At 64.8% G+C, this 57671-nt stretch carries 52 protein-coding genes, 2 tRNA genes and 1 pseudogene (2 of these 55 cut by a window edge); 28 read left to right on the forward strand and 27 right to left on the reverse strand.

Annotated elements, in window-relative coordinates; all coding sequences use genetic code 11:
* From C448_RS14735 to C448_RS14745, 3 genes are all read right to left on the reverse strand, one after another.
* Positions 1-1030 carry the 5' portion of a cbb3-type cytochrome c oxidase subunit I gene (locus tag C448_RS14735; RefSeq protein ID WP_004055916.1) on the reverse strand. It extends 752 nt beyond the left edge of the window, so only the first 1030 of its 1782 coding nucleotides appear in the window; the start codon lies at positions 1028-1030; its stop codon lies off the left edge, out of view.
* Positions 1031-1160: 130 nt separating this feature from the next.
* The gene (locus tag C448_RS14740; RefSeq protein ID WP_004055917.1) at positions 1161-1547 is read right to left on the reverse strand and encodes a DUF6684 family protein; all 387 of its coding nucleotides are present in this window, start codon (positions 1545-1547) and stop codon (positions 1161-1163) included.
* Between the two features lie 69 nt (positions 1548-1616).
* Positions 1617-2021, reverse strand: a complete 405-nt coding sequence (locus C448_RS14745; RefSeq protein ID WP_004055918.1) for a DUF7541 family protein — start codon at positions 2019-2021, stop codon at positions 1617-1619.
* Between the two features lie 124 nt (positions 2022-2145).
* Here C448_RS14745 and C448_RS14750 point away from each other — a divergent pair, with 124 nt between their 5' ends.
* Positions 2146-2997, forward strand: coding sequence for a cytochrome c oxidase subunit 3 (locus tag C448_RS14750; protein ID WP_004055919.1), 852 nt, complete (start codon positions 2146-2148; stop codon positions 2995-2997).
* A gap of 96 nt (positions 2998-3093) precedes the next feature.
* Here the strand turns inward: C448_RS14750 and C448_RS14755 are convergent, their stop codons facing one another.
* Positions 3094-4236: a CBS domain-containing protein gene (locus C448_RS14755; protein ID WP_004055920.1), complete on the reverse strand. Its 1143-nt coding sequence runs from the start codon at positions 4234-4236 to the stop codon at positions 3094-3096.
* 137 nt (positions 4237-4373) lie between these two features.
* On the opposite strand from C448_RS14755, the gene C448_RS14760 reads away from it, so the two are divergent.
* Complete coding sequence (locus tag C448_RS14760; protein ID WP_193363145.1) at positions 4374-4727, forward strand: lycopene cyclase domain-containing protein; 354 nt, start codon at positions 4374-4376, stop codon at positions 4725-4727.
* 40 nt (positions 4728-4767) lie between these two features.
* On the opposite strand, the gene C448_RS14765 is transcribed toward C448_RS14760, so the two are convergent.
* The 4 genes from C448_RS14765 to C448_RS14780 all read right to left on the reverse strand — a co-directional run bounded on the left by C448_RS14765 (position 4768) and on the right by C448_RS14780 (position 8802).
* Entirely contained in the window at positions 4768-6015 is a 1248-nt protein-coding gene (locus tag C448_RS14765; RefSeq protein ID WP_004055922.1) for an iron-containing alcohol dehydrogenase family protein, read from the reverse strand.
* A 103-nt stretch (positions 6016-6118) separates the two neighbouring features.
* A complete protein-coding gene (locus tag C448_RS14770; RefSeq protein ID WP_239640594.1) occupies positions 6119-7423 on the reverse strand; it encodes a uracil-xanthine permease family protein in 1305 nt (434 codons plus the stop codon).
* Positions 7424-7759: 336 nt separating this feature from the next.
* Entirely contained in the window at positions 7760-8533 is a 774-nt protein-coding gene (locus C448_RS14775; protein WP_004055924.1) for a lipoate--protein ligase family protein, read from the reverse strand.
* Complete coding sequence (locus C448_RS14780; RefSeq protein WP_004055925.1) at positions 8530-8802, reverse strand: hypothetical protein; 273 nt, start codon at positions 8800-8802, stop codon at positions 8530-8532. Before C448_RS14780 ends, C448_RS14775 begins: the two co-directional genes overlap by 4 nt.
* 234 nt (positions 8803-9036) lie before the next feature.
* Here C448_RS14780 and C448_RS14785 point away from each other — a divergent pair, with 234 nt between their 5' ends.
* Positions 9037-9216 carry a cold-shock protein gene (locus C448_RS14785; RefSeq protein WP_239640595.1) on the forward strand — a complete coding sequence of 60 codons (180 nt, stop codon included), beginning with the start codon at positions 9037-9039 and terminating at the stop codon, positions 9214-9216.
* Positions 9217-9350: 134 nt separating this feature from the next.
* The gene (locus tag C448_RS14790) at positions 9351-10568 is read left to right on the forward strand and encodes an acyl-CoA dehydrogenase family protein (RefSeq protein WP_004055927.1); all 1218 of its coding nucleotides are present in this window, start codon (positions 9351-9353) and stop codon (positions 10566-10568) included.
* 111 nt (positions 10569-10679) lie between these two features.
* Here the strand turns inward: C448_RS14790 and C448_RS14795 are convergent, their stop codons facing one another.
* Entirely contained in the window at positions 10680-11831 is a 1152-nt protein-coding gene (locus C448_RS14795; protein ID WP_004055928.1) for a thiolase family protein, read from the reverse strand.
* Positions 11832-12271: 440 nt separating this feature from the next.
* Between C448_RS14795 and C448_RS14805 the strand changes: the two genes are divergently transcribed.
* Positions 12272-12901 (forward strand): hypothetical protein, encoded by a 630-nt coding sequence (locus C448_RS14805; RefSeq protein WP_004055929.1) that lies wholly within the window; start codon positions 12272-12274, stop codon positions 12899-12901.
* A gap of 67 nt (positions 12902-12968) precedes the next feature.
* Here C448_RS14805 and C448_RS14810 read toward each other — a convergent pair.
* Positions 12969-13043: transfer RNA gene (locus C448_RS14810), tRNA-Val, on the reverse strand.
* Positions 13044-13175: 132 nt separating this feature from the next.
* Here C448_RS14810 and trpD point away from each other — a divergent pair.
* From trpD to C448_RS14840, 6 genes are all read left to right on the forward strand, one after another.
* Entirely contained in the window at positions 13176-14195 is a 1020-nt protein-coding gene (trpD, locus tag C448_RS14815; protein ID WP_004055930.1) for an anthranilate phosphoribosyltransferase, read from the forward strand.
* Entirely contained in the window at positions 14192-14836 is a 645-nt protein-coding gene (locus C448_RS14820; protein WP_004055931.1) for a phosphoribosylanthranilate isomerase, read from the forward strand. Before trpD ends, C448_RS14820 begins: the two co-directional genes overlap by 4 nt.
* Entirely contained in the window at positions 14833-16425 is a 1593-nt protein-coding gene (trpE, locus tag C448_RS14825) for an anthranilate synthase component I (RefSeq protein WP_004055932.1), read from the forward strand. The genes C448_RS14820 and trpE overlap by 4 nt, the downstream gene beginning before the upstream one ends.
* The gene (gene trpG / locus C448_RS14830) at positions 16422-17057 is read left to right on the forward strand and encodes an anthranilate synthase component II (RefSeq protein WP_004055933.1); all 636 of its coding nucleotides are present in this window, start codon (positions 16422-16424) and stop codon (positions 17055-17057) included. Before trpE ends, trpG begins: the two co-directional genes overlap by 4 nt.
* A gap of 35 nt (positions 17058-17092) precedes the next feature.
* Positions 17093-18406: an NHL repeat-containing protein gene (locus C448_RS14835; protein WP_004055934.1), complete on the forward strand. Its 1314-nt coding sequence runs from the start codon at positions 17093-17095 to the stop codon at positions 18404-18406.
* Positions 18407-19423: 1017 nt separating this feature from the next.
* On the forward strand, positions 19424-23611 hold the full coding sequence (locus C448_RS14840) for an intein-containing adenosylcobalamin-dependent ribonucleoside-diphosphate reductase (RefSeq protein ID WP_004055935.1): 4188 nt from the start codon (positions 19424-19426) through the stop codon (positions 23609-23611).
* Positions 23612-23637: 26 nt separating this feature from the next.
* Here the strand turns inward: C448_RS14840 and C448_RS14845 are convergent, their stop codons facing one another.
* A complete protein-coding gene (locus C448_RS14845; protein WP_004055936.1) occupies positions 23638-25224 on the reverse strand; it encodes a molybdopterin-dependent oxidoreductase in 1587 nt (528 codons plus the stop codon).
* 99 nt (positions 25225-25323) lie between these two features.
* Here C448_RS14845 and C448_RS16960 point away from each other — a divergent pair, with 99 nt between their 5' ends.
* Positions 25324-25446 carry an HVO_2523 family zinc finger protein gene (locus tag C448_RS16960; protein ID WP_275039137.1) on the forward strand — a complete coding sequence of 41 codons (123 nt, stop codon included), beginning with the start codon at positions 25324-25326 and terminating at the stop codon, positions 25444-25446.
* Here the strand turns inward: C448_RS16960 and C448_RS14850 are convergent.
* The gene (locus C448_RS14850; RefSeq protein ID WP_049916384.1) at positions 25419-26087 is read right to left on the reverse strand and encodes a TVP38/TMEM64 family protein; all 669 of its coding nucleotides are present in this window, start codon (positions 26085-26087) and stop codon (positions 25419-25421) included. The two genes, C448_RS16960 and C448_RS14850, sit on opposite strands and share 28 nt — an antisense overlap.
* A gap of 80 nt (positions 26088-26167) precedes the next feature.
* Here C448_RS14850 and C448_RS14855 point away from each other — a divergent pair, with 80 nt between their 5' ends.
* Positions 26168-26521: a DUF5830 family protein gene (locus tag C448_RS14855; protein WP_004055938.1), complete on the forward strand. Its 354-nt coding sequence runs from the start codon at positions 26168-26170 to the stop codon at positions 26519-26521.
* Here the strand turns inward: C448_RS14855 and C448_RS14860 are convergent.
* Positions 26505-27680, reverse strand: coding sequence for a DUF7115 domain-containing protein (locus C448_RS14860; protein WP_004055939.1), 1176 nt, complete (start codon positions 27678-27680; stop codon positions 26505-26507). The genes C448_RS14855 and C448_RS14860 overlap by 17 nt on opposite strands.
* 84 nt (positions 27681-27764) lie before the next feature.
* Here C448_RS14860 and C448_RS14865 point away from each other — a divergent pair.
* A tRNA-Met gene (locus C448_RS14865) sits at positions 27765-27887 on the forward strand.
* 161 nt (positions 27888-28048) lie between these two features.
* Here C448_RS14865 and C448_RS14870 read toward each other — a convergent pair.
* The 3 genes from C448_RS14870 to C448_RS14880 form a co-directional block, all read right to left on the reverse strand.
* Positions 28049-28918 carry an FxLYD domain-containing protein gene (locus C448_RS14870; RefSeq protein ID WP_160162799.1) on the reverse strand — a complete coding sequence of 290 codons (870 nt, stop codon included), beginning with the start codon at positions 28916-28918 and terminating at the stop codon, positions 28049-28051.
* A 105-nt stretch (positions 28919-29023) separates the two neighbouring features.
* On the reverse strand, positions 29024-31231 hold the full coding sequence (locus tag C448_RS14875; RefSeq protein WP_004055941.1) for an LUD domain-containing protein: 2208 nt from the start codon (positions 31229-31231) through the stop codon (positions 29024-29026).
* Entirely contained in the window at positions 31228-31731 is a 504-nt protein-coding gene (locus C448_RS14880; protein WP_004055942.1) for an LUD domain-containing protein, read from the reverse strand. Before C448_RS14880 ends, C448_RS14875 begins: the two co-directional genes overlap by 4 nt.
* A gap of 168 nt (positions 31732-31899) precedes the next feature.
* Here C448_RS14880 and C448_RS14885 point away from each other — a divergent pair, with 168 nt between their 5' ends.
* The 4 genes from C448_RS14885 (at position 31900) to C448_RS14900 (ending at position 37883) form a co-directional block, all read left to right on the forward strand.
* The gene (locus C448_RS14885; protein WP_004055943.1) at positions 31900-35028 is read left to right on the forward strand and encodes an FAD-binding and (Fe-S)-binding domain-containing protein; all 3129 of its coding nucleotides are present in this window, start codon (positions 31900-31902) and stop codon (positions 35026-35028) included.
* A 147-nt stretch (positions 35029-35175) separates the two neighbouring features.
* A complete protein-coding gene (locus tag C448_RS14890) occupies positions 35176-36921 on the forward strand; it encodes an Nramp family divalent metal transporter (protein ID WP_004055944.1) in 1746 nt (581 codons plus the stop codon).
* Between the two features lie 39 nt (positions 36922-36960).
* A complete protein-coding gene (locus C448_RS14895; protein ID WP_004055945.1) occupies positions 36961-37374 on the forward strand; it encodes a hypothetical protein in 414 nt (137 codons plus the stop codon).
* Positions 37371-37883: a hypothetical protein gene (locus C448_RS14900; RefSeq protein WP_004055946.1), complete on the forward strand. Its 513-nt coding sequence runs from the start codon at positions 37371-37373 to the stop codon at positions 37881-37883. The genes C448_RS14895 and C448_RS14900 overlap by 4 nt, the downstream gene beginning before the upstream one ends.
* On the opposite strand, the gene C448_RS14905 is transcribed toward C448_RS14900, so the two are convergent.
* Positions 37880-38515 carry a CFI-box-CTERM domain-containing protein gene (locus C448_RS14905; protein WP_004055947.1) on the reverse strand — a complete coding sequence of 212 codons (636 nt, stop codon included), beginning with the start codon at positions 38513-38515 and terminating at the stop codon, positions 37880-37882. The genes C448_RS14900 and C448_RS14905 overlap by 4 nt on opposite strands.
* 106 nt (positions 38516-38621) lie before the next feature.
* Entirely contained in the window at positions 38622-38816 is a 195-nt protein-coding gene (locus tag C448_RS14910; protein WP_049916386.1) for a hypothetical protein, read from the reverse strand.
* A gap of 113 nt (positions 38817-38929) precedes the next feature.
* Between C448_RS14910 and C448_RS14915 the strand changes: the two genes are divergently transcribed.
* The 5 genes from C448_RS14915 (at position 38930) to C448_RS14935 (ending at position 44866) form a co-directional block, all read left to right on the forward strand.
* Positions 38930-39631 carry an SDR family oxidoreductase gene (locus tag C448_RS14915; protein ID WP_049916393.1) on the forward strand — a complete coding sequence of 234 codons (702 nt, stop codon included), beginning with the start codon at positions 38930-38932 and terminating at the stop codon, positions 39629-39631.
* A 65-nt stretch (positions 39632-39696) separates the two neighbouring features.
* Positions 39697-41055 carry a sodium-dependent transporter gene (locus tag C448_RS14920; protein ID WP_049916387.1) on the forward strand — a complete coding sequence of 453 codons (1359 nt, stop codon included), beginning with the start codon at positions 39697-39699 and terminating at the stop codon, positions 41053-41055.
* A 72-nt stretch (positions 41056-41127) separates the two neighbouring features.
* A complete protein-coding gene (locus C448_RS14925) occupies positions 41128-42687 on the forward strand; it encodes an acyl-CoA carboxylase subunit beta (RefSeq protein WP_004055950.1) in 1560 nt (519 codons plus the stop codon).
* Positions 42687-42959, forward strand: coding sequence for a hypothetical protein (locus tag C448_RS14930; RefSeq protein WP_004055951.1), 273 nt, complete (start codon positions 42687-42689; stop codon positions 42957-42959). Before C448_RS14925 ends, C448_RS14930 begins: the two co-directional genes overlap by 1 nt.
* A gap of 65 nt (positions 42960-43024) precedes the next feature.
* Complete coding sequence (locus tag C448_RS14935; RefSeq protein ID WP_004055952.1) at positions 43025-44866, forward strand: acetyl/propionyl/methylcrotonyl-CoA carboxylase subunit alpha; 1842 nt, start codon at positions 43025-43027, stop codon at positions 44864-44866.
* A gap of 48 nt (positions 44867-44914) precedes the next feature.
* On the opposite strand, the pseudogene C448_RS15740 reads toward C448_RS14935, so the two are convergent.
* Together C448_RS15740 and C448_RS14945 are read right to left on the reverse strand one after the other, a co-directional pair.
* Positions 44915-47139, reverse strand: a pseudogene (locus C448_RS15740) (NADP-dependent malic enzyme).
* Positions 47140-47210: 71 nt separating this feature from the next.
* Entirely contained in the window at positions 47211-48284 is a 1074-nt protein-coding gene (locus C448_RS14945; RefSeq protein ID WP_004055954.1) for a M24 family metallopeptidase, read from the reverse strand.
* An 86-nt stretch (positions 48285-48370) separates the two neighbouring features.
* Here C448_RS14945 and C448_RS14950 point away from each other — a divergent pair, with 86 nt between their 5' ends.
* Complete coding sequence (locus tag C448_RS14950; RefSeq protein ID WP_004055955.1) at positions 48371-48850, forward strand: COX15/CtaA family protein; 480 nt, start codon at positions 48371-48373, stop codon at positions 48848-48850.
* A gap of 121 nt (positions 48851-48971) precedes the next feature.
* On the opposite strand, the gene C448_RS14955 is transcribed toward C448_RS14950, so the two are convergent.
* The 3 genes from C448_RS14955 to C448_RS14965 all read right to left on the reverse strand — a co-directional run bounded on the left by C448_RS14955 (position 48972) and on the right by C448_RS14965 (position 51136).
* On the reverse strand, positions 48972-50444 hold the full coding sequence (locus C448_RS14955) for a replication factor C large subunit (RefSeq protein WP_004055963.1): 1473 nt from the start codon (positions 50442-50444) through the stop codon (positions 48972-48974).
* Between the two features lie 63 nt (positions 50445-50507).
* Entirely contained in the window at positions 50508-50831 is a 324-nt protein-coding gene (locus C448_RS14960) for a DUF5615 family PIN-like protein (RefSeq protein WP_004055965.1), read from the reverse strand.
* A gap of 2 nt (positions 50832-50833) precedes the next feature.
* Positions 50834-51136 (reverse strand): DUF433 domain-containing protein, encoded by a 303-nt coding sequence (locus C448_RS14965; protein ID WP_004055966.1) that lies wholly within the window; start codon positions 51134-51136, stop codon positions 50834-50836.
* A gap of 90 nt (positions 51137-51226) precedes the next feature.
* Between C448_RS14965 and C448_RS14970 the strand changes: the two genes are divergently transcribed.
* Both C448_RS14970 and C448_RS14975 read left to right on the forward strand, forming a co-directional pair.
* Complete coding sequence (locus C448_RS14970; protein WP_004055968.1) at positions 51227-51826, forward strand: GNAT family N-acetyltransferase; 600 nt, start codon at positions 51227-51229, stop codon at positions 51824-51826.
* A gap of 55 nt (positions 51827-51881) precedes the next feature.
* Complete coding sequence (locus tag C448_RS14975) at positions 51882-52496, forward strand: hypothetical protein (RefSeq protein ID WP_004055979.1); 615 nt, start codon at positions 51882-51884, stop codon at positions 52494-52496.
* On the opposite strand, the gene C448_RS14980 is transcribed toward C448_RS14975, so the two are convergent.
* Positions 52451-52936, reverse strand: coding sequence for a GNAT family N-acetyltransferase (locus C448_RS14980; protein ID WP_004055981.1), 486 nt, complete (start codon positions 52934-52936; stop codon positions 52451-52453). The genes C448_RS14975 and C448_RS14980 overlap by 46 nt on opposite strands.
* Before the next feature lie 65 nt (positions 52937-53001).
* Complete coding sequence (locus C448_RS14985) at positions 53002-53634, reverse strand: metal-dependent hydrolase (protein ID WP_004055983.1); 633 nt, start codon at positions 53632-53634, stop codon at positions 53002-53004.
* An 81-nt stretch (positions 53635-53715) separates the two neighbouring features.
* Between C448_RS14985 and C448_RS14990 the strand changes: the two genes are divergently transcribed.
* Positions 53716-54423 (forward strand): helix-turn-helix domain-containing protein, encoded by a 708-nt coding sequence (locus C448_RS14990; protein ID WP_004055985.1) that lies wholly within the window; start codon positions 53716-53718, stop codon positions 54421-54423.
* A gap of 48 nt (positions 54424-54471) precedes the next feature.
* On the forward strand, positions 54472-55026 hold the full coding sequence (locus C448_RS14995; protein ID WP_004055987.1) for a sugar O-acetyltransferase: 555 nt from the start codon (positions 54472-54474) through the stop codon (positions 55024-55026).
* A 21-nt stretch (positions 55027-55047) separates the two neighbouring features.
* Here C448_RS14995 and hmgB read toward each other — a convergent pair whose 3' ends face one another.
* Both hmgB and ilvA read right to left on the reverse strand, forming a co-directional pair.
* Positions 55048-56382, reverse strand: a complete 1335-nt coding sequence (gene hmgB / locus C448_RS15000; protein WP_004055989.1) for a hydroxymethylglutaryl-CoA synthase — start codon at positions 56380-56382, stop codon at positions 55048-55050.
* Positions 56383-56494: 112 nt separating this feature from the next.
* Positions 56495-57671, reverse strand: partial view of a threonine ammonia-lyase gene (ilvA, locus tag C448_RS15005; RefSeq protein ID WP_004055991.1) — the 3' portion only. It continues 47 nt past the right edge of the window; only the last 1177 of its 1224 coding nucleotides appear in the window; its start codon lies off the right edge, out of view; it ends in the stop codon at positions 56495-56497.

Here is a 57671-nt window from a genome sequence, read left to right on the forward strand (position 1 = left end):
ACATGTGGTGTGCCCAGACGCCAAAGGAGAGCACGCCGATGGCCAGCGTCGAGTAGACGACGAACTTGAAGCCGAACAGCTTGCGTCCGGAGAACTTCGGGAGGATGAAACTGACCAGCCCCATCGGCGGGAGCGCGAGGATATAGACCTCCGGATGGCCGAAGAACCAGAACAGATGTTGCCAGAGGATCGGCCCACCACCCTCCGCGAGGAAGAACGTCGTCCCGAAGTTACGGTCGAGCAGCAGCATGATGAGCGCGCTGCCCAGCAGCGGGAACGCGAAGAGGATCAGTCCCGACTGGGTGAGCATCGTCCAGCTGAAGATGTCGAGATTCGCCCAGTTGACGTCGCTGCCGCGGTCGGTGAAGATGGTCGCGATGAAGTTGATCGCGCCCATCGTCGCCGACAGACCGGTGAAATGCAGTCCCAACAGCATGAAGTCGATGCCGAGCCCGGAGACGCCGGCCTGCGTACCGGTGCCGACACCGGCCGATAGCGGCGTGTACAGCGTCCAGGCGGTCTGTGCGGGCTGAATATCGGTAAACGGAACGACGAGGAAGCCGGCCCAGACCAGCAGCGCCCCCGGCGGCAGCATCCAGAACGCGATGGCGTTGATGCGTGGGAACGCCATGTCCTCGGCATTGACGAGCAGCGGAATGAAGTAGTTCCCGAAGGCCGCGATCATCGGCGTGCCGAACAGGAACAGCATCGTGATGCCGTGGCTGGTCAGCAGTGAGTTGTAGAACTGCGAGCCGATGATGGCCTCGTCGGGCGTGAGAAGCTCGGTCCGCATCAGAATGACCATGATGCCACCGACGGCGAACGCGATGATGGAGTAGACCCCGTAGAGAATCCCGATGTCCTTGTGATCGACGGTCGTCAGCCATCGGATGAGACCACTCGGCTTTTCGTTGTGCGCGTAGCCGCTCTCCTCGCCGACGGCACCACCGCCGCCGGCAAGCGGCGTGTACGAACGCCAGTCCTCGATGCGGCTGAGCCAGACGGCCACGCCCGCCAGGAACAGCCCCATCAACGCTGTCAACACCAACTGCGCTTCTACCATGTCCGACCCTGTGACCTACGGGGTAAAGAATCCTTAGATTCCGGTTGCCCACACGCCGATCGCAGGACGTAAGCGGCGTCCCTCGCCGACGATGGCGTCAGTTCTCGTCGTCCTCGTCGCCGCCAGCGTCGTCGCGCTCGGTATCGTTGCTCTCGTCGTTTTCGGCATCGCTTTCGGGATGATCGTCGCTCACCGGCTCCTCTTCGACGCCGCTATCGAGAGTTGCGTCGCTCGCCGAGAGTTCGCCGGCGGTTGCAGCGCTCTGTTCGTCCTGTGCGACCGCCCGCCCGGAGACGAACGTGACCAGAACGAGGACGGCGAACGGGACGACCAACAGCCCGATGCTGATGGCGGTCACGAACGGGTCGAGCTCCCATGGGCTGGCGAACAGGAAGACGAGGATGAAGAACGTGAGGATCCCGAGCGGAACGATGTTGACCGTGAGGTCGAGGAGCGTCTCGCGGTCGAACGTGCGCTCTGACATGATTGGCCCCTTCACCCGGCCGGATAAATAGGTTGTCGGTTCCCCGGTGTCTCGTTCGATTCCGGACCGTCAGATGGACTCGCTCTCGGCGACGCGCCCGCCCGCCCCGATGACGACCGAGACGATACCCGCGATCAGCAGCTCGACGCCACGGCCGACGATCCCGTTGGGTTGGCCGACGACGGTGGTGATCGCATCGAGCGTGACGCTGTCGAGTTGGGTCACCGTGACGAGCGCGCCGAGCACACAGAGCGCGACGCCGAGTCCTGCGAGCAGGTTCCACGGCCGGTCGGCGTAGCCCGATTCGAGCACGATGCCGGCGATGGCTCCGACGAACAGCAAGAGCCCACCGACGGCGACCGGAAACACGTTGAACAACAGACCGAGCTCCGAAAACAGGAGGCCGAGCACGACGATGAGCGGCCACGGACTCGACATCCGATACTGGTCGCTCAACCCTGGCTGGTCGTCCATACCGATCCATGGGCTGCGAGCGTAACAAACCCATCGAAACGACCACCATCCGTGGCGAGCAGCCGGCGGCTGGCTGCCGAGCGGTGTAAGAGGGTTTTTAATCATCGGTGTGCAACCGGCGCGTATGGGAACCGCCGACGACACGAGTGAGGGGGAGGGACACAACCTTCCGGCGACCGAGGACTGGCCGCGCGGGTTCGGCGAGGCGAGCTGGTGGCCGTTCATCAGCGCTGCGGGCGCTGCCGGGCTCTATCTCGGCGCGGCGCTGTTCTTCCTGGGACACGGCGATATCGAACTCGTCCCGCCATCGGCCGGCCCGATCGTCTTCATCGCCAGCGCCGGCCTCTTCCTTCTCGGACTGTTCGGCTGGCTCTATCACGCCTACGTCGCCGACTACTGGTCGCGCGGCTCGGACAGCCGCGATTCGGGATCGCTTCGGTTCGGCATGCTGCTGTTTCTGGGTACCGAGATCGCCACCTTCGGTGCCGGTTTCATCTACTTCTTCTTCATCCGCGTGGGCACGTGGCCGCCCGGTGAACTGCCCCATCTCCTCAGCTCGTTGGTACTGATCAACACGGGGCTGCTGGTCGCCAGCAGTTTCACCGTCCACTTCGCCGAGATCTCGCTGCGCAAGGACAATCGCAAGGGGTTCCTCGGGCTGCTCGGCGTCACCCTTCTCCTTGGGATCGTCTTCATCGGTGGTCAGGTCTTCGAGTACTACACCTTCATCATCGAGGAAGGGTTCACCCTCACCGACGGCATCTTCGCCAGCGCCTTCTTCAGCCTCACCGGGCTGCACGGTCTCCACGTCACGCTGGGTGCGATCCTCCTCGGGATCGTCTTCGTGCGCGGACTCGCTGGCCAGTACACCGCCGAGCGCCACACCTCCGTGAGCACCGTCTCGATGTACTGGCACTTCGTCGACGTCGTGTGGCTGTTCCTCGTCGTCGTGCTGTACGTCGGCGGCGCGGCCTGATCCGAGGCGCGTCCACACCGAAACACGACGCGATACGGCCGAACCATTGCTTGCCCGGTTCGATGGAAAAATGTCGCACCGTCCGCGAGCCCCCGATCAGATCTCGTTGAGCTTTCTGAGGATCTGCCCGCGGCGCTGCTCGTCGGCCCTGATCCCCTTTCGTTCGAGGACGTTGCGTTCGAGTTTGTCGAGTGCGACCCGGAAGGCGCTCTCGGCTCCGTAGCCCTCGCCGGTGCCGGCGACCTGGCCCTGGTTCGTGCGCAGGCGGATCTGACACTGGATCAGCGGCGTGCCACGGAGTTTCTCCTTGTGTTTGTGGAATCGCACGTGGGCGTGGTGGACCTGCATTTCTTGGAACTTGTCGGCGACCTTCGTCACCGACTCGCGGAGCCCCTCGCGAGTGATCGTATCGAGCAGGTCGATGTTGGTGATCTGGACGTCCATGTGGTCCTCCTCGGTGAACGTCAGCGCCCGGAGGACGTCGGTTTTGGTGAGCACGCCGTCGATGGTGCGATCGTCCTCGGGCGGTGTGACGACCAGCCCGTTGTAGTCGTTGTCGAGCATCCGCGACACCGCCTCGCGCACGGATTCGTCGCCCGAGATCGTCTCGACGGGCGCGCTCATCAGGTCGTAGACGGGGATATCGAGCATGCGATCGGAGTCGCCCGAGCGCTCGCCCTCGGTCGGCTGATCCATGTTGCGCACGACGAAATCGACGAGATCGTGGGTCGTCGCCACGCCCGTGAGGTAGCCCGCCTCGTTCTCGACGGGGAGCCGGGAGACGCCGTGTTCGCGCAGGAGGTTGATCGCCTGGCCGACGCTGGCGTCCTCGGCGATGGTGATGACGTCGTCGGTGTGGATCTGCGAGACGACGAGCGCGTCGAGGTTGTCGAGAACGGCCTCCAGGATGGCGTCGGCGGTGACGATCCCCCAGAGGCCGTCGCCCTCGACGACCGGTGCGACCTTCGTGTTGCCCTCAACGAGCATCCGGGCGACGTCCCGCACGTCGCTCGTCCGTTTGACCTGTGGGGCCGAGCTCATCAGCGCGTTCGCCTTCGTCGAGTCCTCGACGTGTGACTGCATCAGCGAGCGCTGGGTGATCACGCCGGCGTACTCGCCATCGTTGGTGACGATGAGCCCACGCGGGTTCTCCTCCTCGAAGAGCGCTCGAACCTTCCCGAGGCGCTGGTCGGCGCTCACTTCGGCGTGGTCGGTGGTTGCGATGTCGGCGATGTTCATGCTCTCACCCTCACCAGTTCAACGGCGGGGCTAATCAACACTTTGCTCATTCACACGATTTCGTGTCGTCGCCGACCACGCCACCGACCTCGGCAGCCCGACAGTTCTTGTCCCCCGCGCACGTAGTGCATGGAATGATGCTCCCGGACATCGGCGTGTTCGGCCCGTACACCTATCTCGTGACCGAGGTGGTCTTCGGATCGGCCGCGCTCGCGCTGCTGGCCTACACCGGGTCGCTCAAACGGGCCGCACGAACGGTGCTAGCGCTCTACCCGATCGCGTACGTCTGGGACTGGTACACCCTCCGTGTGGGTGTCTTCGAGATACAACTCCGCACCGGCGTCGATCTGCTGGGCATCCCGATCGAGGAGCACATCTTCATGATCGTCGTGCCGGCGCTCGTCGTCGGCATCCATGAACTCGTCAACGGGGTAGCGACGACCGAAGAGGCGACGGTGTCGGACGGGCAGCGAACCGATCGGGCCGATTGAGAACGAGACCACGGCGGCGGTCACGATATACGAACCCTCTCTACCACGCCGCCGCCAGCACCGCCTTGATCCCCTCGCTCGTCGGGTTCAGATCGGCGGGCACGTTCGCCATGAAGCCGTCGGCGAGAACGGCCTCGGCGACCGCCGGGAACTCGTCCGGTTCGGGACCATCGACGTCACGGAGTCGAGTCGGAAGCCCGAGCGCGTCCCGGACGTCCGCGACGGCAGTCGTGATCGCGTCGGCCGTGTCGTCGGCATCGGCCATGCCGAGCGCATCAGCCAGCAGATCCCGTCGGCCGTCGACGTGCTCGAAGAGATAGTTGAGGGCGTGGGGCGCGACGATGCCGTGGGCCGTCCCCTGCTGGATGGGTTGGCCTCGTGTCAGGCCGTGGCTGAGCGAATGGATCAGCGAGAGCGTGCCCGCGTCCGGCCGCGAGATGCCGTACTGGACGAGCAGGCTGCCACGAGCGAGCGCGTCGAAGACCCAGGGCTCGCGTATCCCGTCGCCGAACGCGAGCAGCCCGTCCTGATAGAGCGAGAGCCCCCGGATGGCGGTGGCATCGGTCACCGGCGTCGCCGTGCTGGCGTACAGCGTCTCGATGCCCTTGTCGAACCCGTTCATCGCCGAGGCAGCGAGCACGTCGTCGGGCGTCGTGGCGAACAGCGCGCTATCGGCGACGACGGCCGCCGGCAGCAGAGCGGCGTCCGAGAGGCCGCCGGACACCGATTCGCCGACGAGTCCACCCTCGGGCGTCGCCGTGACGCCGCCGCCCTGCGAGACGTCCGCGCCCGCGAGCGTCGTCGGCACCGCGACGATCGGAACGACCGTTTCGGGCACGGTGAGCGTCCCCGTCTCGGCGAGTTCCGTCCCTGCGGCGTCGTAGGCGGTCGCTGGATCGTCGTCCGCCGCGGCCGCGCGTGCGGCGAGAACACTCACCTGTTTGGCAGCGTCGAGGCTGCTCCCCCCGCCGAGTGCGACGATACAGTCGGCGTCAAGCTCGCGCACTCGCTCGGCCCCAGCCGCGGCCGTCGCCAGCCGCTTTTCGGCCGTCGTTTCGGCGAAAACGCCCGCGAGGCGCTCGTCCAGCCCCGATCGAACGGGATCGATGACCGCCGGCGTCGAGCCGACGGTTTGCCCGCTGACGACGAGCGCGCGTTCGAGACCCCGGGCGGCGAGCTCCTCGCCCAGCTCGCCGGCGCTGTGGCGGCCACACCGGAGCGTCGGTGCGTCGTACGCGAAGCGAAACGGCTCGGTAACGCGCGATGGAACCGCGTTGTCATCGTCCATCCCCGACTCCTCGCGAAGCTGGCCAGTTGAAACGTTCGTTTGTTGGGGATGTGCACCACCCACGGTTCGACAGTATCGTCAACGGTCACGTGCCCCTCGACGATCAGTCGTCGGTCTCCGCGGGATCGGATCGTCCGATGTCTCGATCGACGCTGCCGGTGTCGTCTCTCTTGGGGACGAGATTGTCGAGAACGAGCGCCACTACCGCCGTCATCACGACCGCGTTGCCGAGGAACGTTTGGGCCTGCTGCGGGAGCTGACTCAGTACGTCGGGACGGACGGTGACACCGAGGCCGAGGCTGATCGCGGCCGCGATGATCACCATGTTCCGGCGGTTGATCGGCACGTCGTCGTTGAGGATCGAGAACCCGCTCGACAGGATCATCCCGAACATCACGAGCGTCGCACCGCCGAGGACGGGATACGGGATCGTGGAGATGAGCGCGCCGACTTTGGGGACCAGTCCGAGCAACACGAGTATCACGCCCGCGATCGTGACGACGAACCGACTCATGACGCCGGTGAACGTGATGACGCCGATGTTCTGCGCGAACGACGTGTTCGGGAACGCGCCGAAGACGCCGGCGATCGTGCTCATCACGCCGTCGGCGAGCAACCCACCTTTGAGTTCGTCCACGTTCGGATTCCGGTTCTCGACGGTAGTCAGCGCCGAGATGTGGCCAACGGTTTCCATCGTGGTGGTGATGTAGATCAACCCCATGATGAGGATCGGTACCGGCTCGAACGCGACGCCGAACCGCAGCGGGACGGGAACCGCGACCCACGCCGCCTCCCCGATCGGCGAGAGATCAACCATACCGACGGCGAGAGCCACGACGTAGCCACCCACGATAGCGATCGCGAGGCTCAGGATGCGCAAGACACCGGAGAAGAGCTGGTTCAACAGGATCGCGACGACGAAAACGAGGCTCCCGACGCCGAGGTTGATCAACGCCCCGTAGTTCGCGGCGTCGGCACCGCCGGCGAGATAGTCCATCCCGGTCGGGATGAGATAGAGCCCGGTGATCACGACGATCAGTCCGTTGACCAGGGGCGTGAAATACGAGCGGAACCACTCGAACTTCCAGCCGATGGCGATCTCGACGAACGCTCCCACGATCGCCGCACCGAACGCCGTCGCGAGTCCGTACTGCGTTCCGATGGCGATGAGTCCGCCGACGAACGTGAAGCTGGTCCCCATCACGATCGGGAGCCGTGCCCCGACTGGCCCGATCGGGGACGTCTGAACGATCGTCGCCAGTCCCGCGAACAGCAGCGCCATCTGGACCAGAAACGTGGTCTGGCCCGTTGCAAGCCCGATACCTCCGGCGATGATCAGCGGTGGTGCGATGTTCGGCAGCAACATCGCGAGCACGTGCTGGATGCCCAACAGCACGGACTCTCCCATTGGCGGCTTCTCATCGATACCGTAGAGCTCGCCGAAATCACTTTGTCCATCGCGTGCCATTATCTATCACTACTGTCAGAACCGAGCGCTTCCATATATCATTTTTGTCCATCATATGATAGCGTTGTCCAGATAAATTGTGAAAATGATTTGATTATATAGAAAACCGAAACCTACCCACTACAGTCCGAGAAACGGCGATCAAAAGCACAGTGAACTGTGGAATCTCTATCGACAGATGGTGAGAGTGGTGTTCCCGATATATGGTCGAACGCCTCGGATTTTGCTATCCGATCCAGAAAGCCACGGCGGTGCTCCGATTCCGCGCTACGAGGCCTACAGACGCTTGTTCCACTCGTCCGTCCGGAACGTCGTCTCGGCACGTCGCTCCGCCGCCATCAGCTCGTCATCGGTCAACGATCCCGCTTCGCCACCGTAGGTGGTGCGGAACTCGTCTTTGAGGCGGTCGATGACGGCTTCATGATCCTCGGCAACGTAGTCCGCGATGCGGGTGACGCGCTTCTCGGCGGACGTGACTGCCTTGTCCGAGAGTTTCTCTTCACCGATACGAAGCGTCCGGAGCATCGCCTCGATATCGAGCGCGTAGCTCATCGTGACGTGGTGGAGCACCGCGTTCGAGCGCCGGAGCTGGGCTGCACCGCCGATCTTGCCGTCCTCGTGGGCGATATCGTTGAGCGGTTCGTGAACGGCTGCCAGTCCGAGACCACGGAGTGCGTCGATCGCCCATCGGTTGAGTCGTTCGTAACTCCGCTCGATATCGTCCGCGACTGCCGCGCGCGGGAGATAGATCGAGTAAGTGATCACCGCGCCGGGTTCGGCGTACATCGCACCGCCACCGGTGATCCGTCGCACGACGTCGATATCGTGGTCGCGGACGTACTCGTCCGCCACTTCGTCGGCATAGGCCTGGAATCGACCGATCGGCACCGCCGGTCCCGTCCGATACCAGAAGCGGATCGTCGGTGCCATCTCGCCGTCGTCGAGACGATCGATCAACACGTCATCGAGCGCGTGGTGGACCGGTTCGTCGTGCACACCGTCGTCGATGATCCGCCAGTTTTCGTCGGATGTGACTCCGGGATCGGTCATCGGTCGATCGCCTCCCGGACCGCCTCGGCGAGATGGGCGGCCGAAAAGCCGATCAGCTCTGCGTCGACCGTCTCGATCGCGTCAACCAGCTCCTGTTTCGGGACGTCCGTCGGTCGCCCCTCGATCACCCGTTCGAGCCGCTCTCGCGCCTCGGGCGGTTCGAGGAAGAAATCCCCGGTGATCGTGACCGATTCGATGGTGTCCTCGTAGGTCGCGGTCACGGTGACGAGCTTGCCGTCCGGCACTTTCACTGATCCGGTCTGCTCCATGGTTGCTCGTACGGTTGGCCATGCCGAATATCTGACCCTGATCGACGCTCCGCGTTCAGAGCGGGCTGTATCGGGTCCACTGCTTCCGATGTTTGCCGGGTCGAACTCGTCATTTTCGTTCTGTCACTCAGCATCTATTTCCTCCATCATTCTTCATTACACCAACATCTATTTGAGGGTCGGTACCATGGCTATGTACAACCAATGAATCACGAATCACTGACAAAAGGAACGGTGAGTCACGTGAATGCCGCCAGTCAGTCGGGGTTCATCGAAACCGAGGCGACAGCGAAGGATGTCCTGTTCCTTCCGAACGCTGTACGGGATCACCTGCCCGAACTCGGGGAGGAGGTCACGTTCGAGATGGTCGAAACGAGAACCGGACCGCGTGCAGCAAAGCTTTCGCGGACGTAGTTCGTTCACCGTTCCGGATCGCACGAGTTCGTTGCCGACACCGTCGGACGGACGTCCGTGTAGATCGCGCTTCGAGCAGTGAGGCGTCGGTAGCAAGGTCTTATGTAGGATGTCGACGAACCGCATGGATACTCATGGGACGATCAGCGAACGATTCCGGTGTCGCGTTCGATATCGACGAGGAAACCCAGCTCATCCTTCGGAGTCTCGACGAGTTCGTGGAACAGGAGGTCGAACCGATCGCCGCGGAACTCGGGGAAACGCTCACGAACCCACGACTCGGCCACGAACCCGATGGGCGATTGACCGACGAGGTTCTCGGTGCGATCGGGCGCGTCCGCAAACGGAGCGCCGAGGCGGGCTACTACGCGATGAACATGCCGAGCGACGTCGGCGGCGAGGACGTGTCGGCGGTGACGTGGTATCGGGCGAACAAACGCCTCGCCACATCCGCCGTCCCCCTGTCGAACGAAGTCCTCGCGGGGCCGGCGGGCCCGAAGCCGCTGCTCGCGGCGGCCGAGGGTGACCAGATCGAAAACTATCTCGAACCGGCGATGCGCGCCGAGAAGACGACGGCGTTCGCCCAGACCGAGCCCGGGGTGGGCTCCGATTCACCGAACATGGACACCAACGCCGAGAAGGACGGTGACGAGTGGGTTCTCGACGGCACGAAACAGTGGATCACGAACGCACCCTACGCCGATTTCGTTCAGGTGTTCGCACGGACCACCCCACAGGCTGAAGCGGGTCGTCACGGCGGGATCACCTGTTTCATCGTCGAAGACGATGAGTTCGAACTCGGATCGCTCAACAACGCCGTCGGATCGGTGGGCCGACAGGCCGAGGTCCGGCTCGACGACGTTCGAGTCCCTGCCGATCGCGTGCTCGGCGACGTCGATGCGGCCTTTTACGATGCAATGGGATTTCTCGGCCTCGGCCGGCTCGAGATCGGTGCCCAAGCGATCGGCAGCGCCGAGTGGCTGCTCGATCGTGCCACCGAGTTCGCCACCGACCGCGAGGCGTTCGACCGCTCGATCGGCGATTTTCAGGCGATCTCGCACAAGATCGCTCGCGGGCGTGCCAACGTCTACGCCGCCGACGCCGCCGGGTTGCGATGTGCGTGGACGCTCGATGGGGGCGACCCCGCCATCGCCGAGTCGTCGATCCTGAAGTGGTTCGCGACCAACACGTTCTGGGAAGTCGCCGACGACGTGGTGCAGGTTCACGGCAGTAGCGGGCTCGCGGAGGAGAACCCGTTCATGGACCGGCTCCACCAGGCACGGATCTTCCGGGTGGTCGAGGGGACCGACGAGATTCAGCTCAACACCATCGCGAGCCAGTACGGCCTCTGAATCTCCGAACGGATTCGTGATTTCGGGCCGACTGTAAACACTCGGCTCGACGCTATCTCACGGGTACCATCGCCTGCCGCCGCTGTTCCAATCTCGGCTGAAACGACCGCCTCAGATCCGCTCGATGAGCGTGGCGATCCCTTGGCCAAAGCCGATACACATCGTACACAGTCCGTACCGGCCGCCACACGCGTCGAGTTGGTAGGGCAGCTTTCCGAGGAGTGCCGCACCGGTCGCACCGAGCGGATGACCGTGGGCGATCGCGCCACCCCAGACGTTCGTTCGGTCCCAATCGGCACCCGTCTCGTCGAGCCACGCCGCGACGACCGACGCGAACGCCTCGTTGACCTCGAAGCGGTCGATGTCGGACACCGCCATGTCGTTCGCGTCGAGCAGTTCGTTCGTGGCTGGGATCGGTCCCGTGAGCATCGTCACGGGATCGACGCCGACGACGTGGCTGTCGACGATTCTGGCCATCGGCTCCCAGCCGAACCGCTCACACGCCTCGCCGCTTGCGACCAACGTCGCCGCCGCACCATCGACGATCCCCGAGGAGTTGCCGGCGTGGATCACTCCCTCGCCCTCCTCGCGAAACGCCAGCGGGAGATTGCCGAGCGTCTCGATGTCCGTCCCCGGACGCGGGTGTTCGTCCGTCTCGACGTGGGTCGTCCCGCCATCGAGCTCCACCTCGACGGGCACTACCTGGTCGTCGTAGTGGCCGGCAGCCGCGGCGTCGGCCCAGCGGTTCTGCGAATCGACGGCGATCCCGTCGAGATCGTTTCGGGAGAACCCCCACTCCTCAGCGATCCGTTCGGCACCTTCGCCCTGTGTGGTGAGCTCGTCGAACTGCTCGAAGTAGGTGTCGGTGAGACTGCTGCCGGCCGATCCCATCGGAACCCGGGTCATGTGCTCGACACCGCCTGCGACGAGAACGTCGTGGAAGCCCGCACGGATCTGTCCCGCCGCGAAGTTGATCGACTGCTGGCCCGACCCGCACATCCGGTCGAGCTGCACACCCGGCACGTCGTCGCCCCAGCCAGCCACCATCGGGGCGATCCGTGCGATGTTGTTGGCCTGTTCGTCCACCGGGTCCACACAGCCGTAGATCACGTCCTCGATGTCGTCGGGTCCGGAGAACCCGTTACGCTCTTCGAGCCGTTCCAGCGGCATCGCCGCGAGATCCTGTGGATGGGTGTCCCGAAACGAGCCACCGTGCTTGCCGAACGGGGTCCGCACCGCGTCGACGATGTACGCGTCTGGCATGGTCTCCAGTCGTTCTAGATGGGCTTATTCTTTTGCCCGATCGATCGTTATATTCTGGGGTGTACTCGCGTCTGTCTCGATTGGGCGTCAAACACTACGCCGTCGAACCGCTCGTGCAACGCCATCTCGTGGACTTTGCGGCCAAGGTTCACGGATCGCATCGCGGAACACATCTTCATGATCGTCGTGCCGGCGCTCGTCATCGGCATCCATGAACTCGTCAACGGGGTGGCGACGACCGAGGACGCGACGGTGTCGGACGGGTAGCGAACCGACCAGGCAAACTGAACGAGATGAAATGGCAGTCTAAGAGTCTCAACATACGATTGGATGGTTTCACATGGCATTACGATGGCTGCTCTACGAAAATCTGGCTACGATCCCCGTACTTGTTTTACCGACCCCAATGATTATCATCCGAAAGGTAGCATTGTCGGCCGATGGTCATAACACAGGAAGAGTACGACAGGATGTCTATCAGATTCAAAAGAACAATTCGCACTACCGATTCGGAAGAATACATCATCTTTTCCGACGATCCGGATGCGGGTGATGAAGACATTGCCTCTTCCGGATCGCGAGTAGGACATATAATAATTCAATATTTTGAAAATAATCTCTCAGGCACGTACATATCCGGTACGCTCCTTCTCGAAGGAAACTGGAACAGCACCCCAGCAAGAAATCTGGCGAAGAAATTCGATCGTGATATTGTGGACACCATCGGAGCTGGCAACAGAGAACAGAGGGAATCGTTCAACGTGCAGATCTACGCGGGTCAATGGATGGAAGAAATCACCGATGGTGTTACTGACGATAAGGAAAGGGGCCTGTACGGAATCCACAGACGTTTTGATAAGACTCAAAACATGGTAGAGACACTACCAGAAGAGTTCTCAGAAACGGTCGAAGATGTCGTTGGTAAGCAATATGACGAAATCGAGGATATCATCGAATCGGATGCGGATGAAGAGGACAAAAGGAGACAGATTCGAGATCAGCTAACCATCGGCCTTGAACGAGGTTTGCCGACGTTTCTATATGAGAACAGCGTAGAAGAACGTAACTGAGTTGTGTCTGACCAAAACCGACGAAAGACGACCAGGTCTAATCAAACGAAACCGTTCGTTCCAGTAGTGGGTTCGGGCGGATTTGAACCGCCGGCCTCCTCCATGTCAAGGAGGTGTCATAACCAGCCTAGACCACGAACCCTTGCTCTACCCACAGTTCAGCCGCGGGCCTAATTGAAGGTTTCGGAACGAAGGCACAGTGTGGAATCGCTGACGGTAGATTTAAGCCGATGTACGATCTTGTGCATTACAACGCGAATCAGTACATCCACACATGCAAGAGTACATCGCACGGGTGGCCGACGGCGAGGATCTCTCGCGATCGGCCGCGCGCACGGCGGCCACGGAGATCTTCGAAGGGGCGACCGAGGCACAGATGGGAGCGCTGCTCGCGGCGCTGCGGACGAAAGGCGAGACTGAGACCGAGATCGCCGGCTTCGCCCAGGGAATGAGCGCGGCCGCACGCACGATCGAACCCGACTGCCGACCGCTCGTCGACACCTGCGGGACGGGCGGCGACGATCACGACACGATCAACGTCTCGACGGCGAGCGCGGTCGTCGCCGCCGGTGCGGGTGTCAACGTCGCCAAGCATGGCAACTACTCGGTTTCCTCCTCGTCGGGCAGCGCCGACGTGCTCCGCGAGCTTGGCGTGGACATCGACGCCGAGCCCACGGATGTCGAGGCGGCCATCGAGCGCCAGGGGATCGGGTTCATGCTCGCGCCGGTGTTCCACCCCGCGATGAAGGCGGTCATCGGCCCGCGCAAGGAGCTCGGCACGCGGACGATCTTCAACGTGCTCGGCCCGCTGACGAACCCGGCGAGCGCGGACGCACAGGTCGTCGGCGTCTACGATCCCGATCTCGTCCCCGTGCTCGCCCGCGCGCTCGCCCAGCTCGGCGTCGACCGCGCGCTCGTGGTGCACGGCTCCGGCATGGACGAGATCTGTATTCACGGCGAGACGCGCGTCGCCGAGGTCCGCGGCACGGAGATCGAGGACTACACGCTGACGCCCGAGAAGTTGGGCCTCAATGCAGCCCCCGTCGCGGCGGTCGCGGGCGGCACGCCCACCGAGAACGCCGCCGACCTCCGGGGGATCGTCACCGGCGAGATCGAGGGGCCGAAGCGCGACATCGTGCTCGCGAACGCCGGCGCGGCGGTGTACGTCGCCGGCATCGCCGACAGTATCCAGGATGGCGTCGAACGCGCCCGTGAGGCCATCGACACCGGTCGTGCCCGCGAGAAACTCACCGCGCTGCGCACGGCCGAGGCGGTCGCGAGCGAGGGACGATGACCCGCACGAAACTCTGCGGGCTGACCCGCGACCGTGATCTCGACGCCGCCATCGATGCCGGCGCGGACATGGTCGGGGTCGTCTCGCGAGTCCCTATCGAGACGCCGCGTGAACTCGCGCCCGATCGTGCTGCCGCGCTCGTCGATAGGGTTCCCGAATCCGTCACAAGCGTTCTCGTCACGATGCCCGACACGCCGGACGAGGGCGAAGCGCTCGTCGACCGGGTCGCGCCCGACGCGATCCAGGTCCACGGCTGCTCGCTGTCCGAAGTCAGGGAGCTCTCGGCACGCATCGCCATCCCGGTGATCGCCGGCGTCGATGCGGCCGACGACGATCTCGACGAGTACGCGACCGTCGCCGACGCGCTCGTGCTCGATTCGACCGACGAGCAGGGTGCGGGCGGCACCGGCGAGACGCACGACTGGATGCGTGCCCGGGAGATCGTCGCCGACCTCGACGCTCCCGTCCTGCTCGCCGGCGGCCTCACGCCCGAGAACGTCGCCAGTGCGGTCGAGACGGTCGCGCCGTTCGGCGTGGACGTATCGAGCGGGATCGAGGACGAGCGAGGCACGGGCACCAAAGACCACGCGAAGCTCCATGAATTCGTCGCGCGTGTCAGCGGGGAGCCGTTGCGCGCATGAACGACACCGCTCTGTCGCCGGGTCGCGAGCGGTTCGTCGATCTCGCGAGCGACCGGGACCGTCCGGCGGTCGTGCGTGCCGTCGCCCGGCTCGACGTCGACAGCGAACCGCTCGCGGCGTATGCGACGCTCGCCGACGATGCGGACCACACCTTCCTGCTCGAAAGCGCCGAGAAGGTCGCCTCCAGCGACCCCGACGGGGCGTTCGCGCCCACCGAGGCTGACGGCCACGCGCGCTACTCGTTCGTCGGCTACGATCCGGCGGCGCTCGTCACCGTCGGTCCGGACGGCACCGAGATCGAGTGTTTCGCCGAGCGATATCGAGGAGCGTTCGACAGCGACACGGGCGACGTTCTCGACCGGCTTCGCGGCGCGCTGCCCGATGCCGATCGAGTGAATTTCCCCGACACCGATCGCCAGCAGCTCGACGGCGGGCTCGTGGGCTACCTGGCCTACGACTCGGTTTACGATCTACAGCTCGACGAGATCGGGATCGATCGGCCCGATTCATCGGTGCCCGACGCGCAGTTCGTCCTGACCACGAAGACCGTGGCATTCGATCACGCGTCCGAGGAAGTCTCGCTCGTGTTCACGCCGCTCGTTCGCCCCGACGACGATCCCGCCGCGATCCACGACGCGATGGCTGCCGAGGTCGCGCGCGTTCGCGAGGAACTCACCGCTGCGACGGTCGACGTGGGCGGGTTCGAGCGCCGCGGGGGGACCGCTGGCTCGCGTGAAGAGTACGAAGAATCCGTTCGACAAGCGAAGGAGCACGTCCTCGATGGCGACAGCTATCAAGTGGTGCTCTCGCGCGCCCGCGAACTCGTCGGCGAGGTCGATCCGCGCGGGCTGTACGCCGCCCTCCGCGAGATCAACCCCTCGCCGTACATGTACTTGCTCGAATATGGCGACCGCTCGGTGGTGGGTGCGAGTCCCGAAACACTCGTCTCCGTTCGTGGTAACGAGGTCGTCTCGAACCCGCTCGCGGGCACCTGTCCTCGGGGATCGAGCCCGGTCGAGGATCGGCGGCTCGCGGGCGAACTGCTCGCCGACGAGAAGGAACGCGCCGAGCACACGATGCTCGTCGATCTGGCGCGCAACGACGTGCGACGGGTGAGTCGCCCCGGCTCCGTGCGTGTCGCGGAGTTCATGACTGTCCTGAAATATTCTCACGTCCAGCACATCGAATCCACGGTCACAGGAGGATTGACGGAGGAACACGATGCATTCGACGCGGTGCGTGCGGCCTTTCCGATGGGCACGCTCTCGGGCGCGCCGAAGGTCCGTGCGATGGAGCTCATCGACGATCTCGAAACCTCCCCACGGGGACTGTACGGCGGCGGCGTCGGCTATTTCTCCTGGAACGGCGACGCCGACATCGCCATCACGATCCGGACGGCGCTGATCGAGCACGCCACGGGGTCGTCGGGAGCGAACGAGGATCGGATCACCGTACGGGCTGGCGCGGGCGTCGTCGCCGATTCGGAGCCAGCGAGCGAGTACGACGAGACCGAACAGAAGATCGAGGGCGTGCTCGCCGCGCTCGAACGCATCGAACGGCCGTCGATGACGCCGGAGCCATCCCGATGAGCGAATCGACGAGCCCCATCGACGCCGCCGACCGCCCTGAGGTCCTGTTCGTCGACAACTTCGATTCGTTCACCTACAACCTCGTCGAGTACGTGAGCGAACACGCGAACACCCACGTCGTGCGCAACACGGCTTCACTCAACGAAATCCGCGCTGCCGACCCGGACGGGATCGTCATCAGTCCTGGGCCGGGCCACCCGGAAAACGACCGCGACGTGGGTGTCACGCTCGACGTGCTCCGAGAGATGAGCCCCGGAATTCCGACGCTCGGCGTCTGTCTCGGGCTGGAAGCCGCGGTCTACGCGTATGGAGGATCGGTCGGGCGCGCGCCGGAGCCAGTACATGGAAAGGCCGTCTCGATCGATCACGACGGTCGCGGCGTGTTCGCCGATCTCGATCAGGGGTTCCAGGCAGGGCGCTATCACTCGCTGGTCGCCACCGACGTGCCCGACTGTTTCGCCGTGAGCGCGCGCACCGCCGACGGGCTCGTGATGGGGATCCGCCACGGCAGACATCCGATCGAGTGCGTACAGTTCCACCCGGAAAGCGTGCTCACGAGTGTCGGCCACGACGTCCTTCGGAACTTCGTTTCTGCGCTCGATGGCGAGCGCGTCCCGAGCGCGAATCAGTAGCGTTAACCCGACCAGCCACGCAGTCGGCACAACCAATGCGTTCGCCCTCTCGCCAGCGCCTCGGTGCGCTCCTGGTGGTTCTGGCCGTCATCGTCGTCGTCGGGCCACTCGCCGTGAGCGCGGCGACCACACCGACTGCCAGCGCGGCCGACAACGATTCGACGCGCGGTGCGACGCTCGTCGGAATGCAGTCCGAAGGAGCGGTCACACAGTACGACGCGAACGGCGACGAGGTCTGGACCGAGCGCGGCGAGAACGTCGACTACTTCGACGTGACGAAACTCGACAACGGGACGGTGCTCGCGGGCTTCATCGTCGAGGGCGAGCAGTCCTGTGGCGAGTACGAAGCGCCCTGCTCGCGGACGGGTTATCGACTCATCGAACCCCAGCCCGAGCCACACGTCGTCAACGAGTGGTCGTTCCCCGTGGCGACGAAGCTCAACAGCGAGGTCCACGACGCGAACATCCTGTCCTCGGGCGAGGTGATCATGACCGACATGGACGCCGAGCGCGTGTTCACCATCGCGCCCAACGGCACGACCACCTGGCAGTGGAACGCCAGCAACTTCTACGACGCGCCGCCGGACCCCACCCAGACCGACTGGCTCCACATCAACGACGTCGACCCGATCGGCGGCGATCGATACATGGTCTCGGTCCGGAACGCGAACCAGCTGCTCGTCATCGAGCGCGGTGAGGGCGTCGTCGACGTGATCAACGAGGACACCGAGCGCGGCAACGACCAGAACTGCAAGGCGAACAACGGGCTGGCCGACTACAGCAACGACAGCGGTGGCGACGTGCGCTGTGGCGATCCGGAGATCCTGAACCATCAGCACAACCCGCAGTATCTCGGACCGGACGCGATCCTCGTCGCCGACAGCGAGAACGACCGCGTGGTCGAACTCCACGAGCGCAACGGGAGCTGGGAGGTCGTATGGGGCGTCGATTCGTCCAACGGCGTCCGCTTCGACTGGCCGCGTGACGCCGACCGCCTGCCCAACGGCAACACGCTCATCACCGACAGCCGCAACAACCGCGTCGTCGAGGTCACGCCCGAAGGCGAGACCGTCTGGAACACCGACACCGGGATCTGGCCCTACGAGGCCGAACGGCTGCCCTACAACGAGATCCTCAATGACGACCAACTCCCGCGGATGAACGGCACCGGCGACACGCCGACGACGAGTGGGGAGACGCTCCCGCTGCTCGGACAGGCCCACGCCGGCCTCTCCTACGTGGTGTCGCTGCCGGTCTGGTTCCAGCCCTGGCATATCGGCGCGCTCGCCCTCGGCGTGATCTTTGCGCTCGTCGGCGGCGTGCTGGTCTGGAGCGGTCGGCGGCGGTAACGCTCGCGCCCCGCTTTCGAACGAACCCCTTCACGCTTCGTCTGCAACCCACCTTCCATCGGCCGATTTTTCACGGCACGATTACTTCCACTCCGTTCTGGATACGTTTATAACTCTTTGGGGATTATCTAAGGAAACAACCCACGGATAGTGATATTCGAGTCGTCTCAACAGTATATTCAAATGAAATTGCAAAAAATCAAATGAAGACGGATAATTTATTTGGATGGCCATTGAACAAGGGATTCGTCACCGAATGACCGACGGATGATCGGACGCCTACGCCAGCCCTAGCATCTGGCTCTGCTCCGCGATTCCACGCACCCAAAATCACCATGATGCGCAAACCGACACAAGGAGATGAATCTCCGACTTCACGAAATAAGGTAGAGCAGATGGGAGCAGTTGCGATTGTTGTTAGTGCCGCCTACGTAGCAGCACGCTCCATCGTCCGGTATCTGATGACATTAGCATCGCTGGAGCAAATCATTGCGGGACTGCTAACTGTTGGTATTACCCTCATAATACTCGCAGTGCTGTGGCTGCTCTCGATTGTGACATCAGGTTAGCGTGATCCCGGCATGCTTGCCGGAGACCCACGCCAGCCCTAGCAAAGACTCAATTCGAGGGCATCAACTTAAAGATTGATTTTCGTCTGTTGTTTGTGAGTCTATTGATTATACAAATGTCTAATAGATAGGGCCATTAGAAAATACAGTCGCTTCCTCTGGATCATCAAGCGCAGTCGTGTGGTTTTTCGTCAGACAAATCACTTTCACTCCAGACAGGGTATGTTTATACTGCTCCAGCGGGTACCTTCGGAAGCAACCGCGATCAGTGAAAGCCGCATAGTACCAACAGCATAATCAACTAAACTTGCAAAAAATCAAATGAAGACGGATAATTTATTTGGGTGGCCATTGAACAGGGAGTTCGTCACCGAATGACCGATTTTACACCACACCGAAAGGGGAGTTTTGCCCGTCAGCGCCCGCACGCTGCCGGAGGGGACGGTCGATGAGCCGCGCGGACCGCTCGGCCGACGAGGTCGTCCTTCCCGTGAAGCGCACCGACGGCGACACGCTCGACGAGCGCCTGACCGCGAACGCCTACGAGAACATCCTGCCGGCGCGCTATCTCCGGAAGGACTCCGATGGGGAGCTCGTCGAGACCCAGGAGGATCTCTTCGTGCGCGTCGCGAAGAACGTCGCGCTGGCCGAGGCGGTCTTCGAGGCCGAGCGCAACGACATCGAAGTCAGCGTCACGCCCGACCAGCTGAAGCCCGACCATCCGCGCCGCGACCACCTCGCGAGCGAAGTGTTCGGGAAGGGGACGACGGCCGACGACGAGGCCGAGACGGCGCTGTCGGCGTACAACGTCAACAAGTTCGCCTACGAGACCGTGGTGCCCGAGCTGCCGGCGGAGATCCGGGACCACGTCGAGGCGACCGCGCAGTCGTTCCAGGAGTCGATGGAGGAGCTGTCGTTCATCCCGAACTCGCCAACGCTGATGAACGCCGGCGACGAACTCCAGCAGCTCTCGGCGTGTTTCGTCGATTCCCCAGCCGACGACATCGACGACATCCACGAGACGGCCAAGGAGGCCGCACAGGTCTTCCAGTCCGGCGGTGGGATGGGCTACGCGTTCTGGAAGCTCCGCCCGTACGGCGACGCGGTGGGCTCCACGGGCGGGATCGCCTCGGGGCCGATCACGTTCATGCGCACGTACGACCAGATGTGCGAGACGATCGCGCAGGGTGGCGCGCGTCGCGGCGCACAGATGGGCGTCATGCGCGTCTCGCATCCCGACGTGATCCAGTTCATCCACGCGAAGAACAAGGACGTCTCGCTGGCGCACTCGCTGCGACTCAACGATCCCGACGACTTCACGCACACGCAGTTCGTCGACGCGCTGGAGGAGGCCCGCGAGCTCATCGACGACGAGGGGAAGGTACCCGAACACCTGCGCAACGCCGTCGAGGGCCATCTCTCGAACTTCAACATCTCTGTGGGCGTCACCGACGACTTCATGGACGCGCTCGAAAACGGCGAGGAGTTCACCTTCACCAATCCACGTACTGAGGAACCACATATCGCCACCGCCGAGACGAAGGAGCTCTACGACTGCTACGATCTCGGCGAGCACGTCGAGGTCGGCGAAGAGCTGTCGATCCCGGCCGCCGACCTCTGGGAGCATATCGTCGATGGTGCCTACCAGAACGGCGAGCCCGGTGTCATCTATCTCGAACGAGTGAACAAGGAGCACTCCTTCGACGTCGAGGAGCATCCCGACCACGAGATCCTGGCGACGAATCCGTGTGTCACGGGTGATACACTCATCAGCACCGAGCGGGGACTGGTTCCTGCCGAGGAGCTGTACGAGCAAGGCGTCGCGACGGACGTTGTCGTCGACGGCCGGTTGAGTGACGACCGTATCAAGGAAGCCAGCAGCGTTTACAAGACAGGCGAGAAAGACGTCTACGAACTCTCCACCGAGGAAGGGTACGAGCTCCGGCTGACTGCCGATCACCGCGTGATGACCGACGATGGCTGGGTCGAAGCGGGAGAGCTCGACGCCGGCGATACCGTTCATATCGCGGATCGCAAAGGTGCGTTCGGCCAGCACGGCACGGTCGAGGAAGGGAAGGTGCTCGGCTGGCTCGTCGGTGATGGCCACCTCAAACACGGCGAGGAGCGGGCCGTCCTGAACTTCTACGACGAGGACTGTGCGATTTCCGAGGAGTTCGCTGACGACGTGAACGACGTGGTACGTGAACCCGTCGGCAACGCGAACTACGAGGTCGGCGTCAGCCAGATTCAGCGTGCCGACGAGTATCGTGGTGTGGACGCACGTGAGGAACGCATTCGTTCGTCACGGCTCTACGAACTCGCCGAACAGGCTGGACTCGTCGAGGAGAAACTGCAGGTTCCGAGCAGCGTCTTCCAAGGGAGCGAGGAGATGGCTCGGGGGTTCCTCAGAGCGCTGTTCACTGCCGACGGAAGCGTACAGGGGACGCGGGAGAAAGGCTTCTCCGTTCGACTATCGAGTTCGGAACGCGACTTACTTGGCGACGTCCAGCGACTCCTGTTGAATTTCGGTATCCGGAGTACCATCTACGAGAACCGTCGCGATGCCGGCACACGGGAGCTACCGGACGGCAACGGTGGGACGAAATCATACGACGTGAGGGCCCAGCACGAACTCGTCGTCTCGGGTGCGAGACTTGTCGCGTTCGAGGAGGAGATCGGCTTCTTGCTCGACGACAAAACCGACGCCCTTGCGGAGCGACTCGACAGCTACGGGCGTGGACCGTATCTCTCGAAAGCCGAGGCCACGGTCGAATCGGTCGAACTGGACGGCCACGAACCAGTGTACGACCTCACGGAACCGGACACCAACTCGTTCGTCGGCAACGGTCTCGTGGTTCACAACTGCGGCGAGCAGCCGTTGGAGGAGTACGAAGCCTGCAATCTCGGCCACATCAACCTCTCGACGCTCGCGGCGACCGATGCACCCGACTGGCGGGTCTGGTCCGACGAGCACGCCGACGAGTACGACAGTCGGGAAGCAGCGATGGACGCTTACCTCGACGAGGCTATCGACTTCGAGGCGTTCGATCACCGCATCGAACTCGGTACGCGGTTCCTCGAAAACGTCGTCACGATGTCCGACTTCCCGGTCGAGAAGATCGAGCAGAAGGTACGAGAGATGCGCAAGATCGGGCTCGGCATCATGGGGCTCGCACAGCTCTACATCCAGTTGGGCGTGCGCTACGGCTCCGAGGAGGGCAACGAGATCGCCCGCCAGCTGATGGAGCACATCAACCACGGCTCGAAGTCCACCTCCCACGAACTCGCCGAGCAGCGTGGAAGTTTCGAGGACTGGACGGACTCGAAGTACGCCGATCCCACCGCCTACCGCGAATGGTTCGAGGCCCAAACGGGTGAATCGGCCGACGACTGGGCCGACGGCTACCCCATTCGCAACCACAACACGACGACCATCGCCCCGACGGGGACGACCTCGATGGTCGGCAACACGACGGGTGGCTGTGAGCCGATCTACAACGTCGCCTACTACAAGAACGTCTCCGACGACGTGCAGGGCGACGAGATGCTCGTCGAGTTCGACGACTACTTCCTCCGGGTCTTGGAGGCCAACGACCTCGACGTCGACGCGGTGAAGCGCGAGGCCCAGGACCAGATGAGTAGCAATGAGTTCGACGGCGTCGAGGGGCTCGAAACGGTGCCCGCGGCCATCGGCGAACTGTTCGTCGTCACCTCGGATCTCTCGGGCATCGAGCACGCGGGCGTCCAGGTGGCCTGTCAGGCCGGCGTCGACAGCGCCATCTCGAAGACCTGCAACTTCCCGAACAGCGCCACGAAGGCGGACATGGACGAGGTCTACCGCTACATCTACGACAACGGCGGCAAGGGCGTGACGGTCTACCGCGACGGTACGCGCTCGAAGCAGGTTCTGACCACGCGGGCGGACAACGCCGAGTTCGCCGACGACGAGGAGGCCGCGGCGGTCATCGCCGAGCAGATCGAGGAGGTCTTCGGCGGACTCGCCGAGTTCCTCGACCACGAGGACGTGCGCGGGACGCTTGCGACCGAGGAGGCGTTCGACGAGCCGGTCTACGCGGCGAAACAGCCCCGGCCGGACGTGCTCCACGGGATGACCCAGCGCATCGATACGGGCTACGGCAAGCTCTACGTCAACATCAACGAGGACGAACAGGGTCGGCCGTTCGAACTGTTCGCCAACATCGGCCACTCGGGCGGGTTCACCAACTCCTTCACCGAGGCCTTGGCCAAAGTGATCTCGACCGCGCTGCGCTCGGGCGTCGCGCCCAAGGAGATCGTCGACGAGCTCGACGGCACCCGCAGTCCGAAGGTCGCCTGGGACAAGGGCGAACAGATCCAGTCGATCCCGGACGCTATCGGTACCGCGATGCGTCGGTATCTCGACGACGAGATCGAGAAGACCTACCCTCAGCAGCGCAACCTCGCGGAGATCGCCGACGACGAGGGCGCTGAACCGGAGGCCGACGGCGGCGTCGCAGCCGAATCGGACACGACCGACGACGTCCAGGAACTCATCGACAACGGCGAGAGCCCCGAATGTCCCTCCTGTGGGGCGTTCACGCTGTACTACTCCGAAGGCTGCAAGACCTGCGAATCCTGTGGCTGGTCGGAGTGCTGAACTGAACGCCGAACACCGATGAACCGTTATTTGACCGTTTTCGAGACCCAGCCGCTCGCGCCGCGCGGGTAGGGTCCGCTGTTTTTCTTCGGCTGCGTCGTTCCGGAGCCGTCGATCGCACGGACGACGACCTCGTGTTTGCCGCCCGGCGGCTCGTAGCTGTACGCCCACTGCTGCCAGACGTCGCCCCCGAGGTTCGGTTCGAGGACGTCGGAGAGCCGCGCCTCGTTCCACGAGGAGCCGCCGTCGGTCGAGACCTCCACCTTTCGAATGCCCCGAGTGCCGGCGTTCGCGTGGCCGGCAACCGTGATCTCGCTATCGCCCTTGTTCGTCGCGTGGAGTTTGGCGACCGTGTTGGCGGGGCCGGTGCCGTGCCAGCCACGTTTCTCCCAGAACCCCTTCGCCGGGCGCTCCAGGATCTCGAGCTCGTCGATCCACTTGACGTTGATCTCACCCCAGTGGCCCGGCACCAGCAGTCGGACCGGGTGGCCGTGCTTGCGTGGGAGGGGGTTGCCGTCCTTGCCGTAGGCGAGCATGCCGGTTGTCAGTGCCTCGACCGGGAACTCCTCGGCGTAGCCGTCGACCGAGCGGGCCATGACGTACTTGCCCTGGAGGTTCGCCGTGTCGAGCAGTTTCGACACCGGCACGCCCTCCCAGAGCGCGTTGTCCATCTTGTCGCCGTTGAGTGGGTCGCTGACGCAGCGCAGCGTCATGAATCGGAGCTCGCTCGCCATCGACGTGAGCTGATCGTAGTCGACGGTCCGCTCGTTCCCGACCGCGCCGGTCAGCGACAGCGACCAGTCGTTCGCGTTCACGTTGGGGTTGACGTTCGCCGTGTCGACCTCGTAGAAATCCTCGCCGCTGACCAGCCCTTCGAGCCCCGAAATGCCGAGCGAGGCCGATTCGGCCTTCGAGAGGAGCTGGCCGGCAGATGGTCTTCCGCCACCCCCGCCACCACCGCTGGCGTTGGCCCCACCGCTCGCGTTCCCACCTGCGCTCGCACCGCCGGCAGCGCCCGCACTCGCTGCTGCGGAGTCGCCCGCCTCCCCGTTGCTGCCGAGCGTGTAGCCGAGCACGCCGATCCCGAGCGTGCCGGCGAGGCTTCCGAGCATCGAGCGCCGCCCCGTCGACACTCCTTCCCGCCGTTCCGTGCCGGTCGTCGTAGCGATCGCGATAGCGACCACGAGCGCGCTGGCGACGCCGGCCCCGAGCGCGGGCACGATCGCACCGGCCACGATCACCGTCGCGAGCGAGACGAGGACGCCCGTCAGTCCGATCGAGAGAGTGGCTGTGCCGAACTGGCGACCGGTGGCGAGCGCCGCGAGCGTGAGACAGGCGAACAGCCCGGTTCCGATGGCGAGCGCGAGCAGGAGGTTCACCTGCTGGCCGAGATGTTCGATCCCGAACGCCTGGCCGAACTGGGTGAGCGGCCCCTTGGCGAACGTCAGCAGCGCGGCCGGGACGTTCTGTGCGAGAACGGCGGTGATCGGTGCGACGACGAACGAGGGCGTGTAGCCCGCGAGCGCGTACGATCCGACGACGCCCGCGATGCCCGCGAACACCGCCGTCACGATCGCCGGGGCGAACGATCCGTCCGTGGAGACGTGGCTCATGCCAACAGGAGGGACGACGGGCGGATGAATCTTGACCGAACTCCGACCCAATTTCGCCCGACGGCCAAAGGTTCACCTGCGCGCCGACGAACCTCTCGTATGAACGACTCTGCCAACGGCCGCCCCTGCCCGGCGTGTGGCACCGGCATGCAGCGCCGCCACTGCAAGTACGTCTGTCCGCGCCACGGCGTCGTCTACGACTGTTCCGATACGTTCTGGTGAGCGCGGCGATCCCGCAGATACTCGTAGGCCGGGCCGGCGAGCGCGAGAACGGCGATGGCACCCGCCGCGAGCCCGAGTTCCACGCTTGCACTCTCCAGGCCGGCGACGGCGAGCGTCGAGAGCGAACTCCCAGCGAACACCGCCGCGACCGTCCACGGCACCTCGCCGACGAGCGTGCCGAGGAGATATCTCCGGAGTCCTACCCCTGACAGCCCCGCGCCGACGGAGACGGGATCGGCCGGTAGCGGCGCGAGCCGGGCGGCGGCCACGCCACGAGCGCCGCCGGTCCGTGCGAAGAACCGCTCGCCGGCGTGGCCGATCCGGCCGAGTGCGCTCGCATCGCCCGCGTAGCGGCCGAGCACGTACGGTGGCAGACAGGTGAGGAGCACGCCGGCGAGGGCGAACGGCGTCCCGACGAGCCCGTAGCCGTAGCCGACCACCGCCGAGCAGAGGCTCATCGGCCACGCGACGAGCGGGCGACCGAGATAGAGCCCGACGACGACCAGCGCGAAGACGAACGGGCGCGAGCGGAGGCCGGCGATCCGATCGAGCAGCGCGCTCGGCGAGATCGTGAGCGCGGCGAGCGCCACCACACCCACGATGGCCGCGACCCCCGCGAGACGCCGACGAGCGCGTGACACACCCGAACCTGTATCCTGGGCGAGAAGCCGGTTTCGATCCGTTTCGCACGACGTTTAGGCGTCGGCGACCGATCGCCGCCGTGAGCGATGTCGTCGAACTCGGCGTGAGCCTCCTCGCGAACTTGGACGACGACGAACTCGATCTCGCCACGGCGATCGATCGGCTCGAAACCGTCACGAGCGATCCACACACGACGCGTACGATCCTCGACACGGCCGAAAAACGTGGCATCATCGAGCGCGCAGATGGGCGCATCCGGGTTCGCTCGGGTGGCTTCGTCCGATTCGAGCGCGACGTCGTCACCAGAGAGGGCGAGTTCACCTGCCGGCGCTGTGGTGCATCGATCACGACGGGCTACTTCGTCCAGTTCGACGCCGGCGAGCACGGCCCCTTCGGCTCGTCGTGTATCAGAAAAGTTATCGGTCGTCGTTGAGGTCGGCGATCTCGGCCAGCCGTTCGAGCGTTTCCTGCTGTCGTTCGAGCAGTTCCGTCTGGCGCTCGACGTGATCGCGTAGTGCGTCGACCTCGTCGGTCAGTTGGTCCACGTCGGCGGTTCTGCTCTCGTCCTTGCCTTCCGCACTGGCGGGCCTGCTGTCCGGCTCGTCGTCCGAATCGCTCGATCCACGGCGCGGCTCGGACGGCTCCCGACGCGGCTCGACCGACCGCTGATCGGGTTCGCTCGGCTGGTTCGGCTCGGCCGGTTCGTGGCTCGATTCGGACGCTTCGGGGATCAGCGGCTCCGTCGACTCGTCGGGCTCGAAACGGGATCGCGATGGCTGCTCCGTCGGCTGGCCGTCGGCTTCGTCGCCGTTGCGGTCGGTGGGTTCGTGCCGCGCGTCGTCGGGGTCACGAGCAGGCGTTCGATCGGCCGGCTCGGCCGGTGTCGGGTCTTCGGTCGTTCGATCGGCTGTCTGGTCGGTGGGCGTCCGGTCGGTAGCCGTCGGCTCCGTCGTGCGTTCGGTGGCAGTCGATTCGGCCGTGCGATCCGCGAGCTGATCGATGCTGGCGACGCCGTGGTATGCACAGAGCGCGTCTTCGAGGGTTTCGTAGGCTTCGCGTCGGCCATCGCCCATGAGATCGATATAGCGGGGTCGGCCGTCGACGTCGATGCGGAGATCATCCTCGAAGCGGAGGTCGGTGATCCGGTCGTAGTCGTAGCTATCGTGTTCGCGGTCCCAGACGGCCTCGCCGACGGCGGTGAGCAGCTGTCGGTCGGTGACGATGAGCGTTCGATCGCCGAAGCGATAGCTCTCCTCGATCTCCTCGTCGGGCTCGATGCGGTCGGTGGTCCGGAGCACGCCCGCGAGCACCGGCGGGAGGATCGTCTCGATGCGCTCGCGCGGGGCCGAGAACGCCTCGACGCCGTGTTCGTATTCGAAGGCGAACGTCGCCTCGCGGCGGTCGGCCGAGACGTCGAAACGACTGACGTCGTGGGGGAACTCTTCGATCGATTCGCTGCTGAACAGACCCGCGGCGCGGTAGACGAGCGTCTTCGGTGGCGTGACGTAGACCCGGTCGTCGCCGCCGACGTTCACACTGGTCATCCGTCGCTCGTCGGCGAGGCGCTCGCGGACGATCCCGGGAACGTCCATGGTGCGACTGTGCTATCGATCGTCAAAAGACTGCCGAAGCCGAGATGGGAAGGTTAATGAACGCGAGTCCAGTACCGATCGGTAGCCCGGGTGGCTTAGCTGGACATAGCGCCGCACTCATAGGGTTTCGAGAGCGGTTTTCCCCCGAGGCTGTCGCCTCGGACCTGGGATATGCGGAGATCGTGGGTTCGGAGCCCACCCCGGGCACTTACCTTTCGTTTCTCATGCCCACAGTGACACGGCTAACCACGAGATAGTTGCCGATGAAATCCTCTGACGAGCCCAAAACACGAAGACAAAAAACTGCTAACCGCGGCTGATCTCACCCCTCATTAATTGTACTGTCCGATATCTGTTTACTTCATTCTCTACAACGTGGTCGCATAGAGGTCGTAATCCGAGATGCGAGTTGCATCCTGTGTACTGTATGCTATGTATTCGAGCGAGGTTTGCCATGATTCGCCTGCCGGAAGTTGCTCAAGGCTGTCGAGTCCATCGCCCAACGCGATGCCATCACCATCGTAAAACACACAGAATGCCGATGGCGAGACTGCACTGTCCGATGTGTTTTCGATACGAAGTGAGAGTGTTGGCTCCTCACCGCTATTCAGGTTCTCCTCAGCAACCTTGAGCGAATCCGGAATCCCGAGTTCAGTTTGGAACGTGTCGGCACTCGTAATCTCAATCTCGCCACGTGCCGGCTCTTTTTCATCGAGATACGGTGCGTGGATCTCCCACTGTGTTCCGGGTTTGAGGAACGCAATACTCGTCGTCGTGCTGGTGAGAATTGAATCCTCGCTATCGTAGAATGACACTCTCGCTTCGGGGAGTCGGAGAACGTCGTTGCCTGTATTTTCAACCAGGCCACTCATGTAAACATCGGTTCCATACTGACCTTCTTCGACGACGAGTTCAGTGTCGGTAACGTTGGTACTTCCCGATCCACCGCCACCAGAGGGTGTGAGAGTGTCGGCTTCACTCATTTCGGTTCCTCCAGCGGTTGTTGGCTCCGTCGTATCTGCAGCCTCTTTCGACGTCGCTTCAGACCCCCCTCCCGTTGCTGCAGTATCCGTGCCTTCACTAGTATTGCCGTCGGTACTAGCACCGCTGCTATCGTTTGTTGCTTCACTACTTCCGTTTCCACTACTGCTGTTGTTGCCGCTTCCGCCACCGCTACAGCCGGCGAGACCGAGGCTCGTTGCAGCACCAACCATCGCTAAATACTTCCGTCGATCCATTCTCAACGGAAAAACACGTTGGGTTGTGATAATGGTTTCGTTCGCATCAATACAGAAGAGTCTCAAAGAGCGAGAAAGCTACCGTCTCGACGGGTAGGTCGAGAGCTATTGGTCGGGATCGAGCAACTGCACCGGATGCCGGCTCGGCCGTTCCAGCAGCGAGTCGAGCTGTTCGAGACAGGAGGTGCCGCTCGCGACCACGGTCCGATCGCGTGCCTCCTCGTCTTGGAACTGGGTTTCGAGCTCGCTGCCGACGTCCATGCTCAGCTCGTAGTATTCGCGCTTGTAGCCGAACGAGCCGGCCATCCCGCAGCATTCGGTCTCGGAGGTGAGCACGTCGTAGCCACGGTCTTCGAGGACGGCCACGGTGTGGGCTTCGAGCCCGAGGGTCCGCTGCTGGCAGTGGCTGTGGTAGGCCACGCGCTCGCCGTCGCCGGCCGGCAGGCTCTCGCCATCACCCCCGTTCTCGAGCAGGCCATAGACGTACTCCATGATCTCGTAGCTGCTGTCGTCGAGGCGCTCGGCCGATCGATCGGGCAGGAACTTCTCGTACTCGCCGGCGAATATCGCGAGATCGGAGGGTTCGATGACGACGATATCCCGCCCCGCATCGATCCGTTCGGCGAGATCGGCGTAGACCTCGTGGGCGTGGCGCTCGGCCGTCGCGAGCATCCCCTGCGAGAGCGGCGCGCGCCCGCTCGATGCGACGTCGGGAACCTCGACTGCGACCCCGAGCGCTTCGAGCACCCTGACGGCGGCCTTCCCGCGCTCGACCTCGATGTGGTTCGTGTAGGCATCGGGGTAGAGCACCGCCTCGCGGTCGGCGTCGGCCGGCGACACGCGCGATCCTCCCCGGGAGTCGAACCATTTCCGCAACGTTTCGCGCTCGAACTGCGGAAGCGAGCGCCGACGATCGATGCCCAGAACGCGCTCCATGAGCGCCCGCGCGGGGGCGGTCCCCGCGATCCAGTTCGATAGCGGTGCGGTGGCGCTCCCGACCTCCGCCAGATCGGCGTAGTTGCCGAAGAACCGTTTCTGGAGGTCCACGCCACCCGGTTCTTCGTCGGGCGTCAGCCCTTCGACGAGGAAGTCGAACTCCGTGGTCTCGTCGTGGTTGATGCGATCCCTGACCACCTCGTTGATCCACGGGATGTCGATCTTCACCGGGCAGTTGTTGACACAGCGCGAGCAGCCCGTACAGAGGTCGTTGAACTCCGCCGCACTCTCCTGTCCGTGGACACCCGCCTCCCAGCCCGTGGCGATCCCGCCCGAGTAGGTCTCGCCGCCGAAGGCGTGGCCGCCGACGTGCTGGAAGTTCGCACACGAGTTCGCACACGCGCCACAGCGGATGCAGTAGAGCGTCTCGCGCAGTTGATCGTCCTCGCGCATCGCCGTCCGACCGTTGTCGAGCAGCACGAGATGGAACTCACGGTCGCCATCCGACTCTGAAAGGGGTGTCTCGGGCTCGTCGAACTCCAGCGTCGGCGTCTCCACGGGCGGCGAGAGCATCGTGACGTACTGGGTGATCGGCTGGCCGGTCGCCGAGCGCGCGATGAGTTCGACGAACGGCTGGAGGTCAGAGAGCGTGGGGATCAGCTTCTCTACCCCGGCGACAGCCACGTGTGTATCCGGCGTCACGGCCGATTTCCGGGCGTTGCCCTCGTTGGTGACGAGCGTGATCGTCCCGCTGTCGGCGACGACGAAGTTCGCACCGGTCATCCCGACGTCCGCATCCCGAATTCGCTCGCCGAGGTAGTCCCGGGCGAACTCGGTGAGCTCCTCGGGCGTCTCCAGGGGTTCCTCGGGATCGAACTGCTCGTTGAACAGCTCGGCGATGCCCTCGCGTGATTTGTGGATTGACGGGCCGACGATGTGTGATGGCGTCTCGTCGGCGACCTGCAGGACGAATTCGCCGAGATCGGTCTCGTAGACGTCCACACCAGCGGTTTCGAGGTGGTCGTTGACGTCGATCTCCTCGGTCGTCATCGACTTCGATTTCACGAGCGTCTCGGCGTCACCCGCCACGTTCTCGATATACTGGTTCGCGTCGGTGGCGTCCTCGGCGAGATAGACGTGGCCGCCGTTGGCCTCGACGCTCTCGGTGACCGTGTCAACGAGTTCGGGCAGTCGCTCGATGGCGTCCTCCTTGATCTCTCGGACTGTGGTCCGCAGCTCTTCGTACTCGTCGAACTCGTCGATGGCGTCGTACCGGTTCTCGTTGAAATGGCTCGCGTTCTCGCGGACGTTTTCGCCCTCGGTGTCGAGCAGGTGACGGATCTGCTCGGCTTTCTCCCGTCTGGTTTCTGCACTCATCGTTCGAGCACGACGACGTGCACTTCGGCAGGGCCGTGGACGCCCTCGACCATCTCGCCCATGTCGGCGGTCGCGCTCGCGCCGGTGGCGAAGACGTAACTGTCTCGCCCGGCGGCGAACTCCTCGCCGAGCCACGCGAACGCCTCGTCCATGTCGGCGTGGAGCTCCTCCTCGCGCAGGACAGCGACGTGGCGCTCGGGGTAGAGACTCACCGGCTCGCTGCCCGCCGCGTCGGCTGCGACCGCGAGCGAGCCGTAGGTGGCGATACCCGCTCCGACGGGGGTGACGCCCGTCCGTGCCGATTCGAGCGCTGCGGCCGTGGGATCGACCGTCACCGCGGTGTCGGCGAGCGAAACGTCGTCGAGACCCAGCGGAACGCCGACGGCCGGCTCGCGGATCGCGTCGTCGAGCGCCCCGGTGAACCCGTCGCCGTCGGTTCGTGTCGTTGCGACGTCCAACCCGTCGAGCGACGATTCGAACGTCGTGAGAACGTCACTCATCGTCCACCGTTCGGAACTGAACTATATCGGCCTTTCGCGGAACCGTCGTCATGCGATCCGATCCAGACAGCGTACGCCCGTGTCTCGATCGACTGCCACCGAGACGAATCGATCGATGGTGAATTCTCCGATGCCTGTTTACCGTCCGGGGACGAACCGTGTGCCATCGTGACGACCGATTTCGCGCGGCGATCGGCCGACGACCCAGCGGACGACGCGAACTACGACTATCGCGGCGGCGCGGTCGCCCGCCCGGCGCTCGTCGACGAGCTCGAAGCGCGTGTCGACGGCGACGTCCGCTTCGACGAGTATTCGCGCAACCTCTACGCGACCGACGCGAGCGCTTACGAGATACCACCCATCGGCGTCGTCTTCCCGGAGTCGACCGCCGACGTCGCCGCCGTCGTCGACTACTGTGCCGACCAGGGGATACCGGTGCTCCCGCGCGGCGGCGGGACGAGCCTCGCCGGCCAGGCCGTCAACGAGGCGGTGGTGCTCGATTTCACCCGCAACATGGACGAACTGCTCGCCGTTGACCCCGAATCTCGGACGGCCACCGCCCAGCCGGGGATCTATCTCGCCGACATCGACGAGGCGCTCGCGCCCCACGACCTCAAGTTCGCGCCCGATCCGGCCTGGGGCGACAAGAGCGCGCTGGGTGGAGCGATCGGCAACAACAGCACCGGCGCGCACTCGCTGAAATACGGCAAGACCGACGCCTACATCGAATCCTGCGAGGTCGTCCTCGCCGACGGAACTGTCACCGAGCTCGGCGAACTCACGATCGAGGAACTCCGCGAGTGCGCCGACCCCGAGGGCGATCTCGAAGCGCGCATCCACGCCGAAATCGCCCGCATCCTCGACGAGGAAAGCGACGCGATCGAGGAGGCCTATCCCGATCTGAAGCGCAACGTCTCGGGCTACGATCTCGACATGCTGATCTCGGATGCGGCGGACGGCACGGTGAATCTCGCGCGCCTGCTCGCCGGCAGCGAGGGCACGCTCGCGATCGTCACGGCGGCGACCGTCGTGCTCGAACCCGTCCCCGAGACGAAGGCCATCGGCCTGCTGACCTACGACTCGCTCGGTGACGCGATGGAGGACGTCGAACCGATCCTCGAACACGATCCTGCGGCCGTCGAGGTGATGGACTCCGTCCTCCTGGATCTTGCGCGCGATACCAGCGAGTTCGCCGACGTGGTGGGGTTGCTACCCGACGGGACCGACTCCGTCCTCCTCGTCGAGTTCTACGCTGACTCGGATAGAGATGGAAAACAGCAGGTCGCGGATCTCGTCGCCGACCGCGTGGGCAGCGAGTCGGACGCCGAGCCGAGCGATGGCGCGCACGAACTGACGGAGAAACGACGGTACGCGAACGCGGCGATGGAGGCCCACGACGCCGACACGCGCGCGCAGTTCTGGAAGATGCGCAAATCCGGACTGCCGATCCTGCTCTCGCGCACCACGGACGCAAAGCACATCTCGTTCATCGAGGACTGTGCCGTTCCGGCCGAACACCTGCCCGACTACGTCGCCGACTTCCAGGCGATCCTCGACGAGCAGGACACGTTCGCGAGCTTCTACGCCCACGCCGGTCCCGGCGTGCTCCACGTCCGGCCGCTCATCGACACGAAAACCGTCGAGGGGCGCGAGCGGATGGACGCCATCGCTGAAGCCGTGACCGATCTGATCGTCGAGTATGGGGGTTCGGTCTCGGGCGAACACGGCGACGGCCACGCGCGCACGAAATGGAACCGGAAGCTCTACGGCGAGGATCTCTGGGAAATCTTTCGCGATCTCAAATCGACGTTCGATCCCGACTGGCTCCTCAATCCGGGACAGGTCTGTGGGCTGCCCGACGATGTCGGCGATAGCGACGCGCCGAGTCCCACTGCGGATCTCCGCTTCGATTCGGAGTACGAGTTCGATGCGGGCTTCGAGACCGAACTCCGCTGGGAGAACGAGAACGGTTTCCGGGGGATGGCCGAGCTCTGTCACGGCTGTGGCGGCTGTCGCGGCCACCAGTCCACGACCGGTGGAACGATGTGCCCGACCTATCGCGCCGCCGAAGAGGAGATCCTCTCGACGCGCGGGCGGGCGAACCTGCTGCGCGATGCGATGAGCGGCGACCTTGATCGTGGGGGTGATGCAGTCGACGTCGAGTTCATGAACGAGGTGATGGATCTCTGTATCGGCTGCAAGGGCTGTGCGAACGACTGTCCGAGCGAGGTCGACATGGCGAAGATGAAGGCTGAAGTCACCAACGAGTACCACGAGCGCCACGGCGCGAGCCTGCGCGACCACCTGTTCGCGAACATCGACTCGCTCTCGGCGTTCGCCAGCCGGCTCGCGCCGCTGTCGAACTGGGGGACCGAACTGCCGGGCGCGCGTAAGGTGCTGGAGAAGGCGGTCGGTATCGCCACGGACCGAACGTTGCCGACCTTCCACGCCGAGAGTTTCGAAGAGTGGTTCGAAGCGCGCGGCGGCGCGCAGGTTTCGATTACTGACGCCGACAGGAAGGTCCTGCTCTTCCCTGACACCTACACGAACTACAACCATCCGGAGGCTGGCAAAGCTGCCGTGCGAGTGCTCGAAGCCGCCGGTGTCCACGTCGAACTACCCCTTGGTGTCACCGATAGCGGTCGGCCCGCCTACTCGAAGGGGTTCATCGGGCAAGCGCGTGCGGCTGCTGAACGGAACGTCGCCGCCCTCTCGCCGCTCGTCCGCCGGGGCTGGGACGTGGTCGTGGTCGAACCCTCCGACGCCGTCATGGTCCAGTACGACTATCCGGACCTGATCCCGGCCACCGATCGGAGCGTGCCGACGGGTACCGTCGCCGCCGGCGGTAATGGGCAAAAGCCGGCCGCCGATGGGGGCGAAAGCGATGTCGAAACCATTGCCGACAACACCTTCGGCGTCTGCGAGTATCTCGACCGATTCCGACTCGACGAGGCGCTGAGGTTCGGCGAACGGGACGAATCGCTCACCTACCATGGCCACTGCCATCAGAAGGCCACGAAGAAGGATCATCACGCCGTTGGCGTTCTCCGGCGGGCGGGCTACGCGGTCGACGCGCTCGATTCGGGCTGCTGTGGCATGGCCGGTTCGTTCGGCTACGAATCGGAGCATCTCTCGCTGAGCCGCGCCATCGCCGACGTGCTCTACGAGCAGGTCGACGAGAGCGACGGTGATCGGGTCGTCGCGCCCGGTGCGTCCTGTCGGAGCCAGCTCGGCGAACACGAGGGCCAGGAGCCGCCACATCCGATCGAGATGGTCGCCGACGCGCTCGCCGATTGAATCGCCGGCGATCGCCGCGATAATCGTATAGAATTATTTATATTTTCCGGAACGTTTTTGCAGTATCGAGTCTCTTGTTGACTAGTACCATGCGGCAAATACTGCCATCCGGCGTGTGGAGCAGGCGACCGTCGACGGAGGGGACGAATGACTGACGACGAGGACGAACCGGTAGCGGAGCCCGAAACCGACGGCGGTGTCGCCGATGCGGACGTCTACGCTTCGGAATCGGAGGGCAGGGAGTACCGCGAGTCGGTCTATACGCCCGTCGACGACGATTCGTTGGAGGAGGCTCCGGCGACCAGCGAGTATCCGAAGTCGGATGGCGGTGGCGGGTTCCGTATCGCCGACCTCCCGAAGGTGCCGAAGGTCTCGCACATCGTCGGGCCGAGCGCCATCATGCTCGGCGCGTCGCTCGGCTCGGGCGAGACGATGTTCTGGCCGACGATCGTCGCCGAGGGAAGCTGGGGGCTCTACTGGGCGTTCTGGGTCGGCGTCATCACCCAGTTCTTCATCAACACCGAGCTCCAGCGGTGGGCGATCGCCACCGGCGAGAGCATCTTCCAGGGGTTCAACCGGCTCAACCGCATCTGGCCGCTCTTTTTCCTCGTCTTCGGCTTCTTCCAGATCGGCTGGCCGGGCTGGGCCGCGACCGGTTCCGAGGTGTTCGCGGCCTGGACCGGGATCGTCCCGCGGGCGGACTGGTATCTCATCGGCGTCGTCTCGATGGTGGTCATCTGGCTTTCCTATCAGGCCGGCCCGCTGGTCTACAACGTCATCGAGCGCGCACAGATCGCGCTGATGCTTCTCGCGGTGTTCATCGGTATCGTCCTCATGTTCACGCTCAACACGTTCGGCGAGTTCGCCAATCTCCCGGCCGGCGCGGTCAACTTCGGCGCGCTGCCGTCGGACGCGGACTTCGACATCGCCACCTTCCTCGGCGGGCTCGCCTATGCCGGTGCTGGCGGCTATACGAACCTCTCGCAGGGTGTGTGGGCACGCGAGAAAGGCTACGGGATGGGGGCGTATCAGGGCCGGATCAAGAACCCGCTCCGTGGCTCCGGCGAGACGGAAAGTCAGGACGGCAGCTACACCTTCGAGCCGACCGACACCAACATGAAGCGCTGGCGGGCGTGGTGGAAGGTCACCCAACGTGAACACTTCCTCACCTTCGTCGTCGGCGTGATCGTCGTCGCGACGATCGTTATGTCGATCGCCGCCCAGTACGCCGGCGGCGGCGAGTTCGGCGGCAGCGGCGTGGCGATGTGGCTCGACACCATCATCCCCGGTCTCGGCGGCGGTATCAGCGCGTGGCTGCTCTACGCACTGCTGTTCATCGCGCTGTTTAGCACGCAGTACGCCCAGATCGAAGTATTCGTCCGCAACAGCGCCGACATCGTCTACCAGAAGATCGGTCGCAGCCGTGGCTGGGACATGAGCTACATCTTCCTCGGGCTGCTCACGGTGTTCACGCTCTGGGGGATGGCGATCATCGGCTTCCAGGTCGCCCAGCCCTGGATCATCCTCGTCATCGGCGCGGCCGCCGCCGGCGTGATGATGTGGCCGTACAACGCGCTCACGATCATCCTCAACACGACGCGGATGCCCGAACACACCCAGCCCGGTTGGGCCAGGATTCTCGCCATGTGGTGGGCGACGGCCTTCTTCGGCTTCTTCAGCATCCTGCTCATCGGCGAGACGCTCGTCACGCGCTTCGGCCTCGACGCCTTCGGCACGACCGTCACCGTCATGGGGAGCGCCCCCGGTGGCTACGCACTCTGGCTGTTCGCGCTCGCCGTCCAGATCTACACGATGTATCGCTCCGCGCGCGCGAAGATCGACGCCAGCGGCACCGTCGAGGACGCCGACGAGGCGTCGGGCTTTCTCGCCTGAGTGCCCCGACGTTTTTCCCGCTGGTCGCGTAGAGCACGCATGGCCGACACCGAAACGAGCGAACTCGATGCCCTGTTCGGCGTGCTCGTCGCCTACCGACTGCTGATCTACTTCGGCGGCTTGCTCGTCATCGGCTCGCCGCTGCTGTTCGGGGCGCTCGGCATCGAACTCGCTGGGACCGTGCGGGTCGTCCTGGTCGTCGTGACGCTCGCGGTGATGATCCTCACCTACATCGGCGAGCGTCGCGTCGGCTTCGAGGGTGCGCAGGCCGCGCCCGCCGGCGAGACGTATTCGCTACGGATGCGCCTCGCGCTTGCGCTCGCCGTCGCCGGCATTGCGATCGGCGTCTACGTCGCTCTCGAAGTGAACACGGTCGCGGGGCTGCTGTTCATCGCCGGAGCGTACTTCTTCGGCTATCTCGGCTATCGCGGCGGGCTCGGGGAGGAGGCGTGAGCGACGAGCTCGACCCGGCGGCCTTTGAGGAGCTCCCGAGCACCGACATCGCAGTCCACTACCACGTCCACTACGGGATGGCCGGCTCGTTCCCGCTGCGTCTCGCGGACCTCTTCTTCGCCGACGACGGGCTGCACATCGCCGAATACGCCTACATCACGCCGCTGTTCGGGCTCGGCACCAGAAAACACCGCCGCGAGTCGCGGGGCATGCAGGCGATCTACGACCATCACGGCCTCGACGAGGTGCTCCTCCAGGCCGATTCGGTCACGTGGCTCGCCTACGACGCCATCGAGCGCGTTCGCCTCCACGACGGCGGCCGGCTCGGCCGCCCGAAACTCACCGTCTCGACCGACGAGGACTCGTACGCCTACCGTATCCACGACGAGGACTCCGCAGAACTCGCCGCCGAAATCGAAACGTGCGCCGACCGTCACGGCTTCCGCGTCGAGACGGTTTCTGGGGTGGGTTTCTCGCCGATCGAGAACGTCAGACGATTCCTCCCCTAACGGCGCTCCCGAAATCGGATGGCGAGATGGCCGACGGCGGCGACGGCGACCCCGACGACGTACAGCGCGACCAGCGCTCCGGTGAGGACCGCCCGCCTGACAGAGGAAGCACGCATCCGTCGGCGGGCGAGCGTGCCACACTTCCGGACCAGCCAAGCCACCAGCCGTGTCGTCCGTGCTCCAGGATGGCGCGCGAGCGTGGCCGCGATCGGCGGGCTCACCGCGTCGTAGGTCGCGACGAGCGCCCGCCCGGGGAGTGACCGCGCGAGCGCGTCGTCGCGGAACCCCCGCAGCGCGTCGAGTGCCGGCCCCTCGCCGGCGGTCGCCGTCGTGATGAAACACATCGAGTGGTGTTGGGTCACTGCGACGCGACTGAGATCGTCCTTGGCGTAGCGCGTCGTCGCCCCGTCGGGAAACGACGATTCCGGCGAGACGAGAAACGCCACCGAGGACTGTTTGAGGTAGACGTCACCGTGATCGTGGTACTCGTCGCTCCGGGTGCGGACGCTGACGTGCTTCTTTCGGCCGTCGCCCACCGCGGTCGGTCCCGTTTCGACGGCTGCGGATTCGTCGCTGGGCGACGTGTCGTCAGCCGAACTGTCGGCGGCTTGCTCCGCATCGCCGTCGCTCATGTGTCGGGTTCGTCACGGATCCGCAAATCGTTTCGGGCGTATTCCAGCACGACCAAGACAGTCGGTCGGCGATTCGCTCGATCGTCCACGCCGATGGCAGTTGCCGTCAGGGACGGCGCGGCGGGGCGAACAGTCGCTCCTCGATCGGCCGACCGCCCCAGCGAGCGAGATAGCCGTAGGCGAGCAACGCGAGCGCGATGCCGGCCGCGAGCGGGTAGACGCCCGCGATGGCGAGTTTTCCCGTCAGCAACACTGCTGCGCAGAGGATGAGATACACGAGTATCTCGGGTGGAGACAACATTGCGAGCGCTCGGACACAGAGCCGTAAAACGACGCCGTCTTCGAGCGTCCACCGCCGTCGCTCGGCACGGCCGCTGGCATAGATTTATGTAATTTGCGATTCATCTCATGGGCATGCCGACCGACTTCGATTTCGACGGAGAGGTAGTGCTCGTCACCGGCGCGAGCGGGGCGCTCGGCAGCGGCATCTGCGCGGCGTTCGAGAGCGCGGGTGCGACCGTCCACGCGACCGATCTCGTCACACCCGACGATGACGACTCGCTGCTCGACGCCGACTGTGAGTTCCACGAGGCCGATCTCACCGACGAGGACGACGTCGAACGCGTCGTGAACGACGTCGTCGAGGCAGAGGGGCGACTCGACGCGCTCTGTAACATTGCCGGCACCTGGCAGGGGGGCCAGCCGATCGACGAGACGAGTAATGATGAATTCGAGACGCTGTTCGATATCAACCTCCGGACGATGTTCCTCGCGTCGAAACACGCCATCCCGCAGCTCCGCGAGACCGAGGGCGCGATCGTCTCGGTGTCGGCGAAGTCGTCGCTGGAGGGTGGCGAGGGCGACGGCCCGTATCGTGCGGCGAAGGCCGGCGTGCGCCTGTTGACGGAGACGATCGCCGCGGAGAACCGTGGCGAACTGCGTGCGAACGCGATCATGCCGAAGACGATCGACACGCCCGCCAACCGCGAGATGCTCTCGGGCGATCCCGACGACTGGCCAACACCCGAGGAGATCGCCCCGGTCGTCTGCGCCCTCTGTAGCGACGCCACGGGCGTCACGAGCGGCGCGGCCGTGCCCGTCTACGGCGAGGCCTGATTGGAGAGCCGGTCACACGCGAGCGTTTCACGAAGGTTTTTAACTGGGGCGGAACCCCCTCAGCTATGGCAGAACGTGAAACATGGGCCACGAGGGTGGGATTCATCCTCGCGGCCATCGGCAGTGCCGTCGGACTGGGCAATATCTGGCGCTTTCCGTTCCAGACCTCCGCGAACGGCGGCGCGGCGTTCCTGGTCGTCTATTTGCTCGCCGTGTTGCTCATCGGGATCCCCGTGCTCCTCGCGGAGTTCGTCATCGGCCGGCGAGCCAACACCAGCGCCATCGGCGCGTTCCGGAAGCTCGGTCGCCCGGGCTGGTGGTTCGTCGGTGCCGTCGGCGTCATCGCGGCCTTCTGGACGCTCTCGTACTACAGCGTGATCGGCGGCTGGGTGATCCGATACATCGGCGGGAGCATCACCGGCGGTGCGCTCGCCGCGCCCGAGTCGTATTTCGGCGCGATTTCGGTCGGGCTCCCCTCGGTCGGCACCCACGCGATCTTCATGCTGATCACCATCGGGATCGTCGCGCTCGGCATCGAGGACGGTATCGAGCTCGCGACGAAGGTGATGGTGCCGGCCGTCGTCGTCATGCTCGTCGGCCTCGCGGCCTTCGCGGCGACGCTGCCCGGCGCGAGCGAGGGGTACGCCTTCTTCCTCAACCCGAACCTCGACACCATCATCGCCAACGCCGGCACCGTCCTGCCCGCGGCGTTCGGCCAGGCCTTTTTCTCGCTGTCGGTCGGGTTCAGCGTGATGATCACCTACGCCTCCTATCTCGGCAAGAACGACAGCCTGCCGGTCGATGGCGTCACGATCGGCATCTCGAACACCATCATCGGCGTTCTCGCCGGCCTGGTCGTCCTCCCGCTGCTGTTCGCCCAGGGCGTCGAACCCGGCTCCGGCGGGCCCGGTGCGGTGTTCGTCGCCATCCCGACGGCGCTCGCCGAGCTGCCCGGTGGCGGTCTCGTCGGGCAGGCGGTCGGCGTCGTCTTCTTCGGCGTCATCCTGATCGCGGCGCTGTCGTCGGCGATCAGCCTGCTCGAAGTCGTCGTCGCCTATCTCGTCGACAACTACGGCTTCTCGCGGCTGCCGACGGCGGCGGGGATCGGCGCGGCGATCTTCCTCCTCGGGATCCCCTCGGCGTGGGAGACCGCGTGGCTCGACTGGTTCGACGGCATCGGCGTCACCCTCCTGCTGCCGATCACCGTGCTGTTCGTCGTGCTGTTCGTCGGTTGGGTTCTCGGCCAGGACGCGATCGACGAACTCACCGACGGGTCGGGCATCGGCTCGCTCGCCCCGATCTGGCTGTGGGGGATTCGGACGTTCATCCTCGCGGTGGTCGTCATCGTCGTCGCGATCAATCTCTGGGATCTGCTGGCCACGCCCGACACGGGCTACTACATCGTTCCAGGTCCCTTACGGTAATCATCGTTCATCGGAAGACCCTTTTTCGCTGCCCGACCACGCCCGGTATGCACGGTCACGGGGGGACGACTCATGACTGACGATACCGACACCGATCCCATCGCCGACCTCCGCGAGCGCAAGCGCGCTGCCGAGCTCGGCGGTGGCGAGGAACGCATCGAGTCTCAACACGAGAAGGGGAAGCTGACCGCCCGCGAGCGCATCGATTACTTCCTCGACGAGGACACGTTCCACGAGTTCGACCAGCTCCGCACCCATCGGAGCACGAACTTCGACATGGACGAGCGGGAAGTGCCGGGCGACGGCGTCGTCACGGGCTACGGCGAGGTCGACGGCCGGACGGTGTTCGTCTTCGCCCACGACTTCACCGTCTTCGGCGGCTCGCTAGGCGAAGTGTTCGCCCAGAAGGTCTGTAAGGTGATGGACGAGGCGATGGAGGTGGGCGCGCCGATCATCGGGCTGAACGATTCGGCAGGTGCGCGTATCCAGGAAGGGATCGATTCGCTGGCGGGCTACGCCGAGGTCTTCCACCGGAATCAGCAGGCCTCCGGCGTCGTCCCGCAGATCTCGGCGATCATGGGCCCCTGTGCGGGCGGCGCGGTCTACTCGCCGGCGATCACCGATTTCATCTTCATGGTCGAGGAGACCAGCCACATGATGATCACCGGACCGTCGGTCATCGAGACCGTCACCGGCGAGGAGGTCTCCTTCGAGGAGCTCGGCGGGGCGGCGGCCCACACATCCGAGAGCGGCGTCGCCCACTTCGCCGAGAGCGACGAGAAGGAGGCGCTCGACGACATCAAGCGGCTGCTCTCTTATCTCCCGCAGAACAACGTCGAGGACCCGCCGCGCGTCGAGCCGTGGGACGATCCCGACCGCGAGGACGAGGAGCTGCTCGATCTCGTCCCGGACTCGCCGCGCAAACCATACGACATGACCGACGTCATCGGGCGCATCGTCGACGAGGGCTCGTTCTTCTCGGTCGCCGAGTCCTACGCCCGCAACCTCGTGACGGCCTTCGCGCGCCTCGACGGCCGATCGGTCGGTGTGGTCGCCAACCAGCCCCGGTTCAACGCCGGCACGCTCGACATCGATGCCTCGCTCAAGGGTTCGCGGTTCGTCCGCTTCTGTGATGCGTTCAACATCCCGATTCTCACCTTCGTCGACGTGCCCGGGTTCATGCCCGGCAAGGAACAGGAATCGGGCGGCATCATCAAACACGGCGCGAAACTCCTCTACGCCTTCTCCGAGGCGTCGGTGCCGCTGCTGACGACGATCACGCGGAAGGCCTACGGCGGCGCGTACGACGTGATGGCATCCAAACATATCGATGCGGACGTGAACTACGCGTGGCCCACGGCCGAGATCGCCGTCATGGGGCCGAAGGGAGCGGTCAACGTCCTCTACGACGACGAACTCGATGCGGCCGACGACACCGACGCCCGCCGCGACGAGCTGATCGACGAGTACCGCGACACCTTCGCCAACCCCTACACGGCCGCCGAGCGCGGCTTCGTCGACGACGTGATCGAACCCCAGGAAACGCGCCCGACGCTGATCGAGGACCTCGAAATGCTGTCGAGCAAACGCAAACAGACGCCGGAGCGCAAACACGGCAACATCCCGCTGTGATGGCATCGAACCCGTCCCGCGACGAGCTCGCGGCGGCGATCCCCGACGACGCCGCCGACGACGAGGCCGCCGCCATCGCCGCCGCGATGAGTGCCCACCTCGCCGACCGCGAGCGCGCGGCGCTCGACGGCGCGGACGAGACCCCATCGTGGGCGGGCGAGCGCTGGGGGTTCGCCGGTCGCCTCCATGCACTCGGCGGGCGCTCCGCTCGGGTGACGCTCGGCGCGCCGACCGATCCCTGGAGCGCGGCCGGCCGGGTCGACCGACTGTAAGCTCGCCGACCGCTGTGAGTTCATGCGGATAGATTTATCACGGAAGTCCCGGTATTGTCGATAGAATGTTCGAGAAGGTCCTCGTCGCCAACCGCGGGGAGATCGCCGTGCGCGTGATGCGCGCCTGTGAGGAACTCGGCGTCGGCACCGTCGCCGTCTACTCCGAGGCCGACAAGAACGCCGGCCACGCTCGCTACGCCGACGAAGCGTACAACGTCGGCCCGGCGCGGGCCGCCGACTCCTACCTGGACGGCGAAGCGATCGTCGAGGCGGGCGAGAAGGCCGGCGCGGACGCCGTCCATCCGGGTTACGGGTTCCTCGCCGAGAACGCCGACTTCGCCGCCCGCGTCGAAGACAGCGAGATGACGTGGGTCGGCCCATCGAGCGGATCGATGGAGCAACTCGGCGAGAAGACGAGCGCGCGAAAGGAGATGGCCGCCGCCGACGTCCCCACGGTACCCGGCACCGAGGACCCGGTCGAGTCGGCCGACGAAATAACGGAGTTCGCCGACGAGGCGGGCTATCCGGTCGCGATCAAGGCCGAAGGCGGCGGTGGTGGGCGCGGGCTGAAGGTCGTCGAGAGCGAAGGCGAAATCGAAGACCAGTTCGAGAGCGCCCAGCGCGAGGGCGAGGCGTATTTCGACAACTCCTCGGTCTACGTCGAGAAGTTCCTCGAATCGCCGCGCCACATCGAAGTCCAGATCATCGCTGACCACCACGGCAACGTCCGCCACATCGGTGAACGGGACTGTTCGCTCCAGCGCCGCCAGCAGAAAGTCATCGAGGAAGGCCCGAGTCCCGCGCTCACCGACGACCTGCGCGCGGAGATACAGGAGGCTGCCCGGCGCGGGGCCGACGCCGCCGACTACTACAACGCCGGCACCTTCGAGTTCCTGGTCGAGGACGAGGGCCGCAACGAGGACGGACTGCTCGACGAGGGCAGTAACTTCTATTTCCTCGAAGTCAACACACGAATTCAGGTCGAACACACCGTCTCCGAGGAGCTGACGGGTATCGACATCGTGAAACAGCAGCTCCGGGTCGCGGCCGACGCGGAGCTCCCGTTCGCTCAAGACGACGTCGAACTCGACGGCCACGCGATCGAGTTCCGCATCAACGCCGAGAACGCGGCCGAGGAGTTCGCGCCCGCGACGGGGACGCTCGAAACGTACGATCCGCCCGGCGGCATCGGCGTTCGCCTCGACGACGCGCTCCGACAGGGCGACGAGATCGGCGGCGATTACGACTCGATGATCGCCAAGCTGATCGTCTGGGGCCAGGACCGCGAGGAGTGTCTCATTCGGAGTCGGCGCGCGCTCGCGGAGTTCGGCATCGAGGGGATCACCACCATCATCCCGTTCCACCGGCTGATGCTCGACGACGAGGCGTTCACCGCCGGCGAGCACACGACGAACTATCTCGACGAGGAGCTCGATCCCGAGCGCATCGACGAGGCTCAGGAGAAGTGGGGCGCGGACGAGACCGATGACGAGGACGAGGACGAGGAGGTCACCAAGCGTGACTTCGTCGTCGAAGTCAACGACAAGCGCTTCGAAGTCAATCTCGAAGAGCACGGCGCACCGCCGGTGCAGGCGAGTTCCGGCGGGAGCGGCGGCAACACCCAACAGCTCAGCTCCGCCGGCCCGAGCGGTGGGGGCGACGACGGCGGGAGCAGTAGCGCGAGCACCGCCGAGGGCGAGCAGGTCACCGCGGAGATGCAGGGGACGATTTTGAACGTGAACGTCGACGCGGGCGACGAGGTCGCCGCCGGTGACGTGCTCTGCGTGCTCGAAGCGATGAAGATGGAAAACGACGTCGTCGCCTCCCACGGCGGCGAGGTCGTCGAGGTCACCGCAACCGAGGGCGAATCAGTCGACATGGGCGACGTGCTGGTCGTTCTCGACTGAATCCGATCGAAACCCGTTTCGGCGGCGAAAAAACCCGCTACCGGCGGATCAGTTCTCGATGCCGTTCTCTTGGGCGTCGACGACGGCGACGCTGGCGAGATTGACGATGTCCTTGACCTCGTCGCCTCGCTGGAGGACGTGAACGGGTTTGTCCNCCGCTGGAGCAGTTTGTAGCCGATGTTGCCAGCCTCCAAGTTCGGGAAGACGAGGACGTTGGCGGGTTCGTCGAGTTCGGAGAAGTCGTAGGTGCCCTCCAACATCTCTTCGACGACGGCGGTATCGGCCTGCATTTCGCCATCGACGGGGAACTCCACAGCCGAGTCTTCACGAAGCTTCCGTGCGGCCTCACGCGGTTTGCGCGTGCCCTCGTTGTCGACGCTGCCGAAGTCCGAATAGGACAGCAGGGCCGCCCGCGGTTCGACGTTGAACCGCCGGGCCAGCTCCGCGGTGTGTTGTGCGGTTTCGGCGAGGACGTCGGTGTCAGGGTCCTGGTTGACGGTCGCGTCGGCGCAGAAAATCACCCGGTTTTTGAACGCGAGCATGTAGACGCCGGCCGCGTAGTTCGCGTCGTCGGCGGTACCGACGATCTGGAGCGGCGGGCGGAGCGCGGATGGGTAGTCGTGCATCAATCCGGTGAGCATGGCATCGGCGTCGCCCATCTCGACCATCACGCTGCCGAGGTAGTTCTTCTCGCGAGCGAAGTCCGCGGCTTCAGTTCTGGTGATCCCCTTGCGCTGGCGCAGCTCGTGGATCCGATCGGCGTAGGGCTCGAGGTTTGCCTCGTCGGGATCGACGATCTCGGGATCGAACGCCAATCCGAGCGAATCCATCGTCTCCCAGATGCGTTCGCGATCGCCGATGAGAACGGGGTGGGCGATCCCCTGATCCTCGATCTGGTGGGCGGCGCGGATCATCTTCTCGTCGTCACCCTCGGCGAGGACGAGTCGTTTCGGCTCGGATTTCGCTTTGTTCAACACAACACGCATCATCTCGCGGGACTTGCCGAGACGGGCTTCGAGTTCCTCGGTGTAGTCGTCGATATCGACGTCGCTACGGGCGGCCCCGCTATCGATGGCGGCCTGCGCGACGGCGGGCGTGATCTCGAACAAGACTCTGGGATCGACGGGTTTTGGGATGATGTATTCGGGGCCGTATCGGAGTGGCTGATCGCCGTAGGCTTTCACGACGGCATCGGGAACGTCCTTGCGAGCGAGTTCGGCGATCGCGCGGGCGGCGGCGACTTTCATCTGTTCGTTGATCTCGCTGGCGCGAACGTCGAGCGCGCCCCGGAAGATGAAGGGGAAGCCCAGCACGTTGTTGACCATGTTGGGGTAGTCCGACCGACCAGTAGCCATAATGACGGTGTCGTCGCGAGCGGCTTTGGCGTCCTCGTAGTTGATTTCGGGGTCAGGGTTGGCCATCGCGAAGATGATCGGATCGTCGTTCATCGAGCGGACCATCTCCTGGGAGACGATGCCGCCGACCGACAAGCCGACGAAGACGTCGGCGTCCTCGATAGCGTCCTCCAAACTCCCCTCGGGGACGTCACGAGCGAATTCGGTTTTGAACTCGTTGACGTCACCGTGAGACGCGCGCTCCTCGGTGATGATCCCCGTGGAGTCGCACATCGTGATGTTCTCCTTTCGTGCACCGAGCGAGAGATAGAAGCGTGCGGTGGCGATCGCGCTCGCACCCGCACCCGAGAAGACGATCTCCAGGTCGTCGAGGTCTTTTTCGGCGATATCGCTGGCGTTCAGCAGTGCGGCCCCACTGATTATCGCGGTCCCATGTTGGTCGTCGTGGAAGACGGGGATCGACATCGACTCGCGGAGGCTCTCTTCGATCTCGAAGCACTCTGGGGCTTTGATGTCTTCCAGATTGATGCCGCCGAAGGTGGGCTCCATCGCTTCGACAGTCCGGATGATCTCCTGGGGATCGTCCTCGTCGAGTTCGATGTCGAAGACGTCGATGTCGGCGAACCGTTTGAACAGGACGCCTTTGCCCTCCATAACTGGTTTGGAGGCCTGTGCGCCGATATCACCCAATCCGAGAACGGCTGACCCATTGGAGACGACACCGACCATATTCCCTTTGGCGGTGTAGGTGTAGGCGTCGTCGGGATCGTCGTGAATGTGATTACATGGAGTGGCGACACCCGGAGAATAAGCCAGCGAGAGATCGCGCTGGGTGCTGGTGGGTTTGGTCGTCGAGATCTCGATCTTGCCGGGCGGGTCCTCACGGTGGTAGTCGAGTGCGTCTTCGTCCAGTCCCATGTCTACCGTCACGGCCGACACCACTAAAAAACCAACCGAAACCGATATTCGACGACTGACGAACTCGGTCGTTACGGGCCGAGGTCGTGGCGGACGATCGTTTCGCCATCGACCTCGATCTCGCGAGTCGGCCAGTCGCCGGTCGCCGTCAGCGTCTCCAGCCCTTCGTCGATCAGAACGGTATCCTCGCTTTTCGCGCCCTGTACCGTCGGATTCCACGCGTACGCCATCGGGGCCTCGATCGCTGCATCGCTGTCGGGCGTCGCCCGCCACTCCCGACCCGCAAAACCGGTAGCACCGCCCTGATGATGGCGTTCCCACTCGTCGGGGTGGCCGACGGCCGCGTAGGCGTCCTGTATTTCTCGGAAGACATCGCTGGCGGTGCCACCTTCTTCGACGAGTCGTTTCGTCGCCGCGATCGCAGCCGCCTCGACCTGCATGGCGGCCTCGTGGCGCGCAGCGAGCCAGTCAGGTGGATCGAGGGCGATCGTTCGCGTCGCGCTCGCGTGGAGACCATCGCGCTGTGCGGTGATCGACACCAGCGCGTAGCCGCCGATCTCGCCCTTCGTCGGCGGGAAATGGCGATAGCTCGGCGCGCGCTCCTCGCCGCCGACGAGGAGGACCGGCGTCTCGATCCCGCTGGCGACCAGTCTTTCTCTGAGCCGTGCGGCGACCGATCGCTCGGTATCGGATCGCTCGACGGTTCGACAGACGTCTTCGAGGGCGGTCGCGGCCTCGTGCCCGAGCGCACGATAGCGCTCGATATCGGTTTCCGTGAGCGGCGTGCGGAGTCGAGTGGCGGCCACCCGCTCGGCCCCCGGAACCGCGAAATCGGCTTCGAATGGGGTGGACGATCGCTTGGCGAGGGCTTCGCCGAGCGAGCGATCGTACCACGGAAACGTCTCGACGGGAACGTCATCGAGCGCCTCGTTTCTGAACCGCGGTGCTTCGTTGTTGCTGGTGAGAACGTGGAGAGAGCCGTCGTAGCCAGCCGCCGCGACGCCCACGCGCGCCTCGCGGTCGACGACGTTGCTCGCGCCGGTGAGCCACGCGAAGTTCGACGGGCGGGCGAACCAGACCGCTTCGCAGTCGGTTCCGGCGAGATACTCGTCGAGACGGGCGACCTTTTCCGGGTCAGTAGTCACGGATGTCCATCGGGCGAGCGACCCAAAACGGTCGCGGCCGCGGCGAGTCGAACAGACGTAAGTACCACCGCCCCCAACCCTCGGCGATGGTTCGATTCCGCCACCTCGCTGCCGTCACCACGGGGATGACGTTCGCGCTCATCCTCCTCGGCGTGTACACCGCCGCCGCGGGCGCGGGTCTGTCCTGTGGGGCCAACTGGCCGCTCTGTAACGGCGGCGTCTTCGGGCTGTTCCCGGCGAACTGGCCGAGCTTCATCGAGTGGTTCCACCGACTCGTCGCGATGATCACCGGCTTCATGATCCTCGGAACGACCTACGCCGCCTGGCGCGGTCACAAGAGCCGCAGAACTCGCCTCGCCAGCACGGTCGCGCTGGTCGTCCTCCCCGTCCAGATCCTGCTCGGCGGGGCGACTGTCACGACCTACACGGCGCTCGTCCAGGTAACTCACCACGCCGCCGCACTCGTCATCTTCGCCGCGCTCGTGGCGACCACCGTCTGGGCCTACGAATCACCCGACGAGGCCCGTACGAGCAGCGATACTGCCGCCGCGACGACCGCCGACTGACGACGTTCGGTTCGTGCTGTCAGTCCAGATTTCGTGTCGTCAGATCTCTCACCGGGATCGAAATGTCCGTACACCGACTATGTACAGTCGTTCTTCGTACAAACCTCCGATAGCTCCGGGATCAGGAGAAATCGCCGAGACCTGACTGGGAGTCGTCGGACTCCTCGGGATCGTCCGCGCTCTCCTCGTCGGTCGAATCTTCGTCGCCAGCCGTGCTCTCTCCGTCCATCACGCCACTTTCGCCCGATCCGTCGGGATCGTCCGACTCGTCGCTCGTGGTTCGCGTCGCACCCTCGAATGCGCCTTCCGAGCCCGCGACGGCGGCCTCCTCGCCGCGCTTCGTGGCATCCTCGACGATCGACTGGACCTTGTTGGTGTCCTCGCCGCTGCCGGTGACGAAGGCGACGTGTTCGGCGTCCATGTCGTAGCGGGCGGCCATCGACACCGTGAGTTCGCGGTTCGTGCAGTGGTGGGTCATCGTCGCGAGGAACGGCATGATCTCGCGGCGGGCATTCGCCATGCTCGTGCCGCTCGTCGTGGCGATCTTCCGGGCGATGTAGTCGCGTTTGTCGCGAGTGGCCCGCGAGCGCCCGAGTTTCGACCAGTAGCTCGGCGGGCCGTAGCGCGTCCAGCCGCCCTTCGACTCCCGGCGCGAGGCAGCAACGCCGGCGGTCATCGCGTCGCCGGCGTACCGCCAGTACGAGTAGTTCTGTGTGGCTCGCACGCGCCCGAGCCAGCGATCGGCGTTCGCCAGGTTGTCGAAGGCGTCGGCGAGCTCCGCCCCCGCGTAGTCCTTGGGGACGTTGTCCTCGATCCAGTTGATGAGATCGTCGGGCGTCTCGTCGACGTCGTAGGACGACCGAAGCGCACCCTCGGCGTCCTCCTCCTTGATGAGCGCGTCCAGGAAGTCGAAGATGCCGGTGGTTTTGTCGCGATCGCTCGTCACCACGTCGTCAACGGTGAGTGTCTCGGCGCTCTCGGCGAGTGCCTGGAGATCGTTGACAGCACCCCGCAGGTCGCCGCTGTTGCGCTCGGCGATGGCGTCGAGCGCATCGTCGTCGTATGCTACGTCCTCGCGTCGGCAGATGTCACGGAGCACGGGGAGGATCGAGCGCGCAGAGACGTCGCGGAACTCGATCGTTTCGCAGGCGTTGCGGAGGCTCTTCGACATGTCGTAGAACTCGTTGGCGATCAGAACCATCGGCTGGCTGGCCTCCTTCACCAGCCCCGTGATGGCCCGCGAGCCGCCGCGATCGACGTTTCCGTGGAGGTTGTCGGCCTCGTCCATGATCACGAGCCGCCGGCCGGCGCTCCCGCCCGTCAGCGTTCCCGATTTCGCCGCCTCGCCCGCCACGCGCTCGACGACGGATTTCGTGCGCTGGTTCGAGGCGTTGAGTTCGATCGTCGGCCAGTCCATATCGGCCGCGAGCGCGTGCGCCGCCGAGGTCTTGCCGACGCCGGGCGCGCCGTGGAGAACGATCGCCTCCCGATGCTCCTCCCACGTCTCGGCCCACTCGGCGAACGCGTCGCGGGCCTTGTTGTTGCCTCGGACCTCGGAGAGCGTCGATGGACGATACTTCTCGGTCCAATCCATTGCCGGCGCTACGGACGAGTCGCGTTTAGTGGTTGCGAACGGTCTCCCGAAGATCGGCCCGGATTACAGCGAGGACAGCCAGATCGGATCGGCATCGGCCGGATCGAACGCCATCGATTCGATGCGAGAGATGGCCGCACGAACCTCGTCACCGGTCATGTCCTGTGGGGCGACGAACACCGGAGCGCCAACATCCCGACCGCTGAAATCCTTCACGTCGGTCGAGAGAACCGCGACGTCCTCGCGTTCAGCGTGTTCGACGATTTCGACATCGGTAGCCGTCGGTCCGAGGCGTTCCACGTTTCGGCTGTACGTGACGCCGTGGCCGTCGCCGCGGAGTGCCGAGACGTACGCGTTCGGTACGTTCACGTCGGCGAGAATCCGCACGATCAGTCGGCTCGCTTGCCGGCCTCTTCCTCGCTGCGTTCGAGCAACTCGCGCGTTCGGCGCTCGCCGTCGCGGCGGGCGGTTGCAGCCTCGCGTTCGCGCTCGCGGAACCGCTCGCGATGGTCGTAGTAGTACGCGAGCGCGTGAAAGACGTCGGCGACCGGAACGTCGTACTCGCCGGCGACGACGTGTGCGCTCTCGCCGGCGTCGATGACGCGCCGCTTGAGATCGACGACGGTGATGCGCGTCCCCTCGATGCGGGGATCGCCCGAACGGACGGCATCGTCGCTGACGATGGTCGTCATGGCCCCCCGTACTCGGCGTGCGCTGTTAAGCGCTTGGCCCGCCCGATCACCCGGGCGAACGCTTTTGTCCACATGCTTGCTGTCGGACGTATGTTCCCCGAACGCATCGAGACCGACAGATTGGCTCTCGAACGGTTCTCGCACGAGAACCTCGATCTGTTCGAGTTCTACGAGATCTGTTCCGACGCCGACGGCGAGGAAGCGATGGCCGAAGTCACCGAATACATGCCGTGGGACCCCCACGAAACGGTCGCCGAGTCGAAGGAGTTCATCGATCGCTGTGAGAAACAGTGGGACGAGGGCGAGGCCGCGACCTACGTCATCCGCCCGCGCGAGAGCGAGAACGGCGCCGGTAAATTCGCCGGCGCTGGCGGGCTCACGATCGACTGGGATCGGCGCACGGGAACGCTCGGCACGTGGCTCCGCAAGCGCTTCTGGGGGCGTGGCTACTCCGGCGAGCGCGCCGCGGCGCTCATCGAACTCGCTTTCGATCGACTGGACCTAGAGGTCGTCGCTGTCACCCACCATGTGGACAACGAAAAATCCCGACACGCGGTCGAGAACTACGTCGAGGCCCACGGTGGACGTCGCGAGGGACTGCTCAGAAACTGGCTCCCATACGACGAGGAAATCGCCGACGAGTACCGCTACACCATCACGCAGGACGAGTACCAGGACGCGACGGGATAAAGCGCCCGTTCGACCCGCCGGAAGCTACTTTCCACGGGGCTTCGAGAGGTGGACGATGACCGGCGCGAGCGGTCGACTGATCGCCCGGCTCCCGTTCAGGGCGGGCGCGCTCGCCGGCGCTGCGGCCTACCTGCTCGGCTATCTCCTCACCTATCTGCTGACGATTTCGCGCGTTCGCTCCGAGCTCTCGCGGCTGAACGTCGACGCGACGCTCTCGCTACTCGGCGGGAGCGGCGTCGCACCGTGGAAGGTCACGGGCTGGTTCTTCTACGGCGCGCACTTCGTCGACGTCTCGGTCACGAGCAGCGCGATGGACCTCTCGACGGACGTCGTCGAGGTGAGCGCCGGCGGCTGGCGCACGCTGCTCTTCGCCCTTCCGCCGCTACTCCTGCTCGTCGCCGGTGCGCTCGCTGCACACCGCGTCGGTACGAGGCGCGTTTCGGTCGCCGCGGCCGCGGGCGGGACGATCCTGCCGGGCTACTTCGCGCTCGCGTTCGTCGGGGTCTTCCTCACCCAGATCACGGCCGTCATCGCGGCCGTCGGCCCGAATCTCACGCCCGCGCTCGTGGCGGGAGTCGTCTATCCGCTCGTCTTCGGCCCGCTCGGTGGTGCCCTTGTCGCCGTTCAGAGATCGCGGGCGCGTAGCTCGCCCCACGACTCGAACCCGTGACGGGCGTAGAGCCCGCCAGCGGGACCGTTCTCGCGATCGACGTCGAGCATGATGCGATCGAGCGGCAGCTCCTGATCGCGGGCACAGTCGTAGGCCGCCGTCATGAGATCGTCGGCGAGATCGGTCCCTCGCGAGGATTCGCGCACGTAGAGTTCGTTCAGGACCGCCGCATCCCAGATCATCGCCAGCTCTTCGGGCAGGACGAAGACGTAGCCCGCGAGGTCCGTTCCATCAGCGGCGACCGTAACGCTGTCCGGGTCGCGCTCGACACACCGCGCGACCCAGTCGAGATAGCGCTCGCGGTAGTCGTCGGTGAGTTTCCCGCCGTAACTGTCGGCCTTCTCCTCGCCGCCGAGCGCCCCGAGCTCGTGCTCGAATCGTTCTTTGAGCTCCCACAGCCCTGCGGCATCCGTCTCCGGGTCGTACGGTCTCGTCTCCATGAGCGCGCTTCGCCCACCGAGAAATTATGTGTTCCGTCGGCCCCATGTCCACGAACCGGATCGAGTCAGCGCGTCTCCCACAGCCGCACCGTGAGAACGAAACCGCTCGTCAGGAGCAACAGTAGCTGCCAGCCCGACTGTGCGACGGGAAAGATCCGCTCGACGGCCTTCGACTCCGCCCCTCTCGTGGGATCGACGCCGCTGTTGATGTGGACCTGCTCCGTCGAACCGCGTGCGGCCTCACCCCCGCCACTCCCGCCGAGATCGACGAACGTCTGGACGAGACCTCGATCGTTCGAGAGGATGAACTCGCCCGACAGCTCGTAGAACTGGTCGTGGAGCGGGTAGAAGAGGTTCACGCCGCCGGCGACGAGATCGAGCCCGATCGACGCGAACGCGACGGCGGCGATCGAGACCCAGGCGACCCGCACCCCGCGGGCGTGCCAGCGCCGGCGGACGAACGATCGTTTCCGTATCCGTGTGTCGTAGGCGAGCAGCGCCGCGCCGGCCAGCGGCAGGAGGAGGGTGTGGAGCGCCGACCGATGACCGCCCGGGATCAGGAAGCCGGCGACGACGTCGAGATCGGGCACGATCGTGGCCGCGAGCACGATCGCCACCGCGCGGCCGTCGAACCGATCGCCGAGCAGCCCCGCCGCGAGCAGTCCAGCGAGCGCGCAGTGGACGACCGTCGATGGCACAGGATTCGGATTCGACGTACCGGGAAATAGCCCTTGCGGCGATGCCAGCAGGCTTTTGCGCGAAACGGGCGAGACACGGCCATGACCGAGCGCACGCGGCGGGATCTCGCCGGGAAGATCGCCGGCGATGTCGTCCTGAGCGACGATCCCGGCGCGACGATCCGCAAGTGGCGAACGGACTTCGACGTCGCCCAGACGAGACTCGCCGACGAGCTCGACGTCTCGGCGTCCGTCGTGTCGGATTACGAGAGCGGGCGGCGGCAGAGCCCCGGCATCGCGATCGTCCGTCGCGTCATCGAGGCACTACTCGACATCGACGAGGCGCGCGGCGGCGAACACCTCCGGCAGTACGCCCGCGTTCTCTCGGCGGGCTTCGAGGGCGACATCGTCCGCGACCTTCGGGAATATCCCACGGCGCTCGACACCGGGGAGTTCTACGACGCCATCGGCGCGACAGAGATCGTCGCGGGCACCCAGCAAAGCGTCGCCGGCCACACCGTCATCAACTCCATCGAGGCGATCACGCGACTCTCCTCCGAGGAGTTCTATCGCCTCTATGGCCAGAGCACGAATCGCGCGCTCGTGTTCACTGGCGTCACCCACGGCGAGGGCGCGCTGGTCGCGCTGCGGGTGGTGACGCCGACGCCGAGTGCGGTCGTGCTGCACGGGCTCGATCGCGACGATCTCTGGGAGCACGCGCCGACGCTCGCCCGTGCCGACGGCTTCTCGCTCGCGGTCGCCGACGGCGAACTGGAGGCGATGCTCGAAACGATGGGCGACCTTCCATAGCGGATCGAACGCCACGTTTTATTCCCGAACCGTGAGGAGCGGCGATCGATGCCCACCGAGAAGACGAAGATGCAAAACGGGGATCCGTACGATCCCAGTGACCCCGAACTCGTCGCCGAACGGGAGCGTGCACGAATGCTCACCCGCCGATACAACGAGAGGGCGGACGGCGACGACCGCCGAAGCGATCTGCTCCGGGAGCTTCTTGGCTCGGCGGGCGAGGAGCTCCACGTCGAACCGCCCGTTCGATGCGATTACGGCTCTAACATCCACGTCGGCGAGAACTTCTACGCGAACTTCGACTGCGTTGTCCTCGACCCTTGTCGCGTCGATATCGGCCACGATTGCCTGCTCGGCCCCGGCGTTCACATCTACACCGCGACACATCCGCTCGACCCGCCTCGACGACGCTCCGGGATCGAATACGGCAAACCGGTGTCGATCGGCGACGGGGTTTGGCTCGGCGGTCGGGCGGTCGTCAATCCGGGCGTCACGATCGGCGACGATGCGGTCGTGGCTTCGGGCGCGGTCGTCACCGAGGACGTTCCTGCCGACGTCGTGGTACAGGGCAACCCGGCAACGGTCGTGCGAGAACTGGAGTGATCGTGAACCGGTCGAACGGCGCTATTCGACGTAGCGGTAGGTCCGCTCGTCCATCGGGCCGGGGCCGTCGCGGACGAACTCCTCGCTCGGGGTGGTGAACGCGTCGATGTCGATCTCCTTGTCGTGGTTGTGGACGTCGTGGATCTCCTCGTACTCCTCGAAGGAGATGTCGCGGCGTGCGGCCAGCTGCTCGTCGATGTCGAGCGCGTCGATCTCCTCGGTCCAGTTCTCTTGGACGGTTTCAGCGTGGATCTCGGCCTGTGCGCCGCTGCCGTAGGAGCCAAGCAGCAGCGATTTACCGGTCATGTCGATACCCGCCTCGCGGGCACTGCGGAGCGCGCTCGCGCGGGCGATGTGGACCGAGCCGGTGTACCAGTTGCCGACGTGGCGGGCGATGTCGAGCGTCGGCTCGATCGTATCGTCGTACCACGCCGCGTACGCGTCGGTTTCCTTCAGCGCGTCCATGTAGTCACGGACGGCATCGTGGTACTGTGCTTCGTCGTCGAACCCGTCGGGCCGGGGCTGCTCGCCGATCGCCGACGCGAGATCCGCCTCGATCTCGGTGTCGCGGATCATGTGGCGGTAGCCGAGCAGTGCGGCCTTCCTGACCATGCCGGGGAACGGCGTGTGGAACGGGATATACTCGAACTGGTCGGGATGGGTCTCCTCGGCGACGCTCTCGTAGTCCTCCAGAGCTTCGCGCATCCGTGCGAGGTAGACCTGGACCGAGCGCTTACCGTCGACGCTCGGGAACTGCTGGTTCGGTTTGAGGAAGTCGGTTTCATCGGCGCTGCCGAACCCCTGTTCGACGCTCATTGTGACGAGATCCGGATCTTCGGCGATGAGCATCGCCACCGCGCCCGCGCCCTGGGTGGCCTCGCCGGCGTCGCCGCGCGCGTAGAGGGCGGTGTCGGTGGCGATCACGAGCGCCGCGCGGCCACGATTGCGCCCGGCGCGGATCCAGTTGTAGGCGTCGTCGAGGCTCTGTGTGCCCGCGATGCAGGCGAACTTGCGCTCGCCCTTGTTCGCGTGGTGGAAGTCCTCGTCGTAGACCTGTTCGAGACAGCCCGCGACGTACGTCGAGACGGGTTTGGCGTTGTCGAAGGCGCTCTCGGTGGCGACGTCGATCCGACCGATGTCGTCGGGTGTCAGCCCCTTGCGCTCCATCAGTTTGTGCGCGGCGTTCGCGCCCATCGTCACGATGTCCTCCTCGACGTCGGGGAACGAACTCGCGTGGAGGCCGAGCCCCTTCGTGAACTTCTCGGGCTCCTCGTCCAGCGCGGGCGCGAGCGTCTCCGCGAGGTCGAGCCTGAGCTTTCCGGCGTGGATGGCGACCGCGTCGATGCCGACGTTCATGCGTTCAGTAAGTGGCCACGAGATATATGATTCCGTCGACTCTGTTTTCGTCGATCGTCGATCATCAATCGTCGATTTCCCGCAATGACCTCCTGCCGATCGCTACGACGGATCAGGCGTTCTCGTGGCTGACCTCGTAGCCGCGATCGCGGATCGATCGGATGACGGTGCGCGCGTGGCCGGTGCCGCTGGTCTCGATCTCGAAGACGAGGTAGGCCTCGCCGACGTCGAGTTCGGGCACCGAGCGATCGTGACGCACGTGCCGGATGTTCGCGCCGTGGTCGGCGATGATGCTCGACACCGTGCCCATCTCGCCGGGGCGGTCGGTGATGCGCACGCGCAGGCGGAGGATCTGCTCGCGGTCGGTGAGCGCGTGGATCAACACCGTGCGCAGCATCGTCATGTCGAGGTTTCCCCCGCAAAGCAGCGCGAACACCGTCTCGCCCTCGACGTCGAGATCGTCGCTCAGGAGGGCGGCGACCGACGCCGCGCCGGCCCCCTCGACGACCTGTTTCGCACGCTCCATGAGCAGGAGAAGCGCGCGGGCGATCTCGCCGTCGGTCACCGTAATAATTTCGTCGACGTGTTCCTCGATGAGCGAGAGCGTGAGCTCCGAGATCCCACCGGTGGCGATCCCGTCGGCGATGGTGTTGACCGAATCGAGCGTCACGGGGATCCCCTTGTCGAGGCTGTCGGGCACCGTCGCGGCCCCTTCGGCCTGGACGCCGACGACGCGAGTCCCCGGCGAGAGCTCGTTCATCGCCGTCGCGATGCCCGAGATCAATCCGCCGCCGCCGATCGGGACGATGACCGTATCGACGTTGCAGTCCTCGTACATCTCGATCCCCAGCGTTCCCTGTCCGGCGACGATCGCGGGATCGTCGTAGGCGTGGACGAACGCCGTCGCATCGTCGTCGACGAGCCCCTGGGCGTGATCCATCGCCGCCTGGAAGTCCTGACCGACGAGTTCGACCCGCGCGCCGTAGCCACGCGTCGCGTCGACTTTCGCCTGCGGGGCGGCCTTCGGCATCACGATCGTGGCGTCGATGCCGAGTGTCGTCGCCGCGAGCGCGACCCCTTGGGCGTGGTTGCCGGCGCTCGCGGCGACCACGCGCTCGGTCCCCCCGTCCTCGACGAGCTGTGCGATCTTGTTGTACGCACCCCGCGTCTTGAACGAGCCGGTCCACTGGAGATGTTCCATCTTGAGGTGGACCTCGCTGTCGGTCAGCTCGCCGAGCGACGTGCTCCGCTCGACGGGGGTTCGTTTGACGACCGACTCGTCGTCGAGA

Source organism: Halococcus morrhuae DSM 1307, from assembly GCF_000336695.1.
In the GTDB taxonomy this organism is placed as follows: domain Archaea; phylum Halobacteriota; class Halobacteria; order Halobacteriales; family Halococcaceae; genus Halococcus; species Halococcus morrhuae.

Bases quoted from the DNA above. Each gene is read 5' to 3' on its own strand.
- C448_RS14740 (WP_004055917.1), bottom strand. From the start codon at position 1,547: ATGTCAGAGCGCACGTTCGACCGCGAGACGCTCCTCGACCTCACGGTC.
- C448_RS14745 (WP_004055918.1), bottom strand. From the start codon at position 2,021: ATGGACGACCAGCCAGGGTTGAGCGACCAGTATCGGATGTCGAGTCCG.
- C448_RS14750 (WP_004055919.1), top strand. From the start codon at position 2,146: ATGGGAACCGCCGACGACACGAGTGAGGGGGAGGGACACAACCTTCCG.
- C448_RS14755 (WP_004055920.1), bottom strand. From the start codon at position 4,236: ATGAACATCGCCGACATCGCAACCACCGACCACGCCGAAGTGAGCGCC.
- C448_RS14760 (WP_193363145.1), top strand. From the start codon at position 4,374: ATGCTCCCGGACATCGGCGTGTTCGGCCCGTACACCTATCTCGTGACC.
- C448_RS14765 (WP_004055922.1), bottom strand. From the start codon at position 6,015: ATGGACGATGACAACGCGGTTCCATCGCGCGTTACCGAGCCGTTTCGC.
- C448_RS14770 (WP_239640594.1), bottom strand. From the start codon at position 7,423: ATGGGAGAGTCCGTGCTGTTGGGCATCCAGCACGTGCTCGCGATGTTG.
- C448_RS14775 (WP_004055924.1), bottom strand. From the start codon at position 8,533: ATGACCGATCCCGGAGTCACATCCGACGAAAACTGGCGGATCATCGAC.
- C448_RS14780 (WP_004055925.1), bottom strand. From the start codon at position 8,802: ATGGAGCAGACCGGATCAGTGAAAGTGCCGGACGGCAAGCTCGTCACC.
- C448_RS14790 (WP_004055927.1), top strand. From the start codon at position 9,351: ATGGGACGATCAGCGAACGATTCCGGTGTCGCGTTCGATATCGACGAG.
- C448_RS14795 (WP_004055928.1), bottom strand. From the start codon at position 11,831: ATGCCAGACGCGTACATCGTCGACGCGGTGCGGACCCCGTTCGGCAAG.
- C448_RS14805 (WP_004055929.1), top strand. From the start codon at position 12,272: ATGGTCATAACACAGGAAGAGTACGACAGGATGTCTATCAGATTCAAA.
- trpD (WP_004055930.1), top strand. From the start codon at position 13,176: ATGCAAGAGTACATCGCACGGGTGGCCGACGGCGAGGATCTCTCGCGA.
- C448_RS14820 (WP_004055931.1), top strand. From the start codon at position 14,192: ATGACCCGCACGAAACTCTGCGGGCTGACCCGCGACCGTGATCTCGAC.
- trpE (WP_004055932.1), top strand. From the start codon at position 14,833: ATGAACGACACCGCTCTGTCGCCGGGTCGCGAGCGGTTCGTCGATCTC.
- trpG (WP_004055933.1), top strand. From the start codon at position 16,422: ATGAGCGAATCGACGAGCCCCATCGACGCCGCCGACCGCCCTGAGGTC.
- C448_RS14835 (WP_004055934.1), top strand. From the start codon at position 17,093: ATGCGTTCGCCCTCTCGCCAGCGCCTCGGTGCGCTCCTGGTGGTTCTG.
- C448_RS14840 (WP_004055935.1), top strand. From the start codon at position 19,424: ATGAGCCGCGCGGACCGCTCGGCCGACGAGGTCGTCCTTCCCGTGAAG.
- C448_RS14845 (WP_004055936.1), bottom strand. From the start codon at position 25,224: ATGAGCCACGTCTCCACGGACGGATCGTTCGCCCCGGCGATCGTGACG.
- C448_RS16960 (WP_275039137.1), top strand. From the start codon at position 25,324: ATGAACGACTCTGCCAACGGCCGCCCCTGCCCGGCGTGTGGCACCGGC.
- C448_RS14860 (WP_004055939.1), bottom strand. From the start codon at position 27,680: ATGGACGTTCCCGGGATCGTCCGCGAGCGCCTCGCCGACGAGCGACGG.
- C448_RS14870 (WP_160162799.1), bottom strand. From the start codon at position 28,918: ATGGATCGACGGAAGTATTTAGCGATGGTTGGTGCTGCAACGAGCCTC.
- C448_RS14875 (WP_004055941.1), bottom strand. From the start codon at position 31,231: ATGAGTGCAGAAACCAGACGGGAGAAAGCCGAGCAGATCCGTCACCTG.
- C448_RS14880 (WP_004055942.1), bottom strand. From the start codon at position 31,731: ATGAGTGACGTTCTCACGACGTTCGAATCGTCGCTCGACGGGTTGGAC.
- C448_RS14890 (WP_004055944.1), top strand. From the start codon at position 35,176: ATGACTGACGACGAGGACGAACCGGTAGCGGAGCCCGAAACCGACGGC.
- C448_RS14895 (WP_004055945.1), top strand. From the start codon at position 36,961: ATGGCCGACACCGAAACGAGCGAACTCGATGCCCTGTTCGGCGTGCTC.
- C448_RS14905 (WP_004055947.1), bottom strand. From the start codon at position 38,515: ATGAGCGACGGCGATGCGGAGCAAGCCGCCGACAGTTCGGCTGACGAC.
- C448_RS14910 (WP_049916386.1), bottom strand. From the start codon at position 38,816: ATGTTGTCTCCACCCGAGATACTCGTGTATCTCATCCTCTGCGCAGCA.
- C448_RS14915 (WP_049916393.1), top strand. From the start codon at position 38,930: ATGCCGACCGACTTCGATTTCGACGGAGAGGTAGTGCTCGTCACCGGC.
- C448_RS14920 (WP_049916387.1), top strand. From the start codon at position 39,697: ATGGCAGAACGTGAAACATGGGCCACGAGGGTGGGATTCATCCTCGCG.
- C448_RS14925 (WP_004055950.1), top strand. From the start codon at position 41,128: ATGACTGACGATACCGACACCGATCCCATCGCCGACCTCCGCGAGCGC.
- C448_RS14930 (WP_004055951.1), top strand. From the start codon at position 42,687: ATGGCATCGAACCCGTCCCGCGACGAGCTCGCGGCGGCGATCCCCGAC.
- C448_RS14935 (WP_004055952.1), top strand. From the start codon at position 43,025: ATGTTCGAGAAGGTCCTCGTCGCCAACCGCGGGGAGATCGCCGTGCGC.
- C448_RS14950 (WP_004055955.1), top strand. From the start codon at position 48,371: ATGGTTCGATTCCGCCACCTCGCTGCCGTCACCACGGGGATGACGTTC.
- C448_RS14955 (WP_004055963.1), bottom strand. From the start codon at position 50,444: ATGGATTGGACCGAGAAGTATCGTCCATCGACGCTCTCCGAGGTCCGA.
- C448_RS14965 (WP_004055966.1), bottom strand. From the start codon at position 51,136: ATGACGACCATCGTCAGCGACGATGCCGTCCGTTCGGGCGATCCCCGC.
- C448_RS14970 (WP_004055968.1), top strand. From the start codon at position 51,227: ATGTTCCCCGAACGCATCGAGACCGACAGATTGGCTCTCGAACGGTTC.
- C448_RS14975 (WP_004055979.1), top strand. From the start codon at position 51,882: ATGACCGGCGCGAGCGGTCGACTGATCGCCCGGCTCCCGTTCAGGGCG.
- C448_RS14980 (WP_004055981.1), bottom strand. From the start codon at position 52,936: ATGGAGACGAGACCGTACGACCCGGAGACGGATGCCGCAGGGCTGTGG.
- C448_RS14990 (WP_004055985.1), top strand. From the start codon at position 53,716: ATGACCGAGCGCACGCGGCGGGATCTCGCCGGGAAGATCGCCGGCGAT.
- C448_RS14995 (WP_004055987.1), top strand. From the start codon at position 54,472: ATGCCCACCGAGAAGACGAAGATGCAAAACGGGGATCCGTACGATCCC.
- hmgB (WP_004055989.1), bottom strand. From the start codon at position 56,382: ATGAACGTCGGCATCGACGCGGTCGCCATCCACGCCGGAAAGCTCAGG.